Source organism: Nesterenkonia suensis, from assembly GCF_054782935.1.
The window spans coordinates 1-46,433 of record NZ_BAAGRN010000006.1 but is presented as its reverse complement, the minus strand read 5'-3'; the positions used below and the strand labels follow the sequence as shown (position 1 = coordinate 46,433).

38 protein-coding genes and 1 pseudogene are annotated in these 46,433 nt (G+C 68.7%); 17 read left to right on the top strand and 22 right to left on the bottom strand.

Annotated elements, in window-relative coordinates; genetic code table 11:
- Positions 1-282: 282 nt before the first annotated feature.
- The 3 genes from ACYVKI_RS07765 to ACYVKI_RS07755 all read left to right on the top strand — a co-directional run bounded on the left by ACYVKI_RS07765 (position 283) and on the right by ACYVKI_RS07755 (position 4,436).
- Positions 283-612: a DUF6507 family protein gene (locus ACYVKI_RS07765; protein ID WP_460689780.1), complete on the top strand. Its 330-nt coding sequence runs from the start codon at positions 283-285 to the stop codon at positions 610-612.
- A gap of 1 nt (position 613) precedes the next feature.
- Positions 614-2,008 (top strand): hypothetical protein, encoded by a 1,395-nt coding sequence (locus ACYVKI_RS07760; protein ID WP_460689779.1) that lies wholly within the window; start codon positions 614-616, stop codon positions 2,006-2,008.
- Between the two features lie 1,021 nt (positions 2,009-3,029).
- Complete coding sequence (locus ACYVKI_RS07755) at positions 3,030-4,436, top strand: hypothetical protein (protein WP_460689778.1); 1,407 nt, start codon at positions 3,030-3,032, stop codon at positions 4,434-4,436.
- 119 nt (positions 4,437-4,555) lie between these two features.
- Here the strand turns inward: ACYVKI_RS07755 and ACYVKI_RS07750 are convergent.
- The 9 genes and pseudogenes from ACYVKI_RS07750 to ACYVKI_RS07710 form a co-directional block, all read right to left on the bottom strand.
- A pseudogene (locus tag ACYVKI_RS07750) lies at positions 4,556-5,017 on the bottom strand (integrase core domain-containing protein); the annotation flags it as partial.
- A 13-nt stretch (positions 5,018-5,030) separates the two neighbouring features.
- Positions 5,031-6,320 (bottom strand): ISL3 family transposase, encoded by a 1,290-nt coding sequence (locus tag ACYVKI_RS07745; protein WP_460689777.1) that lies wholly within the window; start codon positions 6,318-6,320, stop codon positions 5,031-5,033.
- Between the two features lie 381 nt (positions 6,321-6,701).
- Entirely contained in the window at positions 6,702-8,945 is a 2,244-nt protein-coding gene (locus tag ACYVKI_RS07740; RefSeq protein WP_460689776.1) for a protein kinase domain-containing protein, read from the bottom strand.
- Positions 8,942-10,804 (bottom strand): protein kinase domain-containing protein, encoded by a 1,863-nt coding sequence (locus ACYVKI_RS07735; RefSeq protein WP_460689775.1) that lies wholly within the window; start codon positions 10,802-10,804, stop codon positions 8,942-8,944. Before ACYVKI_RS07735 ends, ACYVKI_RS07740 begins: the two co-directional genes overlap by 4 nt.
- Positions 10,801-12,264: a penicillin-binding transpeptidase domain-containing protein gene (locus ACYVKI_RS07730; RefSeq protein WP_460689774.1), complete on the bottom strand. Its 1,464-nt coding sequence runs from the start codon at positions 12,262-12,264 to the stop codon at positions 10,801-10,803. Before ACYVKI_RS07730 ends, ACYVKI_RS07735 begins: the two co-directional genes overlap by 4 nt.
- Positions 12,261-13,790, bottom strand: coding sequence for an FtsW/RodA/SpoVE family cell cycle protein (locus ACYVKI_RS07725; protein ID WP_460689773.1), 1,530 nt, complete (start codon positions 13,788-13,790; stop codon positions 12,261-12,263). The genes ACYVKI_RS07730 and ACYVKI_RS07725 overlap by 4 nt, the downstream gene beginning before the upstream one ends.
- Entirely contained in the window at positions 13,787-15,667 is a 1,881-nt protein-coding gene (locus tag ACYVKI_RS07720) for a PP2C family protein-serine/threonine phosphatase (RefSeq protein WP_460689772.1), read from the bottom strand. The genes ACYVKI_RS07725 and ACYVKI_RS07720 overlap by 4 nt, the downstream gene beginning before the upstream one ends.
- A 3-nt stretch (positions 15,668-15,670) precedes the next feature.
- Complete coding sequence (locus ACYVKI_RS07715; RefSeq protein ID WP_460689771.1) at positions 15,671-16,177, bottom strand: FHA domain-containing protein FhaB/FipA; 507 nt, start codon at positions 16,175-16,177, stop codon at positions 15,671-15,673.
- Entirely contained in the window at positions 16,177-17,001 is an 825-nt protein-coding gene (locus ACYVKI_RS07710; RefSeq protein ID WP_460689770.1) for an FhaA domain-containing protein, read from the bottom strand. Before ACYVKI_RS07710 ends, ACYVKI_RS07715 begins: the two co-directional genes overlap by 1 nt.
- A gap of 299 nt (positions 17,002-17,300) precedes the next feature.
- On the opposite strand from ACYVKI_RS07710, the gene ACYVKI_RS07705 reads away from it, so the two are divergent.
- Both ACYVKI_RS07705 and ACYVKI_RS07700 read left to right on the top strand, forming a co-directional pair.
- Positions 17,301-17,840, top strand: a complete 540-nt coding sequence (locus tag ACYVKI_RS07705) for a YceI family protein (RefSeq protein ID WP_460689769.1) — start codon at positions 17,301-17,303, stop codon at positions 17,838-17,840.
- A 133-nt stretch (positions 17,841-17,973) separates the two neighbouring features.
- On the top strand, positions 17,974-18,744 hold the full coding sequence (locus ACYVKI_RS07700) for a TSUP family transporter (RefSeq protein WP_460689781.1): 771 nt from the start codon (positions 17,974-17,976) through the stop codon (positions 18,742-18,744).
- Between the two features lie 33 nt (positions 18,745-18,777).
- On the opposite strand, the gene gdhA is transcribed toward ACYVKI_RS07700, so the two are convergent.
- The 9 genes from gdhA to ACYVKI_RS07655 are packed head-to-tail and all read right to left on the bottom strand — an operon-like array spanning position 18,778 to position 27,476.
- Positions 18,778-20,133: an NADP-specific glutamate dehydrogenase gene (gdhA, locus tag ACYVKI_RS07695; RefSeq protein ID WP_460689768.1), complete on the bottom strand. Its 1,356-nt coding sequence runs from the start codon at positions 20,131-20,133 to the stop codon at positions 18,778-18,780.
- 34 nt (positions 20,134-20,167) lie between these two features.
- Positions 20,168-20,698, bottom strand: a complete 531-nt coding sequence (locus ACYVKI_RS07690; RefSeq protein WP_460689767.1) for a Na+/H+ antiporter subunit E — start codon at positions 20,696-20,698, stop codon at positions 20,168-20,170.
- Entirely contained in the window at positions 20,695-22,509 is a 1,815-nt protein-coding gene (locus tag ACYVKI_RS07685; RefSeq protein ID WP_460689766.1) for a proton-conducting transporter transmembrane domain-containing protein, read from the bottom strand. The genes ACYVKI_RS07690 and ACYVKI_RS07685 overlap by 4 nt, the downstream gene beginning before the upstream one ends.
- Complete coding sequence (locus ACYVKI_RS07680; RefSeq protein ID WP_460689765.1) at positions 22,509-24,092, bottom strand: complex I subunit 5 family protein; 1,584 nt, start codon at positions 24,090-24,092, stop codon at positions 22,509-22,511. Before ACYVKI_RS07680 ends, ACYVKI_RS07685 begins: the two co-directional genes overlap by 1 nt.
- Positions 24,086-25,609, bottom strand: a complete 1,524-nt coding sequence (locus ACYVKI_RS07675) for a complex I subunit 5 family protein (RefSeq protein ID WP_460689764.1) — start codon at positions 25,607-25,609, stop codon at positions 24,086-24,088. Before ACYVKI_RS07675 ends, ACYVKI_RS07680 begins: the two co-directional genes overlap by 7 nt.
- A complete protein-coding gene (locus ACYVKI_RS07670; protein ID WP_460689763.1) occupies positions 25,606-25,911 on the bottom strand; it encodes an NADH-quinone oxidoreductase subunit K in 306 nt (101 codons plus the stop codon). The genes ACYVKI_RS07675 and ACYVKI_RS07670 overlap by 4 nt, the downstream gene beginning before the upstream one ends.
- On the bottom strand, positions 25,908-26,873 hold the full coding sequence (locus tag ACYVKI_RS07665; RefSeq protein WP_460689762.1) for a hydrogenase subunit MbhD domain-containing protein: 966 nt from the start codon (positions 26,871-26,873) through the stop codon (positions 25,908-25,910). Before ACYVKI_RS07665 ends, ACYVKI_RS07670 begins: the two co-directional genes overlap by 4 nt.
- Positions 26,870-27,175, bottom strand: a complete 306-nt coding sequence (locus tag ACYVKI_RS07660; protein ID WP_460689761.1) for a cation:proton antiporter — start codon at positions 27,173-27,175, stop codon at positions 26,870-26,872. Before ACYVKI_RS07660 ends, ACYVKI_RS07665 begins: the two co-directional genes overlap by 4 nt.
- The gene (locus ACYVKI_RS07655) at positions 27,162-27,476 is read right to left on the bottom strand and encodes a hypothetical protein (RefSeq protein ID WP_460689760.1); all 315 of its coding nucleotides are present in this window, start codon (positions 27,474-27,476) and stop codon (positions 27,162-27,164) included. The genes ACYVKI_RS07660 and ACYVKI_RS07655 overlap by 14 nt, the downstream gene beginning before the upstream one ends.
- A 110-nt stretch (positions 27,477-27,586) precedes the next feature.
- On the opposite strand from ACYVKI_RS07655, the gene ACYVKI_RS07650 reads away from it, so the two are divergent.
- From ACYVKI_RS07650 to ACYVKI_RS07620, 7 genes are all read left to right on the top strand, one after another.
- Positions 27,587-28,084, top strand: coding sequence for a GNAT family N-acetyltransferase (locus ACYVKI_RS07650; RefSeq protein WP_460689759.1), 498 nt, complete (start codon positions 27,587-27,589; stop codon positions 28,082-28,084).
- Between the two features lie 325 nt (positions 28,085-28,409).
- A complete protein-coding gene (locus ACYVKI_RS07645; protein ID WP_460689758.1) occupies positions 28,410-29,378 on the top strand; it encodes a carbohydrate ABC transporter permease in 969 nt (322 codons plus the stop codon).
- Positions 29,371-30,282, top strand: a complete 912-nt coding sequence (locus tag ACYVKI_RS07640; RefSeq protein WP_460689757.1) for a carbohydrate ABC transporter permease — start codon at positions 29,371-29,373, stop codon at positions 30,280-30,282. The genes ACYVKI_RS07645 and ACYVKI_RS07640 overlap by 8 nt, the downstream gene beginning before the upstream one ends.
- Before the next feature lie 46 nt (positions 30,283-30,328).
- On the top strand, positions 30,329-31,654 hold the full coding sequence (locus tag ACYVKI_RS07635; RefSeq protein WP_460689756.1) for an ABC transporter substrate-binding protein: 1,326 nt from the start codon (positions 30,329-30,331) through the stop codon (positions 31,652-31,654).
- Positions 31,655-31,718: 64 nt separating this feature from the next.
- Positions 31,719-32,417 (top strand): dienelactone hydrolase family protein, encoded by a 699-nt coding sequence (locus ACYVKI_RS07630; RefSeq protein ID WP_460689755.1) that lies wholly within the window; start codon positions 31,719-31,721, stop codon positions 32,415-32,417.
- Positions 32,418-32,420: 3 nt separating this feature from the next.
- Positions 32,421-33,407, top strand: a complete 987-nt coding sequence (locus ACYVKI_RS07625; RefSeq protein ID WP_460689754.1) for a GNAT family N-acetyltransferase — start codon at positions 32,421-32,423, stop codon at positions 33,405-33,407.
- Positions 33,404-34,216 (top strand): LysR family transcriptional regulator substrate-binding protein, encoded by an 813-nt coding sequence (locus ACYVKI_RS07620; protein ID WP_460689753.1) that lies wholly within the window; start codon positions 33,404-33,406, stop codon positions 34,214-34,216. The genes ACYVKI_RS07625 and ACYVKI_RS07620 overlap by 4 nt, the downstream gene beginning before the upstream one ends.
- Here the strand turns inward: ACYVKI_RS07620 and thiE are convergent.
- Positions 34,155-34,889: a thiamine phosphate synthase gene (thiE, locus tag ACYVKI_RS07615; RefSeq protein ID WP_460689752.1), complete on the bottom strand. Its 735-nt coding sequence runs from the start codon at positions 34,887-34,889 to the stop codon at positions 34,155-34,157. The two genes, ACYVKI_RS07620 and thiE, sit on opposite strands and share 62 nt — an antisense overlap.
- Positions 34,890-35,047: 158 nt before the next feature.
- On the opposite strand from thiE, the gene ACYVKI_RS07610 reads away from it, so the two are divergent.
- The 3 genes from ACYVKI_RS07610 to pulA all read left to right on the top strand — a co-directional run bounded on the left by ACYVKI_RS07610 (position 35,048) and on the right by pulA (position 40,981).
- On the top strand, positions 35,048-35,626 hold the full coding sequence (locus tag ACYVKI_RS07610) for a hypothetical protein (protein ID WP_460689751.1): 579 nt from the start codon (positions 35,048-35,050) through the stop codon (positions 35,624-35,626).
- Between the two features lie 8 nt (positions 35,627-35,634).
- Positions 35,635-37,323 carry a hypothetical protein gene (locus ACYVKI_RS07605; RefSeq protein ID WP_460689750.1) on the top strand — a complete coding sequence of 563 codons (1,689 nt, stop codon included), beginning with the start codon at positions 35,635-35,637 and terminating at the stop codon, positions 37,321-37,323.
- A gap of 958 nt (positions 37,324-38,281) precedes the next feature.
- Positions 38,282-40,981 carry a pullulanase-type alpha-1,6-glucosidase gene (gene pulA, locus ACYVKI_RS07600; RefSeq protein ID WP_460689749.1) on the top strand — a complete coding sequence of 900 codons (2,700 nt, stop codon included), beginning with the start codon at positions 38,282-38,284 and terminating at the stop codon, positions 40,979-40,981.
- 27 nt (positions 40,982-41,008) lie between these two features.
- Here pulA and ACYVKI_RS07595 read toward each other — a convergent pair whose 3' ends face one another.
- Entirely contained in the window at positions 41,009-42,052 is a 1,044-nt protein-coding gene (locus ACYVKI_RS07595; RefSeq protein ID WP_460689748.1) for a hypothetical protein, read from the bottom strand.
- A 219-nt stretch (positions 42,053-42,271) separates the two neighbouring features.
- Here ACYVKI_RS07595 and ACYVKI_RS07590 point away from each other — a divergent pair, with 219 nt between their 5' ends.
- Complete coding sequence (locus ACYVKI_RS07590) at positions 42,272-43,243, top strand: bile acid:sodium symporter family protein (protein WP_460689747.1); 972 nt, start codon at positions 42,272-42,274, stop codon at positions 43,241-43,243.
- 20 nt (positions 43,244-43,263) lie between these two features.
- Here ACYVKI_RS07590 and ACYVKI_RS07585 read toward each other — a convergent pair whose 3' ends face one another.
- Both ACYVKI_RS07585 and ACYVKI_RS07580 read right to left on the bottom strand, forming a co-directional pair.
- Positions 43,264-44,862, bottom strand: a complete 1,599-nt coding sequence (locus ACYVKI_RS07585; RefSeq protein WP_460689746.1) for a BCCT family transporter — start codon at positions 44,860-44,862, stop codon at positions 43,264-43,266.
- 156 nt (positions 44,863-45,018) lie between these two features.
- Positions 45,019-45,642 carry a malonic semialdehyde reductase gene (locus ACYVKI_RS07580; protein WP_460689745.1) on the bottom strand — a complete coding sequence of 208 codons (624 nt, stop codon included), beginning with the start codon at positions 45,640-45,642 and terminating at the stop codon, positions 45,019-45,021.
- 385 nt (positions 45,643-46,027) lie between these two features.
- On the opposite strand from ACYVKI_RS07580, the gene ACYVKI_RS07575 reads away from it, so the two are divergent.
- The coding region (locus ACYVKI_RS07575; protein ID WP_460689744.1) for a hypothetical protein at positions 46,028-46,433 on the top strand (406 nt) is incomplete at its 3' end.

The following is a 46,433-nucleotide window of genomic DNA, read 5'->3' as shown; positions in this document are numbered from 1 at the left end:
AACAACGCTTCGAACGAGGTGAAGAGCATCATCGCTCTGGTGCGTCAGACGCTGTCCAGCAATGACCAGACGGCGACGACGACGCAGTCGAAGACGCGCAGCGCGATCTCGAACATCGGCTGAGGCCGCTGCCGGTCAGCTGTGGTTGGCTGGCCGGCGGGGGATCTCAGGGATGGGCTCTGGGTTTCGACGGGTGCCTGCCCCTGAGCCGCGTGACGTCACCTCAGCGGTGCCGCACGGCTCACGCCAGGACATCAGCAGTGAGAATCAGTGGGGAGACAGATGGCGCGATGGGACATTCAGGTGGCCAGCAGCCGTGAGGCGATCAGCGGGGCACGGGCCGAGATCCAGAGCCTGGACGACCAGGACCCGAACCTGTACGCGCGGATCACGGCCGCAGTGGAGGCCGCACACTCCGCAGAGATCACGGCGGCGCTGGAGCAGGTGTACCAGGACAAGCTGAGTCCGCTGCTTTCCGACGCGGAGTCGACGGCGCTCAATGCCTGTGACCGCACGGATGAGGTCATCGAGCACCACATCGATGGTGACGACCAGCAGCGCCAGGAGGCGGAAGATGCTGCCACCAAGGCCGAGAACGTGAAGGGATTCTGACGTGGACGTCTGCTACGTGCCTGCCGTGAGCTTGGAGGCTCTCCCGGCCGAGCTGCCGGCCGAGTCTGCGGTCTCGGACGCCGCCAGTCGCATCGGCAGTCATGCCACGACTGTCAGGTCCCGTTACGACGACGCCGCGACGTCCTGGGGCAAACTCGCTGACGGGCGATTCGACACTCCACAGGCCGAAGAGGTCCACAGTGCGTTTCAGCGGCTCGTGCTACCAGACGTGGAGAACTACGAGACCGCGGCGGAATCGGTGAAGAACGCGCTCGTGAGTTTCCAGGACGCGGTGGATCTTCTCCGGTCAAGCATCGTCGACGTGCGCAGCCAGGCTGCTGCGGAGAATGCTGTTCCGCCCGAGGACCGAGACGACGCCTACTGGATCCGCGTCAATGACCTGCAGGTCCGTATCAACGGGTTGGGCGAGCAGTATGACCAAGCAGTCGCCGATTGCGTCAACGCCTTGCAGGGCAGCCACGGGTCGAGTGGGCCGCCTGCGTGGCCGGGCATGATGTCGAAGGGCTTCGACGGCTTGAGCGGGGCGAATCGGGGGCTGACCAATACCTTGGGCGATGCCGCGCTGATGAAGCCGTACTGGAAGGACGGGCGGCTGATGTCCTTCTTCGGCGGAGATGGGCTCTCGGGCGCGTCGGCCGCGTCTGCCGCATGGTTGGCTCGGCGGGCGGGGGTCCCGGACAGCTACATCCAGCGCTTCTCAGAGGCCGCGGGTGGTGGACGCCGGGTCAGCAACAACGAGACCAGCGCCATGCTTCGCGACGCTGCAAAGGGATCTTCGGTGCTGGGGTTTGCGCTGCGGAGAGTCCCCGGGTTGAAGAACATGAAGCTGAACTTCAACGGGGACAAGGTCAACATGCGGCTGCAGCTGTCCGAATCCTCAGGGCCGCCGCGAGACACGGGGAAGTCCTCGACCGCGATGCGAAACGCGGTCAACCGGTTGGAGGACATCTCCAACAGCAAGGCCATGAGGGGGCTGGGCGTGGCTGGCCTCGGTTTTGGAGCCTATGGAAACTACAACCAGGGGTACAACGACAGCCTGAAGCGGAACCCCGGAGCTTCGGAGGCCGAGCACCGACAGGCAGCAGCGGTGGACGCTGGTGTGAAGACCTCAGCTGAGGCAGTTGGAGCAGCTGCGGGCGCAAAATTCGGTGCTGTCGGTGGAGCTGCAGTCGGGCAAGTCTTGATCCCGATCCCAGGGGTAGGCGCGGCTATCGGTGGAGTCGTCGGTGGTGTAGCGGGGAGCGCCGTCGGAGGATGGCTCGGGGGAGCATTCGGCGAAGGAATGAATGATTCACGTCACAACGGTGGTCATATTGGTGAGCAGATTATTGAAGGGGGAAAGAATGTTCTCGATTCACTCAACCCATTCTCTTGAGGTTGTGAGGTACTGATGGGCTCAGTCGCATCGTTCATCATTCTTTCAGTCCTGCCGACGATTGGGACGTGGGTGTTTGCATGCTTGGCATGGTCGGGTAGATATCGACGGTGGGTTCGCGCTCCACGCACCGTGGGAATTCCACCGGTCTTTTCCTGGCATAAGAGGAATTATTGGCCATTCGTTGTTGGTGTAATTGGTTCAGGGTGGCTCTGTTACGGAGTCTTCAGTACGATTGAATACCTATTTCCTGCGTATCAGGGGATCGCAGTGGCGTTCTTGGCTCTCGGCGTGGCGCTAGTCCTCGTCTTCTTGTGCTGGTGGCCGGAGTTCTTGCGTCCTCAGTGGCATAAGGACTGGGTTGCTCGTGGTGGCGACCGGGATCGGAAGAATACGCCTCTCTACTCTGATGATGAGCTGCGGGCTCGAGGGGAGTTCCCCGCCGGCATCTCGGAGAAGGCTCGTCGTCGCGAACGCCGTGCGGGGCGGTGACCGTGTCCTCGGGTGACGTCGGGTTCTTCCTCGTTGCCGGCTTGATAGGCCTGGCTCCCGCCATCCCGGCGTGGATCTATGCATGGCAGGCGTGGACAGGGCGTCGAAGGAAATGGGCAGCGGGGCCGAGTTCGAGCTTTCATAATCGAAACTATTGGCCACTGTTGCAAGGATTATATGGAGTCTGGTGGTTCAGTACCTGGATATCCTAGGCATTGATGCGGCATTCCAAGCGCCCTTTGGCATTCATTCTATTGTTTTTTGGCTTTCCTGTATTGGTGTGATTGTCTCGAGAGTCTGGTGGCCGGATTTCCTTCGTCCTCGATGGCATAAGGACTGGGTTGCCCGCGGTGGGGACCGGGGTCGGAAGAATACGCCTCTCTACTCTGATGATGAGCTGCGGGCTCGAGGGGAGTTTCCCGTCGGCATCTCAGAGAAGGCTCGTCGTCGTGAGCGCCGTGCGGGACGTGCCTCGTGACCGTCCCCGCAGTGAAGCATTGCTGTGAACCTATCCCCAGGAGAAGGAGTCATGACTGAGCCCGCTGAGACCTGTACCGGCTTCACCGGCGTGTTGAGCTTCACGCCGGAGGAGGGGTGGCAGCCCCAGCATGCCCGCGAGGAGGTCGAGCTCCTGGCCGTCTTGCCGGACGAGCCCGTCGCCCCGAATCTGGTCGCCACGGTGAATCCCTTCGCCGGAGACATCCGCGACTTTGCGCAGCGAGCCATCGCTGGGCTGCGCAGCGCCTTGGACGACTTCAGGCTCATCGACGTCTCCGGGTGGGAGCCGGCTCCATTGGCACCTGAGCCTGATGAACCTATCGGAGAACTGGAGAACTCTGATTCGCTGACTCGTCGACGCATCGAGTACGTGCACAGGGTTCCTGGCGGGAAGCTGGTCTCGGGGGCGGAGTACCTCTTCATCCAAGACGACTGGGCGGTACAGGTGACCACCACCTGCAGCATCCAGGACCGACTGATGCACCACGAGGCCTTCGAGCGTATGGTGCGCAGCACCGAGGTGCTGAAGTCCGCTGATCCGGTGCTGGCTGCGGAAGCGGCCCAGCATCCAAGCCCTTCGGAACTGGACGACGTCGCCTCGGACGCCTTCGGTTCAGAGGTCGAGTCGCTCGTCCCCTGGGCGGACCAGCCCCCGCTGCTCCGCGAGGGCGAGTTCATCCACGCCGCGACCTTGATGCAGGTCGGCCACCTCAACCCGACGAACCCGGTGAACCTGAAGCGGAAGCTGTTCCGACCTCGCGGACTCACCGATGAGGTCATCGCGGACATGACACGCCTGCACCTGCTCGACGCCGAGCGGCGCCCCACCCGTCTCGGCGCATTCTTCTGCCGGGCGATGGAGCAGGGTGACATCAACATCCAGGTGATCGCCCGGCTCAAGGATGGGCAGGAGTCCCTCCTGCAGATCGCGGTCTCCGGTGATACTGCCCTGGTGGTCGCCCAACCCGGCTTCGCCGAGCACCACGGACGCAGCGCGTGGCGGACCCCCGGGCCGGATCACTACTGGGTCGAGGTGCTGCCTGCGGACGAGGTCAGTCACAGGATCCTCGAGTGGACCGGGGCAGCGCCGTCGTGGAATCTCCACGCCCTTCCTGTGCTCGTTCCCACCAACACCTTCGCCGCCCGCGCAGAAGGAAGCCTGGTACCGGTGCCGCACGAGGCCAACCCGGCAATGGGGAGGCTGTGGGGGCAGCCCTGGTGGCACTGGACAGTGAGGATGGAGTCCCAGGGCTGGCATGTGGAGCCCACGGAGTACGTCTGCGCTGGGACAGCTGGCCCCTACGCCGTCATGCCGTTGGGTCATGAAGGGCAGGCTCCGGAGTATCAGGTTCTCTCCCGGACCCCCGCCCACCTGGTGTTCTGGCAGCTGGAGGACCGTCTCCAAGCTGTGGCGAACCAGCGAGACACCAACATCTGACCGGCACGGCGAGAGGATTGATCCAGGACATGGGTACGCGGCGGGCGACACAGGGCGCTGTGCACGGTCGTCATGCGGGCCGGGTTCGGTGGTTGACTGCTGGTCTGTTGGTCGCGGTCCTAGTTGTAAGAGGGCGTGACGTTGTTGACACGGGACGGGACCAGTGAGGCCGGGGGCATCTCGCCACAGGCGGTATGGGGTCGATGATAGTTGTAGTGATTGATCCACACTGCCAACGCGTCCCGGCGAGCCTGCTCTGAGGCATAGATCTGGGTGTAGAGCACCTCATCGATCATCAGCCGGTTGAACCGCTCGACCTTGCCGTTATGCCGTGGGGTGTAGGGCCGGATCCGCTGATGCCTACCGGCCAGGGCTTCTACTGTGCGGGTGAAGTCCGCGGCCCGGTAGTTGTTCCCGTTGTCGGTGACCACCCGATCCAGCCGATCGATCCCGTGAGCGGCGAAGAAGGCCCGGGCCCGGGAGAAGAAGCCGATCGTGGTGGCTGCGGTCTCATCATCGAGGGCCTCGGTGTAGGCCAGTCGGGAGTACCCGTCCACTGCGGAGTGCAGGTAGGTATAACCGGCTCTTCGGAGTTCAGGTGGGGAGATACCCATCGAGGCCTCCTCCGATCAGCAGCATCCGTAGCCGGTAGTTGTCCCGGTTCCGGAACCCACGAGCGATCCTGCGAGCCAGCTCGATGAGTCCGTTGACCGCCTCGGTGCCGCCGTTGTTCGACCGGTCGGTGGTGAAGTAGGCCAAGAACTCTCTACGCCACCGACGCAGGGTCCGGCCCAGCTTCGCGATCTCGGCCACCGGAGAGGACCGGAAGGACTCGAGGACCTTGAGCGCGATGCGCCGTCCGGCGCGTATGTCATGGTGCTGATAGGCCGAGCGGAGTTCCTGGGCGCACTGGAAGGCGATGAAGACCTGTTCATGGCGGGGATCCGTGGTGATGACCTTCTCGATCCGCCGGCACTGGGCCTGGCTGAGGTGCTCGATCCCGGCCTGCAGCAGCCGCCGGATCCCATAGAGCGGATCGCCTTTCCGGCCTCGGTGGCCCAGAGNCACATGGAAAGCGTCCAGCACCGCGGCGGCTTCGTCGAGGTGGGCATCGATCGCGTTCTTGTACCCGGCGAAGGGATCCAGCGGGGCGATCCGGATCCCGGTGCGGAAGCCGGGGCTGCGGGCGGTGAGCCAGTCGGCGTAGACGGTGCCGGAGCGGTCGGGCACCAGGTCCAGCAACTGCGCCTGCACCCGCCCCTGGCGGTTCCTGGTGAGGTCGACCATGCCGGTGAGCTCCTTCCGCCCGCGTCGACGCCGATCGACGTGGTGCCAGATATGCTCATCCACGCCCAGAGTGACCACCCCGGCGAAGCGACGCTCATCATCAGCAGCGGCCTGCAACAGTGCGGCGATCGCGTTCCAGACGGTATGCCAGTCCACCCCCAGCTGACGGGCCAAGCCCGCCACCGAGACGTTCTCCCGGCGCATCTGGGCCACACCCCAGCTGATGCACCGGCGGGTCAGCAGCGCCCGCGGGGCGGCCACCGCCGGATTCTGCTCGGTGAAGACTCCGCGGTCGCAGTCAGGATCGGCGCAGCGCCATCGGCGCTTGCGCCAGCGTAGCCTCGCCGGGATGCCATAGACCGGAGCATCGATGAGCTCGACGTTCTTGCGGCCGGCACTGGTGGCGATCACGCCGCAGTCCGGGCAACCCTCCGGTTCTGGTGCTGATTCGACGACCACGCGCAGCAGCCCCGCAGTGGATGGGCGTTCCACGGCGATGACGTGGAGGCCATCGAGGTCAGCGAAGAGGTCGCAGTTGTGGCAGTAGGCGTGCTGGCCAGCTGGGCAGGCCGGGGCCGGGCGCGTATTCTCGGACATCGGGGTCGGGGCTTCCTAGATGTGTTTGCTTGGTCGCTACACATCATCAGGGGCTCCGACCCCTTCTTCGTCCCGTGCTCAGCTCACCGGCGAGTCGTCTGCCCCCACCTCAACTCCGAAGAGCCGCTTTTCATGATCAGGCAGCTCAAGCCAGGTGCTGGCATCAGAGCGGTCTTCGCGACCCGGCACTCTGATGATGAGTCGATGTATGAGGCTCACGAGGCCAACTGGGACGACTGAGCTGCGCGGGGAGACCCGGTGCATCCGGGCGCTGGCTCACCTGGTGAGGACACTGGTCCCGGCTGTCAGCGGCGCGGATCCGCATGCATCCTGTCGGAGACGACCATCCGATGACCCGTCCGATGCGGCGAAGCCGACGAGTCACTCCTCGTCGTCGTTCCCATTTCCGTTGCCGTTGCCGTTCCCATTTCCGTCGGAGTCGTCCTCAGAGTCGTCCTCGTCGTCGGCAGACTCCTCATCCGAGTCTTCGGCGTCCTCGTCGTCATCGCCGCCGTTGCCGTTGCCATTCCCGTTGTCCTCCGAGTCGTCCTCATCCTCGGTCGGCTCGTCGGTGGGCGACTCCTCGTCCTCCGGCTCGTCCTCCTCCTCGTCCTCGGGATCGCGAGGCTCCTCGGGCTCCGGGGTGTCCTCCGGCTCAGGGGCGGTGGCGATGGAGATCGACACCGTGGACCCCTGAGGGATCGGGGTGCCAGGGGCCATCAGACTGCCGTCGTAGAACGTGCCGCCCACGGTGCCGGCGTCGTACTCAGAGGTGTCCCAGTCGACCGTGGAGGAGGTGACGGTGAAGCCCGCCTCCTCCAGGGCGGTCCTGGCCTCGGACTCGGACAGCAATGCCACATCAGGTACCGGGTACTGCCCGGTGGCCAGCACCAGGTCCACTGCCGAGCCCAGCTCCACCGAGGTCCCGCCCTGCGGATCCGTGGAGATCAGCTCCCCGGCGCCCACGGTCGGATGGTCCTCCTCGGTGACCTCGCCGACCTCCAGCCCCACTGACTCGAGCTCGGCGCGCACAGAGGCCTCCGACTCACCCTGCAGACCGTCCGGGACCATCACCTGATCCTGACCGGCCGAGATGAAGAGGGTCAGCTCCTCGTCCTCACCGAGCCGCTGGCCCGCCTCCGGATCCGTGCCGATGGCATGGTCGGCCTCGATCTCCTCATGCGGAACCGTCTCGATCTCCGCCGGGTCGATGTTCGCATCGGCCAGCACCGCCAGGGCCTCCGCCCGAGGCAGATCCTCCACCTCTGGGACGGCGACGGCGTCGGCGTCCAGCGTGCGCACCAGGGCCCATGCCCCTCCCGCCACCAGAGCGATCAGTACGACCACCCACAGCCAGGCGAGACGACGCCGGCCGCGCGGCTTCTCCGCGACCTCCTCATACTCCTCATACAGGTCCGGGTCCTCCGGGGTGCGCGCCGACAACGGGGTTCCGAGCCCGGCCGCTCCAGCACTGACCAGCTGATCGAAGTCCTGCCCGGCAACAACTGCCGGCATCGTCTGGGTCGCGTCCCCCACCGGCACCCCGTGCAGGGCGTCCTTCACCGCACCGGCGAACTCCTCGGCGTTCTGAAACCGCTCCGCCGGATCCTTCACCAGAGCCTTGGCCACCACGGACTCCATCGCCGGGGAGACCCGCGGGTTCAGGTCAGAGACCAGCGGCGGATCCTCCCGCACATGCTGGTACGCCACCGAGACCGGGGACTCCCCCTGGAACGGCGGCCGGTTGGTCAGCAGCTCGAAGAGCACACAGCCGGCCGAATACAGGTCGCTGCGGTGGTCGACCACCTCGCCGCGGGCCTGCTCCGGAGAGAGATACTGGGCGGTGCCGACCACAGCGGAGGTCTGCGTCATCGTCGAGGCCGAGTCCGCCAGCGCGCGGGCGATGCCGAAGTCCATCACCTTCACCGCGCCGTTCTGCGCCACCATCACGTTTGAGGGTTTGATGTCCCGGTGGACGATGCCCTTCTCGTGGCTGTAGCTCAGCGCGCCGAGGATGCCGTCCAGATACTCGGCGGCCTCCGACTCGGGCAGCGGCTTGCCCAGGGCGTCATCGATCTTGCGGCGCAACGGCCCGCCGACGTCGGCGGCCGGGCCATGCTCCTGGGCTTCGGTCCGTCCGGTGTCGCCCAGAGCCAGCACGTCAGGGTCCGAGCCCTCGGCGGCCGGGGCGCCGTCGGCGACTGTGCGGTCCTCCGCCGCGGACTGCAGCTGAGTGGCCTCCTCCTCCGGGCCGTCGTCGTCAGCACCCTCGTGGGAGGGGGTGCCGTGCATGATGTGGCGCAGAGTGACGCCGTCCACGTACTCCATGACGATGTAGGGCGTCTTGACCTCGGAGTGCTGGGTGTCCTCGACGTCGGCGCGGCCGGTGTCATAGACCCCGACGATGTTGTGATGGTTCAACGAGGCCGAAGACTGCGCCTCACGTCGGAACCGGCCCTGGAACTGCGGGTCCCGGGCGAGGTCCGGACGGAGCATCTTCACCGCCACCTGGCGGTCCAGAGACAGGTCATGACCGAGGTACACGTCGGCCATCCCGCCCCGCCCGATGAGGGCCTCGATGCGATACCGGCCGTTGAGTACGCGGTGTCCGTTCTCCGTCATCATGCCTGTCCAGTTCGTGTCGTGTCCTCGGCCTGGTCAGACTGCGGCTCTGATCCATCAGTCTCACCGGACTCCGAGTCCTCGGTCTGCTGGCCGGTGGTGGACTCCGGCGCCGCCTCGGCCTCGTCATCCTCCGGCTCGTCCTCGGTGGGGCTCGGAGCCGTCTCCTCGTCGGCCTCGTCCTCCGGCTCGTCCGCGCCATCCTCCTCGGTGGGACTCGGGGACGTCGGTGCCGGGGAGTCAGTGTCGGGCTGCGTCTCGCCGTCGCCCGGCGGGGCTCCGTCCGCGTCGCCTCCGGGCTGTCCCGAATCCTGACCCGGACCCTGGTCGTCCTGCCGGCCGCCCTCCCGGTCGGTGTCCTCGGCACCCTGGCCCTGCTCATCGGCGCCCGGATCGGCCGGAGCCGGGACGGTCTCGAGACCTCCGGAGTAGGACAGCCGCACAGTGGCGCCCATCGGCACCTGCCCGGTGGGCGCGACGCCGACGACGGTCCCGGCCTGCTGGGTGGACTCCACCGCCTCGGACTCCACCTCCAACCCCATCTCGGTCAGCTGCGCTGTGGCGGCCTCGACGGTCAGACCCAGAAAGTCCGTCTCATCGACCTGCACGGTCTCCGCCTCTGCGGTGAAGGTCTCAGTCACTGTGGGCTGCGGCTCCGGTTCGGTGCTGGTGAGTCGCGGCAGGACCCAGGATCCGAACAGCGCCAACAGCACCAGGGCGACGAGCGCCACCAGTGGCCACCGCCAGCGGGTCAGCCCACCTGTGGACCCCCGGGAACCCGCAGAACCCTCGGCGGCTCCTCGGGAATGCGCCGCCGCGTCGGCGGTGCCGACGTCCTCGGGCGGCTGCTCCGGAGTGCGGGCGGAGAGCGCCGGAGTCGGCACAGAGGCCCCAGAGGCCCCGGCGACGCCCGCGGCCCCGGCAGTGGGCACCACCGCGGTGGGCTTGGTGGCCGCCGCCATCACCTGGGTTGCCTCGTCCTCGGCCCCGGGGCGGCTCATATGGTTCAGCATGGTCGGCACCGCCGTGATCGCGGCCTCCGGATCATGGCGCAGCAGGGCGTCGGAGGCTTCGGCGAGCTTTGTGGCGTTCATCGGCCGATCGCCGGCGTCCTTGGCCAGCATGGACATGATCAGGGCCCGCACCGGCTCCGGGACGGAGTCCGGCAGCGGCGGCGGGGCATCGTTGACCTGCTTCAGCGCGATCGCGATCTGCGACTCCCCGGTGAACGGGCGGTGCCCCACCAGGGCCTCGTAGCCGATGATCCCCAGCGCGTAGATGTCTGAGGACCCGGTGGCGTGCTGACCGGTGGCCTGCTCCGGAGACAGGTATTGGACCGTCCCCATCACCTGGCCGGTGGCGGTCAGCGGGACCTGGTCGGCGAGCCGGGCGATGCCGAAGTCGGTGATCTTCACCCGTCGGGTCGGGGTGATCAGCAGGTTCCCCGGCTTCACGTCCCGGTGCACCAGCCCCTGATCGTGGGCGACCTGCAGGGCGCGCGCGGTCTGGGCGATGATCGACAGCGTCTTCTCCCAGGACAGCGTCCGGTCCTTCTCCAGCAGCACAGACAGCGGCCGCCCCGGGACCAGCTCCATGACCAGATACCCGGACCCGGCCTGCTCGCCGTAGTCGTAGATGTCGGCGATGCCGGGGTGGTTCAGCAGAGCGGTGTGCCGAGCCTCTGCCCGGAAGCGGCGCAGGAAGGCCTCGTCACCGGTGTACTCCTCCTTGAGGATCTTGATGGCCACCGTCCGGCCCAGGATCTCGTCGGAGGCCTTCCACACTTCGCCCATGCCACCGATGGCGATCCGCTCGGTGAGTTTGTAGCGGTCGCCCATGAGGATGCCCACAGCAGGTCTCATTCCTCGATCACCGCCTCCAGCATCGTGCGAAGGTTCGGCGCTGTCAGGGAGGAGCCGGTGCTGTAGTCGATGCGCTCATAGACCACGGTCACCGCGTACTGCGGATCGTCCGCTGGGGCGAAGCCGGTGATCCAGGAGTTCACCAGCTCAGTGCCGTCCTCCCTCACGTGGCCGGTCTGTGCGGTGCCGGTCTTCGCGGCGATGTCGAACCGCTGGCTCTGCGCACCCATCGCGGTCCCGGACTCCACCGGGCCGAGCATCAGGTCGGTGAGCTCTTCGGCGATGCCCTCCGAGATCGGCTCCGCGAAGACCTCCGGCTCGGGCCGTTCGATCACCTGCAGGTCGGCTCCGCGCACTGACTGGATCAGGTTGGGCGCCATCAGCGTGCCCTCGTTGGCGATGGCCATGGCCACCATGTTCATCTGCAGCGGCGTCGCGGTCACCGACTGCTGACCGATCGCGGCCCGGGCCAGTTCGGCGTCATTGGCGGTCTCCGGGAAGCTCGAGGCCGAGACCGAGAGCGGAATCTGCAGGCTCTGGTTCCAGCCGAAGGCCTCGGCGGCCTCACGGATCGGCTCCTCGCCCATCTCCATGGCGATCTCGGCGAAAGGGGTGTTGCAGGACTGGGCGGTGATGAAACGCAGGTCCGCCTCGGACTGCTGGTCACAGATGCCGCCGAAGAAGTTGCGCAGCGTCCGGGTGGTCTGCGGCAGCTCGAGCTCGGCGGGGTTGTCCAGCGTGGAGTCCGCGTCATAGTCCCCGGACTCCAGCATGGCGACCAGGTCGATCAGTTTGAACGTGGAGCCGGGGGCGATGGCCTCGGCGGTGGGCCGGAACCGGTAGGGGCTGAGCCCGTCCACCTCCAGGAGCTCATCCATCGTCTCCTGGAACCGGCTGGTGGAGTGCACGGCGAGGTCGTTGGTGTCATAGCTCGGTTTGGTCGCCATCGCACGGATCGCCCCGGTGCGGACATCGGTGACGATGATCGATCCGCGGGTGCCGTCCGGGATGGTGTCATAGGCCAGCCGCTGCAGCTCAGCGTCCAGGGTGAGCTCCACCTGGGCGCCTTCGAGTGTCTCTCCGGTAAACAGCGAGGTGATCCGGTCGAAGAACTGGCTGTCCGACTGCCCGGTGAGATACTCGTTCATCGCATTCTCCAGGCCGGTGGACTGGGCGGCGATGGAGTAGAACCCGGTGATGCCGGCGTAGAGCTCCGGATCGTGGTAGACGCGCTGGTAGTCGAAGGGCGTCCCCTCGGAGGGCACGGATTCGGCGATCGCGCTGCCGTCGACGGTGATCGCGCCGCGCGGGGCGCCGCGTTCGGTGTAGACCTGGCGCGTGTTCTTCGAGTCGGCGTTCAGCTCCTCGGTCAGGCCCACCTGGATGAGGCTCAGGGCGGCGAAGAGCACCACGAACAGGGCGACGCTGACCATCCAGGTGTGGCGGATCGCGTTGTTCACCGGGCACCTCCTGCAGGCTCGTCCGAGGGCCCTGACTCCTCGACAGGATGCCCATGGGCCGGCGCGTGCCGCTGGGTGCGTTCGGAGGGGGAGAGCGGCTTGGGCACCGGGCGCCGCGGCTCGGCGGCTCCCGGACCTTCCGCATGGGTGGGGTTCTCCGTGCCGGCGGCCTCGGTGCCGGTGACGTTGACCATCGGGCCGACGATGATGGGTCGCCGAGCGGCATGGGAGATCATCAGCACCAGCGCGAGGATCAGCCAGTTCGCGAGCAGCGAGGAGCCGCCGGCGGCGAGGAAGGGTGTGGTCAGACCGGTCATCGGGATGACCCGGGTGATCCCGCCGACCACCACGAAGATCTGCAGCACCAGCACCACGGCGAAGCCCACGGCGAGCAGCTTGCCGAAGGCGTCACGGGTGCCCAGTCCGGCGCGCATGAAGCGGCTGAACAGCAGCAGGTAGAGCATCAGCATCGCCGAGAGCCCGATGAACCCGAGCTCCTCGCCGAAGGAGGCGATGATCATGTCCGAGTTCGACAGCGGCACATGCTGAGGCAGTCCGGAGCCGAACCCGGTGCCGGTCAGGCCTCCGTTGGAGAGCCCGAACAGCCCTTGGACGATCTGGTGCGACCCGCCGAACTGCCGCGAGTAGATGTCGTCGTCGAAGGCGAAGAGCCAGATCTCCACCCGCTGGGTGACGTGCGGGACGAACAGGTAGGCCAGCACCCCGCCGACGGCGACCAGGCCGATGCCGATGATGATCCAGGACAGCCGGGAGGTGGCCACATAGATCATGCCCATGAAGAGTCCGAAGAACATGATCGAGGTGCCCAGGTCGTTCTGCACGACCAGCACCCCGATGGCGACGATCCACGCGATGAACATCGGACCCAGGTCCCGGGCGCGGGGCAGCTGCAGCGGCCCGATGCGCCGGCCGGCCAGCAGGATGAGGTCCCGGTTGTTGGCCAGGAACCCGGCGAAGAAGATCGCCAGGGTGATCTTCGCGATCTCCGCGGGCTGGAAGGAGGCGAAGCCGAGGTTGACCCAGATCCTGGCCCCGTTGATCGTCATCCCCAGCCCAGGGATCAACGGCAGAAACAGCAGCACCACGCTGACCAGCAGGGAGATGTAGGTCAGCTGGCGCAGCCGCCGGTGGTCCTGCAGGAACCACAGCAGCGCCATCGCCGCGAGCATCGAGACCAGCGTCCACATCAGCTGACGGTCCTCTGCAGGCGGACCCCCGCTGACCAGGTCCAGGCGGTGGATCATCGCCATGCCCAGGCCGTTGAGCGCCACCACGATGGGCAGGATGAACGGGTCCGCATACTTGGCCCGCAGGCGCAGCACGAGGTGGAAGGCGAAGGTGATGCCGATGAACAGCGCCGCCTCGGTGTAGTACGTCCGGTCCCAGGGCTCGTCCATCGCGACGGCGACGAGGAACTTCGCACCGATGCCGATGGTCAGCGCGAGCAGCAGCAGCACGAGCTCCACGTTGCGCCGCGGTCTGGGCGCGGTCTCCAGCTGAGTCACTGCTCATCACCTCCGTCCTCGTCATCAGCGGCGTCCCCGGTGGGGTCGTCGGTCGTCTCGTCGTCCTCGCCCGGTTCCTCGGTGTCCTCCTCGGCGTCCCCGTCATCGTCCTCGTCATCGTCCTCGTCATCGTCCTCGTTGAGGTCTGCTGAGGAGGTGGTCGCGCGCAACTGTTCCACGATCGTCTCGGCATGGCTGCGGTCATCGGCGGGGATGCCGCGCAGCACACGCTCGCGGTGATAGGGCGAGAGCTCCTCGACGTCGAAGCCGGCATGCTCGTCGACTCCGGAGAGCGGGATCGGGCCCAGGGACTGGGAGACGCCGTTGTAGATGGCCACCTCGCCCTCGTCCTGGCCCACGTAGTACTGCGTCTGGGTCCAGATGTAGCCCAGGAACATCACCGTGCCCAGCAGCAGCGCCAGCAGCGTGACGAAGGTCGGCAGGAACCAGCGGCGACGCCGTGAGGCACGGCCGGCGATCGCCACCTCCTCCACGTCGAGCTCCGGGTCGCCGAGGTCGGCCGTGGTCAGTGCCGGATCGGAGAGGTCCGGGTCCTCCTCGTCCTCCCGCGGGGAGGCCGCACCGGCGTCTGCCGGGGCCTTCGTCTCCGGGGTGGCCGGGGGCTTCGCACGGTCGGCGCGGTCGGCGCGGTCGGGACGGTCGGCGCGGTCAGCGTCGTCCGGGTCACCCTCGGCGGAGGGAGCGGATGCGGTGGGCTCCTGGGAGCGGGGGCTCTCCTCCTCGGAGGAGCCACGGTGCTCACCGAGCATCTCCGAGTAGGTGTGGCGCACCGGGATCAGCGGCTGGCCGGTGAGCAGCACCGCCATCGGGTGTTCGTCCACATTGCGGGCCACCACGGGGATCATCCCGGTTTCAGTGGCCTTGTCCGCGGCCCCCACCAGCAGGTGCGGGCGGGTCTCCAGCTCCTGGCCCAGCATTGAGGCGGTCAGCGGGGAGAGCTCGTCGTCCTCCTCCGGGGGATGCTCCGAGAGGGCGTCGACGTTGACCACGGGTACCAGCTCCATGGTCTCCTCAGCGTCCCCGGGGGACGCGCCCTCGACCGGCTGGTCGGTGGGCGGCTGGTAGCCCTCCGCGGCGGCCTCCACCGCGGCAGGGGTCAGCGGCAGACGGCGGCTCGGGGTGAGGTCCTGTTTGTCGGCCTCCACGACCTCCAGGCAGATCACGGTGACGTTGTCCGGGGCCCCACCTTCCAGGGTGAGGTCGACCAGCTCCTCGACGATGGACTCCAGCGACTGCTCCGAGCGCAGCTTCTGCTCCACGAGCCGGTCCGAGACCACGGCGTTGAGCCCGTCGGAGCACAGCAGCCAGCGTTCCCCGGCCTCCAGCGGGAAGGAGGTGATGTCGAGTTCGGGTGAGGCGTCGACGTCGCCGAGGACCCGCATGAGCACGTTCTTGTGCGGGTGGAATTCGGCCTCGTGGGGATCCAGGCGGCCCTCGTCGACGAGCCGCTGGACGAAGGTGTGGTCCTTGCTGACCTGTCGGAACCGGCCCTTCTTCAACCGATAGGCCCGGGAGTCGCCGATGTGGGCGAACTGCAGGCGGTCCCCGGTGATCAGCAGGGAGGTGATGGTGGTGCCCATCCCGGAGAGCTTCGGGTTGGCCTTCACCAGCTTGTTGAGGAATGCGTTGGCGGTCTGGATCTCATCGGCCAGCACGGTGTCCGGCTCGGCGAAGCCTCGAGTGTCCAGATGGGCCAGATCCAGCACTGTGGAGGCGCTGGCGACGTCGCCGCCGGCATGGCCGCCCATCCCGTCGGCGACCACGGCGAAATAGCGCCCTGCATAGCCGGAGTCGTCGTTCTTGGAACGGACGACTCCGGTGTCAGAGCGGGCGGCGAAGCGGAAGACCAGGGCCACGGGTCAGGTCCTCAGCTCCAGGACGGTCTTGCCGATGCGGATGCGCTCCCCGGGCTCCACCGTGGAGGCCCGGGTCAGCTGCTCCTCACCGAGCCAGGTGCCGTTGGTGGAGCCGAGATCCTCGAGGAACCAGCGTGAGCCCTGCGGGAAGAGCCGGGCGTGCTTGCCGGAGGCGTAGTCGTCCTCCAGCACCAGAGTGCATTCCTGGGCGCGGCCGAGCATGATCGGCGCGGAGCCGAGGTCCAGCTGGGTGCCGGCGAGCGGCCCCTCGGTGACGGCGAGCTTCTTGGGTCTGGGGCGGGGGGTCTGACCTGTGCTGGGGGCCGAGGAGCCCGCCTGGGCGCGGGACGCGCCGCCGTCGTTCCTGCGGGTCGCTGAGGCGTGGACACGAGTCCGGGACTTCTTCGAGACCATCAGATCCCGCCCCTGGGCGGCGATGATCGAGAGGATCAGGATCCACAGCAGCAGCAGGAGCCCGAACTGCAGGACGGTGATGGCCAGTTCGCTCATCACACCTCCTCGGTCGCCAGCCGGAAGCGCAGTCGGGCGTTGCCCAGCGAGAGGAGCGCTCCGTCGACGAGCTCGGCCGGGTCGTGGGAACCGGTGAGCTGCTCGCCGTCGATGTAGGAGCCGTTGGTCGACCCCAGGTCCCGGGCGATCCAGCGCTGGCCGTCGTGGAAGATCTCCAGATGCCGACGGGAGATGCCGGTGTCCGAGATGGTGAGGTCTGCCGAGGTGGAGCGGCCGATCACAGTGCCGGCCTCGCGCAGCGTGTGCTGGCGCCCCTCGTGCTCGAGCCGGGCGACTTCCTGCGGCGCCGGTACCGCCGGCTGTGCCACTGTGGGGGCGACCTCGTCTCGGGGAGCCGGAGCCGGAGCGGGCGACGGCGCGCGAGGTGCCGAGGGAGCCGCTGGGGGAGGGGAGGCCGGGGCCTGCGAGGCGTCCTTCTCGGTGAGTGACTCGATGCCCAGCTGGCCGCGCTTGAGATCCGTGTTCTTCACGAAGGTCGCCTTGACCGGGCCCAGCAGCGTGTACCCCTGGGAGTCGGCGTGGCGGATGATCTCCTCGCACAGTTCCTCGGCGAGGGCCACGCCATACTTCTTCGCGGAGGTGAAGTCCTCCTCGGAGAGGCGGATCCGGTAGACGTTGGGGACGAAGCTGCGTCCCTGGGACATGGTGAAGGACTCACGGTCCATGTGCCGACGTACGGCGGTGGCGATCTCCACGGGCCCGAGGCTCCCTCCGCGTCCAGAGAAGGCGCCGCGGACGACTTTCTCGATGCCGCGCTCGACATTGTCCAGCAGGCCCATCGGCACCTCCTTCTCCGTCATCATGACTGCCCCTGCACCGGGCAGTCTCTCGAAGAGTCTACTGTCTCACCTGGTGATGAGCGCTTCAAACGCGCCTCGACGAACTACCGTGGGGTGTGAGCGGAGAGATGCGCGGCCGACGTGGCCCCACGGGGCCGCACCTCCTCGAGTTCTTCAGTTTTGAAATAAATGGGGACGGGTCACGGTTGGACCTCCATGAGTCGGCACCGCCGACCCCGGCCAGGCCGACCACTGACCTGACCACTCCATGTGACCAACCCACGTGACCAACCCACGTGACCAACCCAAGGAGCGCATCACCTATGGCAACTCTGACCCCAGGTACCTGGAAGCTCGACGCCGCCCACTCCGAGATCGGCATGACTGTCCGTCACGCCGGCATCTCCAAAGTGCGCGCCGTCTTCACCGACGCTGAGGCGACCCTGACTGTGGCCGAGGACGGCACCTCGGCCGTCGAGGCGGCCGTGAAGGTGGGGTCCTTCGACTCCAAGAACGCCGACCGCGACGCCCACGTCCGCGGCGAAGACTTCCTCGACGCCGAGACCCACCCCGAGCTGACCTTCGTCGCCCGCGACTTCACCCCCGCCGGCGAAGAGTTCGAGGTCACCGGCGACCTGACCATCCGCGGCGAGACCCGCCCGGTGACCTTCGAGGTCGAGTTCGGCGGCCAGGCGGTCGACCCCTTCGGCGCCACCCGTGCCGGGCTCTCCGCCAGTTCGGTCATCTCCCGGAAGGACTTCGGGCTGACCTGGAACGCCACCCTGGAGGCGGGGGGCGTGCTGGTCGGGGACAAGGTCACCCTCGACCTCGAAGTCGCCTTCGTCCTCGAACAGGGCGAGTGAGCGAGCTTCCTGCCAACTGAATCTCCAGTGAGCTGAGCACAGCGCCGCAGAGACCAGGCCCGCACCACCCGGACCCCCGCACCACCCGGCGCGGGGGTCCGGTCGTCTGCGGAGTACAGTGACTCCCGTGTCCATGACGGTCCTCGCGCCCCTGCTGATCATCGCTGGCGCCGTCCTCATCGGCACCGTGCTGCAGCGGGTCTCCGGCTCCGGCGTGGGTCTCGTGGTGGCACCCGTGCTCTCCATCCTGCTGGGGCCGGGCCTCGGCGTGCTGATCACCAATATGACCACCATGGTCTCGGGGTTCCTGATCATGCTCGCCGTGTGGCCGCGCATCGACTGGGCCCGCTACCGGGTGCTCGGCCCGGTGACCGTGATCGGCGCGATCCCCGGCGCCTGGCTGGTAGGACAGCTCTCCGCCGGATGGCTGTCCATCATCCTGGGCGCCATCGTGCTCTGCGCGCTGCTGTTCACCGTCACCCTGCCGCAGCTGCCGCGCTGGGAGGGGCGTGCCACCGGCGTCGTCGGAGGGATCCTCGGCGGGTTCTTCAACACCACCTCCGGGGTCGCCGCGCCCGTGATGGTCATCTACTCACGGCTCTCCCGCTGGGACCAGCAGGCCTTCGCTGCGACCATGCAGCCGCTGTTCCTGACCATGGGCACCGCCTCGGTGGTCACCAAGCTGCTCGTCGGCTCCGTGGAGGAGGTCGGGCAGACCGGTGCGCTGCACCTCGGTGTCCTGTTCCCCGGCATCGTGGTCACCGTGCTGCTGGGAATCCTGCTGGGCGGGCGGCTGGCCCGGATCGTCTCCCCGGCTCAGGCCCGCACCGTGGCCCTGGCGCTCGCCGGCCTCGGGGCGCTGGGGGCGCTGGCCCGCGGGACCGTGCAGGTGCTGGGCGGCTGAGGCCCAGCGCTCGCTCCCCCTCAGATCACGCCCTCAGATCACGCCCTGGGCGATCATCGCGTCGGCCACGCGGAGGAACCCGGCGATGTTCGCCCCGGCCACATAGTCCCCCGCGACGCCGTACTCCTCCGCGGTGGAGGCGCACAGGGTGTGGATGTGCTCCATCGTCTCGGCCAGGCGCTCGTCGGTGTACTCGGCGGTCCACGAGTCTCGGCTGGCGTTCTGCTGCATCTCCAGTGCGGACACGGCCACCCCGCCGGCATTGGCGGCCTTGCCGGGAGCGAAGAGCACCCCGGCCTCCTGGAAGACGTCCACCGCCTCCGGAGTGCAGGGCATGTTGGCGCCCTCGGCGACCGCACGGATCCCTGCCTCGGCCAGGGCGCGCGCGGCGTCGCCGTCGATCTCGTTCTGCGTGGCGCAGGGCAGCGCGATGTCCGCCGATTCCTCCGCCGCCAGCGACCAGACCGCGCCGTCGATGTGCCGCGCCCGGGGCCGAGCCTCCGCATAGGCGGAGATTCGCTCCCGCCGGTGCTCCTTGACCTGCCGCAGCAGCTCCAGATCGATGCCGTCGGGGTCATGGACGCAGCCTGCCGAGTCGGAGGCCGCGATGACCGTGCCGCCGAGCTCCTGGACCTTCTCGATCGCGTGGATCGCCACGTTCCCCGACCCGGAGACGATGACCCGCCGCCCGTCGACGCTCTCCCCGCGGCTGCGGAGCATGTGCTCGGTGAAGTACACGGTGCCGTACCCGGTCGCCTCCGGGCGCAGCAGCGACCCGCCCCACGTGGTGCCCTTGCCGGTGATGACACCGGCCTCATAGCGGTTGGTGATGCGCTTGTGCTGGCCGAACAGGAAGCCGATCTCCCGGCGGCCCACGCCGATGTCGCCGGCGGGGACGTCGACCGTGTCCCCGAGATGCCGGTACGCCTCCGTCATGAAGGACTGGCAGAACCGCATGATCTCCGTCTCGCTGCGGCCCTTGGGGTCGAAGTCGCTGCCCCCTTTGCCGCCGCCGATCGGCAGACCTGTCAGGCTGTTCTTGAACACCTGCTCGAAGCTCAGGAACTTCATGGTGCCCAGCAGCACGTCGGGGTGGAACCGCAGCCCGCCCTTATACGGGCCCAGTGCGGAGTTGAACTGGACCCGGAATCCGCGGTTGATGTGGACGGTGCCGTCGTCGGCGGTCCACGGCACGCGGAAGATGATCTGCCGCTCCGGCTCGCACATGCGCTCCAGCACGGAGCCGTCCATGTACTCGGGGCGCTTCTCCAGCACCAGATGGAGCGACTCGAAGACCTCCTCGACTGCCTGGTGGAACTCCCGCTCCCCGGGGTTCCTGGCGATGATCTGGTCATAGACCTGGGCGATGTGTGCGCTGTGCGGGCTCATCGTCCTCCTTCCTCCTGTGCTGTCGGTGCGGACTCTACCGGTGCAGTGCCCCGGTGAGCTCCACCAGCCGGTCCCAGAGCTCCTCGGGACGCAGAGACTCCGCCACCGTGTGGATCTCCACCCACCCGTGGTGGTGGCCGGAGTCCTCGCGGACCTCATCTTCGCCGGTGACGACGGCCTGCACCAGGGCTCCCGGCATGAGGTTCATCAGCAGCAGGGCGATCTCCCGGCGGGCCCCCGGAGGTAGGCGCAGCGGCGCCCGCACGACCGTCGGGCGGACCGCCGAGCGCGGACCCAGGGCGCGCAGCGAGACGTCGACCCCTCCGACGACCATCTGCCGGAGGAACCACACCCCGAGCCGCACCACCGCCGCCGCCCGTCGGGGCAGGCTTCCTCCGGCCACCGCCGGGCCGGGGGGCAGCAGCCAGAGGCTCACCCCGACCCCGACGACGACGGCCACCGCCCCATAGGCCAATTTCTCCGGGGCGGCCTGGGTCAGGCTCGTCCACAGCAGGCCGATGACGAGGCCGCGCAGCAGCACGGCCGACACCCAGCGCACGATCATCCGCCGCCACCTCCTGAACCGAGCAGCACCAGCAGGGCACCGGCGGCGAGCAGCGCCAGCAGGGCCGCTCCGGAGCGGACCCAGTCCTCCAGACCGGAGTCGGTGCGCTGCCCGAGAGCGCGCGCAGCCGCGGCCGCCCGGGACCAGCCCTGCCGCCACCCCTCCGCGGCGGAGTCTCCCGCGCGTTCCAGCACTGTCAGCCCCCGAGTGGCAGCGCCGGCGACCTGAGCCACCGCAGCCTCCGCCGGCACCACGAGGTCACCGGCGGGCACGGTCGGCGGCGAGATCCGGTTCCACTCCAGGCGCCCCGCCAGGCGCCCCACTAGGCGCCCCACCAGGATCGCCACCAGGCTCAGTACGGCGGCGACTGCCAGCGGCCACAGGCCCTCGCCCACCGCGGCGGCTTCGAACCCTGGGGTCGAGGCCTCAGGCGAGCCGGCGGCGATCCACCACGGCACGGTGGCACCGGCCAGCACGACGACGGTCCATGCGCCCAGCGGACCTGCTCCCAGTGGACCTGCTCTCCGAGCCCCTGCTGCGGGCAGCACCCGGACCAGCCGCACCATCAGCAGCGCCGAGCCGAGGGCGAAGAACGGAAGCACCGCCTCCAGGGCGGGCGCGTCGGCGTCGACCGCCTCCTTGGCCGCATACTTGGCGGCCCACCCCGTGGTCAGCGGGGCGCCGACCAGCGACAGCCCGGCCAGCAGGGTCCCAGCGGCCACTGCGCCCCGGACCAGTCGAGATCCTCCGGCGTCGATGAGCGGCACGGCCAGGAACAGGGCGCCCTTGACCAGTCCGTGGTGCACCGCGTACAGGACCACGGCCGCTGTGACCTCCCCGGCGACGGAGGGCTCGACCACCGCCACTGCCGCGACGGCCGTCATCAGACCCATCTGCGAGACCGTGGAGTAGGCGAGCACGACCTTCGGGTCGGTCTGCAGCACGCCCACGGCGACGGCGAGCAGTCCACCGGCGGCGGCCACGACCATCAGGGCGGCCCCGGCCCCCGGCTCGGCGAGCTCCGGGCTGAACCGCAGGAACCCCAGCAGCCCAGCGGTGACCAGCGCCCCGGACAGCACCGCCGAGGCCGCCGGGGGAGCGGCGGGATGGGCCAGCGGCAGCCACAGGTGCAGCGGCACCACGCCGGCCTTGATCCCCAAGCCGAAGCCCAGCAGAGCCAGGATCAGCCCCGTGTGGTCCGACCCGACGACGGCGGCGGGCGCCTCGGCCAGGCGCATGCCGCCGGCGGCCCCGACCATCAGCACAGCCGCCAGCAGAGCCGTCTCGCTGAGCACGGAGAGCACCAGATACACCCGGGTGGCCCGGACAGCGGCCCCGTCCAGGTGATGGATCACCAGCCCCGCCGCGGCGAAGCTCATCACGGCGAAGGCCCCATAGAACGTGACCAGGTCGGCCGCCAGGAAGACGCCCAGCGTGCCGCCCAGGCACAGCAGCAGGAAGGCGCTGAGCACCGGCATGGGCAGCGAGCGGTCCCGCGGCCCCGGGGGCGGCCGCCAGGCGATCGTCGCCAGGGCGGCCGCGTGGAGCAGCGCGGTCAGCACCACCAGCGGCCTGCTCGTCTCGTCCAGGACCAGGCTGGTGCCGAGCAGCAGACCGGGGACCTCCACCGCGGGAGGCTCCGGGCCGCCTCGGGCGGTGACCGGAAGGATCAGGGCCGGCAGTGCGGCGAACGGCGCGAGCCGCGCCGTCGTCGTCGTCACCCGGTCACGAGGCGGCTCCGGCAGGGCCCGGCCCGCCAGCAGGAGACCGCCCAGCAGCAGCGGCAGCGCACAGCACAGCAGCAGGAGCATCAGCCGAACACCCCCTCGGCGATGAACTCCGCCACGCGCAGCGGCGCGAACGGCAGGGACGCCCCCAGACCCACCAGGGCCGTGAACGCCGCCGTGGTCACCGCGGGGACCATCAGCATCCGCGGCTCCCGCACCGGTGAGCCCGGCTGCTCGGCGTCGACGGGCGCCCACAGACGGATCACCACCGGGAGGAAATAGGCGGCGTTCAGCAGCGAGGACAGCACCAGGACGCCGAGCACCCAGGAATGCTCCGAGGCCAGAGCGCCCTGCCCCAGCTGCCATTTGGAGATGAACCCCGCCGTCGGCGGCAGGCCGATCATGCCGACGGCGCCGACGGTGAACGCCGCGGAGGTCAGCGGCATCCGCCGCCCCAGCCCGCGGGTGTCCTCCACCCGGTGCACTCCCAGGGTCTCGGCGAACAGCCCGGCGCAGAAGAACAGGGTGATCTTCATGATCCCCTGATGGACCAGGTGCACCACCCCGCCGGCGGTCGCCGTGATGTCCAGCATGCTGATGCCCAGCACCACGTAGCTGACCTGCGAGACCGTCGAGTACGCCAGGCGCCGCTTGAGGTCGGACTGGCGCAGCGCACGCAGCGAACCGTAGACCACGGTCACCGCGGCCACCACCAGCAGCGGAGTCAGCACCCCCAGCTGGTCGGCGACCTCGATCCCGTAGACGTCATCGACCATCCGGACGATGCCGAACACCCCGGCTTTCACCACGGCCACCGCATGCAGCAGGGCGGAGACCGGAGCCGGGGCGATCATCGCCAGGGGCAGCCACCCGTGCAGCGGCACCAGCGCGGCCTTGACCCCGAGTCCGCCGATCAGCAGCCCGAAGATCAGCGTGGCGACCTGCGGGGAGGCCTGCGCCAGCTCGGCGACGGACTCGGCCCCGCCCTCGGCGAAGTCGACAGGGCCGGCCAGCATGGTCAGCCAGACGACGCCGGTGAGCAGCACCAGCCCGCCGGTCAGCGTGTAGCGGAGGTAGATCCGGGCGGCATGCAGGGCTTTCGGCGTGCCCCGGTGGGCGACGAGCGGATACGTGGCCACGGTGAGCAGCTCGTAGAAGACCAGGAAGGTGATGAGGTTCCCGGAGAACGAGATGCCCACGGTGGCGGTGACGCACAGGCTGAAGAAGCCGAAGAATCGGCTCCGGTGCGGGCTGCCCTCCAGGTAGCCGATCGCGTAGATGGTGGTCAGCAGCCACAGGATCGCTGAGAGCCCGGCGAAGAACAGGGCGAGCGGGTCGACCCGCAGCACCAGGTCGATGCCGGGCAAGAACGGCATCGAGACCTCCGGTCGGATGCCGTCGGCCACCACCGGGGGGACCAGCGCGGCCACCAGCGCGACCTTCACCGCAGCCGCCGTGATGTTGATCGCCGACCGCGTGCCCACGCGTCCTTCGGCCAGCGGGAAGATCGCCGCCGCCGCGACCAGCGAGATCAGGACCATCACCAGCGGCAGCCACGAGATGATGCCCCCGAGGGTCTGGTGGAGGGGCTCCTGCAGCGTCCCCAGCCGTGTCCCCAACAGCGTCTCCACCGGCGTCTCCACCGGCGTCTCCTTCGCCGTCACCATGGCGCCCCCACCCCCAGCACGGCGTCGGTCCAGGCCCCGAGCAGCCCGGCGCCGACTGTCAGCAGGCCCAGTGCCAGAGGGACGCCCTGCGCGGTGCGCGGCACTGTGCCGAGCCCGCCCCGGGCAGGACCGACCGGCTGCTCGTCATCCTCGGCCTCCACCAGCAGAGGCCCCACCGCCCGCAGCAGGTAGGCGGCCGAGAGCAGCGTCCCCACGACGAGCGCCAGCACGATCACCGGCTGGGCGACGGCGACCGCCGAGGTGGCCAGCTGCCACTTGCCCAGGAAGCCCAGCGAGATCGGCAGACCGATGAGGCTCAGCGCCGCCAGTCCCATGGTGAGCACCAGCACCGGATGGTCCCGTCCGGCGCCCCGGAGCGCGGAGATCTCATCGGTGCCGTGGATCTCCTTCAACGTGCCCACGGCCAGGAACAGCGACGCCTTGGCCAGGGCATGGCTCAGCGCCAGGGCGACGGCGCCGCCCACCGCGCCGGCGGCCACGTCGCCGGCGTCAGGGTCGGTGATGATCGGCAGCAGCAGCATCCAGTAGCCCACCTGGGCCACCGTGGAGCAGGCGACCAGTGGCTTGAGGTGGGTCTGCCGCAGGGCCGCCGCGCCGCCGACCAGAAGCGCGGCCGCACCCAGCACGGCCAGGCCCCAGGACAGGACCCGCAGGGCCGCCTCGCCGTCGGCCGCGACCTCCGGGGCGATCCACAGCCAGCAGCGCAGCAGCACGAACAGGGCCGCCTTGATCACCAGCCCGGACAGCAGCGGCGAGACCGCCCCCGGGGCGCCGGCATGGGCGGGGACCAGCCAGCGGTGCAGCGGCACCAGCGCCGTCTTCAGCGCCAGCCCCACGCTGATCAGCACCATCGCCAGCACCACAGGGGCGCCGTCGACGTCGGCGGCCGCCTCGGCCACACGCAGCACGTCCAGATGGCCGGTGGCGGCCAGCAGCAGCCCCACGCCCAGCAGGAACAGCAGGGAACCGGCGACGGCGATGAACAGGTATCGCAGGGACGCGGCCAGGGCGTCCCGGCCGCCCAGGGCCACCAGACCGATCGCGGTGAGTCCCACCAGCTCCAGCCCCACGTAGGAGTTGAACAGATCCCCGGACACGAAGACCGCGTTCAGCCCGGACCAGCAGCCCAGCCACAGCGGCCAGAACGCCGGATGGCCGGCGCGCGCGTCGTCGCCCGTCACCCCGGTGGCCCACGGCAGCACGGCCGCATACAGCGTGGTCAGCGCCCCGACCGCGGCGGCTGCTGTCAGGAACAGGGCGCTCAGGCCGTCCGCCCGCAGCATGATGCCCAGCGGAGGGCCGTGCCCCGAGAGCGCCAGCTCCTGCACCTGGCCTGCGGCGACGGCCGTGACCACCGCTGCCGTAGCCAGTACCGTGCCCGCGGCCGAGGCCAGCCCGACCCAGCGGCGCACCGCATGAGGAAGAGTCAGGGACAGGGCGGCGGCGAGCAGCGGGAGCAGGACCACCGAGCCCAGGGCAAGCTCGGGTAGCGTCATGGGAGCTCGTCCTCCTCCCCGCCGCCGTCGGGCCCTTCCAGCCGACGGATCAGCACAGCCCCGAGACCGGTGAACGCGACGGTGATCACCAGCCCGGTGATGACCAAGGCGGAGAGCAGCGGATCCACTTCGGCGCCACGGGACGCCACCGCCATGAGCAGCAGCAGCGACCCGACGCCCATGACATTGAGGGAGACGAGCCGGGCGACCAGATCCTGGACCGTCACCAGACGCACCAGCCCGGCGACGGCGACGGCGATCCCGATCAGCCCGTACCACTGGTCGGCGGCGAGCGGCATCATGCCACCACCTCCCGCCGGGCGCGGACACCCAGGTAGAGCAGATGCAGCGCCGCGGCGATGCCCACGGTCAGGGCGATCTCGACGGTGAGGATCACCGGGAATCCCCAGGAGGGCTCCCAGTCGAGCCACCCGCGGCCCGTCATCGGCCCCAGTGCGGCGGCGGTCAGGAACACGAGCACCCCGGCCGCGAGCCCCCACGGCAGGATCCGCCGCAGCTCAGGCAGCGACCGTGCTCCGGCGGCGTCGGCGAGCATCAGCAGGCCCGCCAGCACGGCACCCGCCTGGAACGCCCCGCCGGACCCGGAGCTCCCGGCGAACAGCAGCCACAGGCCCACCACCACCAGGGCCGGGGCGCTGAGTCTGGTCCACCAGCTCATCGTGGTCCCCGGCGAGGCCGTGCGGCCGCCGAGCTCCGTGCCGGTCACGGCCAGCACGGCCGCCCCGGCCAGCATCAGCACCGCGGATTCGAGCAGCGTGTCATAGGACCGAAACGTCAGCAGCACGGCGGTGACCTCGTGCTCGACACCGGTCGGCCCCATGGCCGCTGGCAGCGGCTCCTCCCAGGTGGGCAGGAGGCGCTCCACCTCGAGCCACACCCTCATGAAGACTCCCGTGACCACGGCCCAGGTGAGGACCGGGGCGCCGATCCGGGCGAGACGGCGCAGCCACCGGCCGGCTGGGCCGTCGTCGCACGGGGGCTCCTGGGGCTGCTGGGATGCCTGGGGCTCCTGGGCTGCGCGGCCGCCACGGGCCAGCAGCACGAGGATGGCGCTGAGCAGCCCTGTGCCCAGGGCGGTCTCTGCCAGGGCGACGTCCACGCTGCCCAGCCGCAGCCAGACCAGCGCCATGATCACCGCCATGACCAGGAAGCCCATGACCATGGTCATCCGTCGGCGGGGCAGCAGGGCCGCCCCCGCGGTGACGACGACGGCGAGGCCCAGGGCGAGGTCGACCACCGTCATGAGGCCCCCTCCCGCTGCTCCCGCTCCAGGCGGGCCAGCACGTGGGCGCTGGCCGATGCCGCCCCGAGGGCGAGGATCCAGGTGGCCAGCAGGACCACGCCCGCCGTCCAGCTGCCCAGCAGCACGCCGACGCCCAGCAGTACCAGTCCCAGTCCGAGGGTGTCCGCCTTGGCCAGTGCGTGCAGGCGGCTCCGCACGTCGGGGAAGCGGATCAGCCCCACTGTGCCGGCGGTGAAGAAGAACGCGCCGGCGACCAGCAGCAGCGCCCCGCCGATCTCACACAGCAGCTCAAGGGGCACCATCGGCGGACCCCCGTCCTGCCTGTGGAGAGCTGCGGCGCAGCCCTACGGTGCGGACCGCGGCGGTCAACGCCGCCAGGGCCGTGAGGATCAGCCCGACCTCGAGCATCCGCAGATCTGAGGGAGAGACGGACAGCGCCAGCACTGCGGTCAGCACAGCGGTCAGTGCGGCACCGGTGGTGCCGCTGAGCAGCACGATGAGCAGCCAGCTGTCCCGGCTCCGTTGACGCGTGCCCACCAGGGCCGCGACGACCAGATTGACGAGCAGGACCAGGAAGACGGCGATCAGGATCAGATCGAGCATCGGACTCCTCGGCGGGGTGCGCTCCTGCAGGTCAGACTCTCCGTGCCCACAGTACTCAACACGCACTACTCAACACGCACTACTCAACACGGGGATGACATGATCGGACCATGGATTCCCACATCATCGTCCGTGCCCCGCGGCCTGAGGAGGCCTCCGCCGTCGCCGTCGTGCAGAACACCAGTTGGCGAGAGACCTACTCCGGGCTGCTCAGCGAACAGTTCTACGACGACGCGGCCCTGGCTGGGCGGGTGCGCATGTGGGAGCGGGTGCTGGCGGACGGTCGGCAGAGCGTCCGCGTGGCGGATGACTCGGGGGAGCTGATCGGTGTGGCGCTCGCCGGTCCGGCGCTCGACCCGGGGCTGGGCGAGGATCCTGTCCGCGAGGAGCAGCTGTTCATCCTCTACGTGCTGCAGGACTGGCACGGCAGCGGGGCCGGGTCCGCCCTGCTGGAGGCGGTGCTCGCCGACCGTCCCGCCCAGCTGTGGGTGGCCGCGGAGAACCCGCGGGCGCGCCGGTTCTACGAGCGTCAGGGCTTTCGGCCCGACGGCGCGGAGGTCGTCGACGACGAGGCCGAGGGCCTGCGCGAGATCCGCATGCTCCGCTGACTTCCTCCCCTGCCCAGAAGATCGTCTCTCGGTGAGAGATCGTCCCCAGATTCAGGGGCGATCTCTCACGGAGTGACGATCTTTCGCGGGGCAGGTGCTGAGGCCCGCACCCTCGACGGGTGTCGCCGCCGTCGATCGTTCATCCTGGATTCACGGATTCGAGGGATTCACGACTCCTGAGTGGTTAGGATGAACCAGGTTTGCGCATCGACGTCGAGGGAACCTGCTCGGTGCGTGGACCTGTTCGCACCGAGGCAGAAAGGGATCACCGATGACCGCATCAGGCGGATCAGGATCCACGTCTCTCGGGACCGTGAGGAGCGCCATGCCCTCCGCCGATGACGACGGACGAGCTGATCAGCAGATTCCCGGGCCCACGGAGGCCGAGCTGGACGCCAACCGGAAGCGGGCCCGGCGTCGGAGGAAGTCCCGCAACTGGGCGCTGTTCCTGCTCTTCGCCGGACCCAACATCCTGCTGATCCTGGCGTTCATCTATTACCCGCTGCTGTCCAACATGTACTACTCCACGCTGGACTGGCGGCTTGGTTCGGCCACCGCGACGCCGGTGGGGCTGCAGAACTACATGGATTTCTTCACCTCGCCCTCCGGCATCGAAGTCTGGCGGGTCACCGGCATCTTCACCGCCGGCGCCGTGCTCGGCTCGATGATCCTGGGGCTGCTCATCGCCCTGGTGATCAACAAGAAGATCCCCGGGCGCACCGCCGCCCGCACTGCAGTCTTCTCGCCCTATGTGCTCTCCGGAGTCGGCGTCGCCTTGGTGTGGAACTTCATCTTCGACCCCCATCGCGGCGGACTCGCTCACATCCTCGGCGCCTTCGGGATCAGTTCCCCGCAGTGGTACCTGGACGAGGACTGGGCCCTGTTCATGGTCATCATCGTCTACGTGTGGAAGAACCTCGGCTACTGCGCCGTCGTCTTCCTGGCCGGGCTGCAGTCCATCCCCAAGGACCTGCTGGAATCGGCCACCATCGACCGTGCGGGGTCTGTGCGCCGGTTCTTCTCTATCGTGCTGCCGCTGCTCACCCCGACGGTGTTCTTCCTGTTCGTCACCAACATCATCTTCTCGATGACGAACGCCTTCGACATCCTGCGGATCATGACACCGACCGGCCATGGCACCAACACGATCATCTTCGAGATCTATCTGCAGTCCTTCGGCGCCTACCAGCGTGCCGGCTACTCCGCCTCGATCGCCGTAGTGCTGTTCCTGACCCTGTTCCTGATCACGGCGGTCCAGCTGCGCTTCGTCGAGAGGAAGGTGCACTATGCCTGAGCTGATCTCCCGACAGCAGCTGACCCGTCAGGAGCGTCGCCAGCGGCGGCGGGGTTCCTGGTCGGACGCCTTCCGGCGCGAGAACCTCCTGGACACGCTGCTGACCGGCTACCTGCCGATCCTGGTGGCGCTGCTGATCATCGTGCTGCCGCTGGCCTGGATGATCCTCTCCAGCTTCAAACCCCCCGGCGAGATCGTCACCCTGAACCCGACGCTGCTGCCCCAGGACCCCACCCTGGAGAACTACAGTGACGTCGCCCGCCGGGTCCCGCTGCTGACCGTGCTGGGCAACAGCATCTACGTCACCGTCATCGGCTCCACCATCAAGGTGATGCTCGCCATCACCACCGCCTACGCGCTCGTCTTCATCCGCGTGCCGGGGGCGAACCTGATCTTCCTCGGCATTCTGGTGGCGCTGATGGTGCCGCCGGAGGTCTCCATGCTGCCCAACTTCCTGACGATCTCCGCCCTGGGCGGCCGGGACACCCTGTGGGGGATCATCCTGCCCGGCCTGGGCACCGCTTTCGGCACGTTCCTGCTGCGCCAGCACTTCAAAGCACTGCCGAAGGAGCTCTTCGAGGCGGCGGAGCTCGACGGGGCCGGTCACATCCGGAAGCTCTTCCAGATCGCCATGCCGGTGTCGCTGCCGGCGATCGCCACCGTCGCGCTGGTGACTGTGGTCAACGAATGGAACAGCTTCCTGTGGCCGCTGATCATCATCGACTCCCCGGAGAAGATGACCCTGCCGGTGGGGCTGAACCTGCTGCAGTCCATCGAGGCTCAGACCGGCAGCTACGGCATCCTGATGGCCGGCGCGGTGCTGGTGATCGTCCCGATGCTGATCGTCTTCGCCGCCCTGCAGCGCTACATCGTCGCCGGCCTGACCCAGGGCGCCGTGAAATGACCGTACCCACTCCATCACCTATCCCTGCATCCACGAGGAGCGCATCATGAGGATCACCACACCCCGTGCAGTTCGCGGCACCGCCGTCCTCGGCGTCGCCGCCCTGGCCCTGACCGGCTGCGGCCCGGACACCACCGGAGGTGACACCGAGGCCGAGACCGAAAGCGTCGACTGGTCCGAGGTCGAGCCGGCCGAGGAGATCACCTTCTGGACCAACCATCCTGGAGGCTCCGCCGACATCGAGAACGAGCTCATCGACGAGTTCACCGAGGAGACCGGCATCGCGGTCAACGTGGTCACCTCCGGGGCCAACTATGAGGAGACCTCCCAGCGGTTCCAGACCGCCCAGGGCACCGGCGACGTCGGCGACGTCGTCGTCCTCTCCGACGCCACCTGGTTCCCCAACTACCTCAACGATTCAGTGGTGCCGCTGGACGAGCTGCTGGAGGCCGCCGACGTCGAGACCTCCGGCTATGTGGACGCCCTCTTCGAGGACTACCTGTACGAGGGCAGCCACTATGGAGTCCCCTACGCCCGGTCGACCCCGCTGTTCTACTACAACATGGACCACTATGAGGAGGCCGGCATCGAGAATCCGCCGGAGACCTGGGAGGAGGTCGCCGAGGTCTCCGAGCAGCTCATGGAGGCGGGTGTCGCCTCCTCCGCCTTCGCCTTCCCACCGCAGGACGAGTACCCCGCCTGGACCATGGCCAACCTGGTGTGGGGCTACGGCGGCGGCTGGTCCGAGGAATGGGACTTCTCCACGGTCTCTTCCGAGGAGACGGTGGAAGCGATCGAGTTCGCCCAGGAGGCGGCACAGGACTGGGCCTCAGTGGCCTCCGGGGACCAGGGGGACGACTTCGGCTCGGGGGTGGCCAGCCAGGTCATCCAGTCCACCGGGTCGCTGAACGGGATCCTGGAGATCGCCGACTTCGAGGTGGGAACCGCCTTCCTGCCGGGCGGGCCTGCGGCGGAGGGACAGACTCCCACCGGCGGAGCGGGACTGATGATCGCGTCCGACTCCGAGCCGGAGCGCCAGCTGGCTGCGGCGATGTTCCTCGGCCACATGACCGACGCGGACTCCACCGCCCGGTTCTCCGCGGCCACCGGTTACGTCCCCGTGCAGCAGGATGCGGACATGTCCGAGGTCTACGCGGAGAGTCCGCAGTTCGAGACGGCTGTGGAGCAGCTCGAGCGGGCCCGGGTGCAGGACTACGCCCGGGTGTTCCTCCCCGGCGGCGACCTGGCCCTGGCGCAGACCCTGCAGCGCATCCTCACCCAGGACGTCGACGTCGCCGACGAGCTGGAGTCCCTGGAGGAGGAGTTCCAGGAGCTCTACGACCGCGACCTCGCCGCCGAGCTGGACGGCTGACCCCCGGCCCCCGCGTTGACTAGGGTGGGGACTGCACGTCGGCCCCGTACAGGAGGTTCCCACCATGGCTGAGAAGACACCCCATCAGAACACCACCTTCCCCACGGAGGGCGGCACCGCCCACGGTTACTTGGCGCTGCCGCCCTCCGGGACGGGTCCGGGGGTCCTCGTGATCCAGGAGTGGTGGGGGCTCACCGACCACATCAAGGACGTCGCGGACCGGCTCGCCGCCGCGGGCTTCGTGGCCCTGGCCCCCGACCTCTACGGAGGATGGATCACCCACGACGGCGACGAGGCCGGAGAGATGATGGCGAAGCTGCCTGCCGAGGAGGGTGCGAAGCAGCTGGCCGGGGCCACGGACTTCCTGCTGGAGCACGAGGCCGTGACTTCCACGACGGTCGGCGCCATCGGCTTCTGCATGGGTGGCGGCTTCGTGCTGGCCCTGGCCGCCCAGCAGGGCGCGAAGATCTCCGTGGCCGTGCCGTTCTACGGGGTGGGTCAGGCCGTCCCGGACACCTATACCGGGGTCAAAGCGGCCGTGCAGGGGCACTACGCGGAGCAGGATGCCATGTACCCGGTTGAGCAGGCCAAGGCCCAGGAGGAGCAGATCCGCTCCGAGTCCGGTGCCGAGGTGGAGTTCCACTACTACGACGCCGGCCACGCCTTCCACAACGACGAGAACCTGATCGGCACCTATGATGCCGAGAAGGCCAAGCTGGCCTGGGGCCGTGCGGTGGACTTCCTCGCAGCGAAGGTGGTCTGACCGGTGTCCTCGGCCTATCGATGGTCCACGATCGTTGCCGACGACGTCGAGGCCTGGGCTGATCTGGTCAACCACCTGGCCGAGGTCGACGGCACCGAAGAGTTCTACGCCGCCGAGGACCTGGCCGAGGAGCTTGACTCCTCCCAGCTCGACCCGGCGCGCGACACGATCGCCGTCTGGGCGGACGGCCAGCTGGTGGCCTTCGGGAAGGTCGCGGTGAAGAGCACCCCGGACCGGGACGGCCTGGTGGGTGCGCAGCTTGACGGAGGGGTGCACGACGGCCACCGCCGTCGGGGCCTCGGCACGGAGCTCATGGCCCGCCTCGAGGCGCGCGCCGCGGAGAAGGCGGGTCGGCAGCACGGCCAGGTGGAGGGCTACTTCGGCGTCGGCGGAGCCCGCGCCGGATCCAGCACGCAGGCCTTCCACGAGTCCCGTGGCTACGACGTGGCCCGCTGGTTCAACCTCATGGCCCGGCCCCTCACTGCCGGGGAGACTGCCGCCGACGTCCTGGACGGGCGCGCCGCCCCTCCAGGGGTGAGGTTCCGTCGTCCCGGGCCGGACGATGAGGCCGCGGTCCGTGAGGCCCATGCCGCCGCCTTCGCCGACCACTGGGGCTCCGCACCCCCGGACCCCGCGAGGTGGCAGGAGAGCTGGACGGCCCGCAGTACTCGGCATGAGGTCTCTCGCCTCGCCGTCGACGACGACGGGGCGGTGCTCGCCTATGCGCTGGCCAGCCAGTGGGAGGACCGTGCCGCCTACCTCGAGCTGGTCGGCACCGTCCCCTCCGCGCGCGGGACAGGGATGGCCAGTGCGGTGCTGGCCGAGAGCATCGCCGCTGCGGCCGCCACCGGGGACTACGACCTCATCGAGCTCGACGTCGATTCCGACTCCCTGACCGGAGCCACCCGGATCTACGAACGCCTGGGTTTCGCACTGAAGTTCGCCACCTCGGCGATGCGCCGTCCGGTGACCTTCGGAGGGACCGCGTGACGCTGCGCCTGGCCGCGATCCCGGGTGCCACGCCGGACAAGTGGCTGCAGCGCTGGCATCAGCGGTTCCCGCAGGTCCGCATCTCCGTGGACTACTACGACGACGGCGCTCCTGACGGCTCCGATCAGCTGCACCGGGTGGCCGCCGGGCTGGCCGACCTCGGCTACCTGCGGCTGCCGGCTGGGGAGGCGCTCACCGACGAGCGCTTCCACCGGGTGCGCCTCTACGAGGAGCTGCCCGTGGTCTGCGCGGCCGCCGAGCATTGGATTGCCGCCGCCGAGGACACGGTGAGCTGGGAGGACATCGCCGAGGAGGCCTTCCTGGATCCGGCGCAGATGCGTCTGGACGGCGAGGGCCGGCCGGCGGAGAGTGCGCCCCACGAGCCCAAGACCGGGGCGGAGCTGGCCTCCGCGGAACGCATGGCACTCCAGGTGGTCGCTTCCGGTGCTGGTTTGCTGGTGCTGCCGAACTCGGTGGCCCGTGCCCTGTCCCGCAAGGATGTGGTGATCCGCGCTGTGGAGGGTCTGCCCGGCTATGAGGTGGGGCTGTGTTGGATGAAGGATCGGGATGACGAGGTCATCCAGGAGTTCATCGGCCTCGCGCGGGGGAGGAAGGCCGGTTCCGGGCGTTCGGAGCTCGAGGGCTCGACGTCGGGACGGTCGTCGGGTCGGCTGCCTGGGGGACGGCGGCAGTCCGCCGGCCCGGGCGGCGGTACGGGCGGCGGTACGGGCGGCGGGGGCTCTCGGGTCAGGCCGGGAGCCGGTCGCGCAGGGCGCGGGCGGCCGCCGCGACGTCGTCGGCCTCGGTGACCGCACGGACCACCACGGCCCGGTAGGCGCCGGTCTCGGTGACCTGTCCGATGTTCTCGGCATTGATGCCGCCGATGGCGAAGAACGGCTTCGGGGTCTCCAGCTGGGCGGCATAGCGCGGCAGGTCCAGCCCGACGGCGGCCCGGCCGGGCTTGGTGGGGGTCTCCCAGATGGGTCCGGTGCACCAGTAGTCGAGGCCGGGGTCGTTGGCGGCCTCCCACACCTGGTCCTCCGTGCGGCAGGAGCGGCCGATGATGACGTCGTCGCCGAGGATCAGCCGCGCCTCCTCGGTGGAGAGGTCCTCCTGGCCGACGTGGAAGACGTCGACGCCGGTGATCCGCGCGACGTCGGCGCGGTCGTTGGCGGCGGAGAGGCCGGCGTACTCGTCGGCGACCTGCCGCAGCAGCGTGAGCGCGGCGATCTCGGTCTGCACGGTGACGTGCTTGTCCCGGACCTGGATGATGTCCACTCCGCCGGAGTAGGCGGCCACGAAGAAGTCGCGCAGCGCGTCGAAGTCCAGCTCGTCCACCGGGCCGGCCTCCGGGTCGGTGATGAACCGCTGCAGGTCCGTGCAGACGTAGAGCCGCGAGGCCGTGAGCCGCTGGCGGCGCAGCTGGCCGACGTAGTGCTGCTCGTGGGCGGAGGGCTCGTAGTCATGCGCCGGTGAGTTCATGGTCCCAGCGTACCGAGTCGGGTCCTGACGTCGCGATGGTTGCCCTGATTGACGAATTACGGCTGAGTCTGTAGGTTCGTCGGAGCTTAATCGATAATGTGGAACCTGTATAGTTGAATCGTGAGGGGCTTTTAGAGGATTGTGAAGAGTTTGATAAAATGGTTTTCGTTGTCTTCATGCTGGTGGCTGCGATGTCGGCAACGGGCGCTGCTGTACACCCCGGGGACAGCCACGAAGGAGCTGGGGGTTCGTTGGTGATTCGGGATGGGGTGCCGTCCCACTCACCATCCGGGGAGGTCGGCGACATCGACACTCTGGCGAATGTGCCGGGGACCCCGGTTCTTTCGAACGGCACCTACGCAATCCGTTCTTCCGGCAGAGGGCAGAGCATCTACAACACCTTCGTCTCCAGTATCACCCTGTCCAACTCCGCGACCAGGGCTTACGTGAACAGTGGTTCATTCACGAGTCGCTGGGAGCGTGGCGGCACCGGGGCAGTGACCATGAGCGATCGATACTGGGCGAACGGACTGAGTGTGAGTGCGTCGGTGCCAGCTGGAGTGTCGGCGAACGTCGGCAGCTCGGAGGTGGTGTACACGCACTCTGCCAGTGGGGTCAGTCAGTCGTTCATGTCGGTGCAAGGGGCGACGTTCTCGGGTCTCTTGACGGCGGTGAACCAATCGGTGACGTCTCAGTGGCGGGTCGGTACGTCGAGCTACGTCCTGGAGACTCATTGACAAGGGACGTGTCCGCGACACGCGTCGCCGTGTGGGTGGTGGCGGCCTGTGCTGCGTGCGGGTTGGTGGCGGCTCTCCTGCTGGCTCCGTGGAATGACCGGGACTCACGGGATCACCTGCGCGGTGAGCTTCGCACGATCTTCCAGAGCTACGTCGACCTGACCACGGAGCGTGCCCCTGGGGATTCTGCGCTCACGGCGTACAGCGTTCCCGATCTCTATGGTGAGCCGGACGAGTACGCCACTCTCTGGACGGCGCTGCTGTCCACGCAGTCCCAAGACGAAGAGGCCCTGGACGATGAACGATTCGACCGAACAGAGAAATGGCTGCAGCAGAGTCTGGGCACCATCGTGGAAGATGGTGAGGTATCTGCGGGGCCCTTCTCCAGCGGCGGCGAGCGGCTCTATCTCTATGCGAAGGCCCTGGACGTCCTGGGGCTTCCGTCGTCATCCCAGCAGGCGCTTCAGGTGCTCGGGCGGGAGGCGTGCGACGCGGTGCCGGACGTGACTGCACTGGAGGAGGCCGTGGACCTGCAGTTCAGATGCCTGGCGGCGGCACCGCTGCTCGACGATGATCGGGCCCCGTCTGTGAGCCAGCACCTCGGGGCGGTGGAAGGCCTCACCGGTCACGGCCCCGATCCCGAGAGTGATCGTGCCAAGAGCAGGGCCCTCGCAGGTCTGACCGCGGCGCACTGGGGGCTCGACGATGAGGGTGTCAGGGATGCGCTGGGTCCCTGGATCGACGAGCTCGCGGAGAGTCAGCTCACTCTGGGGAACATCTCAACTGCATTCTTCGTCGGAGAGTACCTGCATACCGCCGGTGAGCAGCCCACGTGGGAGGCAGCTGGCATCAACGCCACCATCGAAGACAAGGGCGAGGGGCGGTTCGGGCTGAAGGAGTCGGATGAGCCGGATCCCCAGCTGACGTACTACCTCAGCGCCCTCGGGGTCACCGACGGACCTGGAGATGTCCGCCGCGGCATGTTGCCGGACGGCGGGTGGATCAACACCCCGGCGTCCCGGTCTGCTGCCGCCACGGCCATCGCCAACCTCGTCGAGACGGAACAGTTGGACCAGGCTGTGCCTGGCCGGGAGAGGGACGCTCAGCGTGCACTGATCGACCGCGGACTGGATGACGGGGTGGACGACGTGGCAAGTCAGGTGGAGCTGAGTGCCCTGGCGCGCTCCGTCGACTACCGTCCGGCGCCGGACAGGCGGGGCGCGCTCGTCGACGCCGGCGTGGAGCAGATCGAGGGTGCCCTCGCTGGGGCTGACCTGGCCACCGCTGCCGCAGCGTCAGCGGCCCTGTCGAACTTCGGCATCGAGCCTCACGAGTACGCCTCGAGGCTGTCAGTGAGGGATGCGCGCATCCAGGGGGATGATGCCTTCATCGGGCACGTTCTTCGACAGCGCTTCGCCACTGCAGCTGAGGGCGGCTCACCACGTCCCTCATCATCTGACCCGGCACATCGTGAGGACTGGGGTATGGCTCCGATCGTCTCCACGGCGGTTCAGCATCAGCAGTCTCCTCTGCCGGATGACGCTCGCGAGGAGCAGCTTCGCAGCTTCGTCTCAGACGGGAGGGTCGCTCCCTGCGGCGAGGCGGAGGTCTGCGAGGAGGACGTGGACCTCGCCGTCATGTGGGCGCTGCTGGTCCTGAGCTCACCGCAGCCCCAGAGCTTGCCGGCGCTGCTCTGAGCCCCTCGTGAAGAGGTTTCCTCACTGACTGGGCACCCAGCCGCAGCCGGCCAGCGGGAGCCCCCGGCGGCCTGCTCCTGCTGGTGCTCGCTGGGGGTGTAGCTGATGAACACCATGTCGTCGCTGACGTCCATCAGGGGGTCCTCGCCGAAGAAGAAGCCGCCCAGCCAGAGATTCACGCCGGGACCGCCGTCGAGGACCTCGCCGTCCGGGTCCGGGGTCAGGGTCACCACCTGATCCCCGCCGGGGAACCATTCGGGGGCGTCCGTGCCGGGGCAGACGCCTCCCCAGGCGCGCACCGGTGCGGTCTGCACCAGCAGCGGCTCGCCGTCGGACTCCCAGTCGGAGTGGTAGTTGACCACATTGCTGACCTCCAGGTGGAGGGCGCCGTCCTCGATGCGGACGTCGGCGACGTCGTTGCCGCACTCCTGCGCGGAGGCCACCGGGAAGGGGTGCTGCTCGGCGACCGGGTCGCCGTCGCCGGGGTCCTCGGTGCCGAACCAGACGTACCAGAGCGTCTCGGAGTCCTCCCCGAAGGTGGCGGTCAGCGGGATGGCGGCATCGGTGACGCCGTCACCGGTGAGGTCCCCCTCGATCGGTTCCCCCATGGCGTAGACGGCGTCGCGCTCGTCGGCGCGGACGGACGGATCCATCTCCTCGCCGAGGTCGGGCCGGTGCCGGTAGGCCACGTAGACGCCCTCGCCCTCGTCGGCGCCGCAGCCGGCGGCGAGCAGCCCCACCGCCGCCAGGATGACGACAGCCCGCGCTGAGTGTGTGGCGGCTGAGTGTCTGGCGACCGATTCTCTGGTGATCATGGCGGCGTCCCCTCCGCTCGGCGAATCCGTGTCGTTCAGAGTGGTCGATCGGACCGGCCGATACTGGAAGCGCTTGCATTACCAGTCGGGAATCCGTAGTGTGCTGTGCGTCACATCCCCGACTGTCTCTGGAAGGATGTCTTGTGCCTCATCCCTGTTCCTGCCCCCTGATCGCCGGAACCTTGTCCGCGGCGTTGCTGCTCACGGCCGCCGCCCCCGCCACGCCCGCCTCCTCAGCGCCTGGTGCCCCCTCGGCGGTCGGCCCGTCCTCAACAGCGCCGGTCGCCGTCGACGCCGAGGCGCAGCGCGCCCACTGGATCGACGCGGAGACAGTCGCCGTCGACGTCGCCCCCGACGTCGACGAGGTTCTGCTGCAGCTCGGCGACGACGAGGCATACGTCCTCGAGCCCGCTGGCGGTATGACCGAGGAGCAGGCCGACGCGCACCGCCGGTACGCTGACTACGCGACCTTCACCGTGCCGCGCCGCGTGAACGTGGCCGAGGCCCTGCGCGGAGAGCTCACCGTCGTGGCCCGCGACGCCGTCGGAGATGTGCTGGAGGCCACGGGCGTGCAGATCGCCGGGGTGCTCGATGACGTCTACGCCGACGCCGCCGACGAGGACCTGGGTCTGACCTGGAAGAACAAGAAGCCGGAGCTGGCCGTGTGGGCCCCGACGGCGCGCAGCGTGGAGCTGGAGCTGCACAGCACGCCCGAGGCTGAGCCGACGGTCCACCGGATGAGGCAGGACAAGAGGACCGGCGTCTGGTCGGTCAGGGGGAAGAAGGACTGGGAGGGGCAGTTCTACCGCTACCGGGTGGAGGTCTGGCACCCCGAGTCGGGCGAGGTGGAGACCCACGCGGTCACGGACCCGTACTCGGTATCCCTGGCGGCCGACTCCACGCACAGTCAGATCATCGACCTCGAAGACCCCGCGCTGATGCCCGAGGGCTGGGAGGATCTCGACAAGCCCGCCGCGGTGGAGCCCGCGGCCGCGCAGATCTGGGAGGTCCACGTGCGAGACTTCTCGGTGGCGGATGAGACTGTGCCCGAGGAGCTGCGCGGCACCTACAGCGCGTTCACTGAAAGCGTTTCCACTTCTGTGGGACACCTGGAGGACCTGGCCGAGGCCGGACTGACCCACGTCCACCTGCTGCCCACGTATGACATCGCCACGATCCCCGAGGTCGACCAGGCTCAGCCGGATTGCGACCTCACCGAGTTCGCCCCCGACTCCCCGGAGCAGCAGGCCTGCATCGGCGAGGTCCGCGGCGACGACGCCTTCAACTGGGGCTACGACCCGCTGCACTTCAACGTCCCCGAAGGGTCCTACGCCACGGATGCCGACGGCACCCAGCGCATCCTGGAATACCGGGAGATGGTCATGACGCTCAACCAGATGGGTCTGCGGGTGGTCAACGACGTCGTCTACAACCACACCTCCGGCTCCGGGCTGTCCGAGAACTCCGTGTTCGACCGCATCGTGCCCGGCTACTACCACCGCCTCGACGCCGAGGGGAACGTGGAGCGCTCCACCTGCTGTGAGAACACCGCCCCGGAGCACACCATGTTCGACAAGTTCATCGTGGAGTCGGCCCAGCTGTGGGCCGAGACCTACCGGATCGACGGGATGCGCTTCGACCTGATGGGCCACCACCCGAAGGACAACATCCTGGCCGTGCAGGAGGCGGTGGAGGAGATCGACCCGGACTTCCTGCTGTACGGCGAAGGCTGGGACTTCGGAGAGGTGGCGGGCAACGCCATGTTCGAGCAGGCCAGCCAGATGACCATGGGCGGCACCGGCATCGGTACGTTCAACGACCGTCTGCGCGACGCCGCCCACGGCGGCGGGCCGTTCGACGAGGACCCGCGCATGCAGGGCTTCGGCACCGGACTGTGGACCCAGGACAACGGCTCCGGGCTCACCGGCGACGAGGGCCAACAGCTCGACCAGCTCCTCCACGCCGCGGACCTGGTGCGCATCGGACTGGTCGGCAACCTGGCGGACTACACGCTGACCACCGCCGACGGGCAGACCGTCCCCGGCTCCGCGCTGGACTACAACGGAGCCCCGGCCGGCTACACCGAGCAGCCCGGCGAGGCGGTCACCTACGTGGACGCCCACGACAACGAGATCCTCTTCGACCTGCTGGCCTACAAGCTGGACCACGACCTCGCCGGGCTCGACCGGGCCCGCATGCAGACGGTGAACCTCTCCCTGGCCACGCTGAGCCAGGGGATCGGCTTCGTCACCGCAGGCTCCGAGCTGATGCGGTCGAAGTCCCTGGACCGGGACTCCTATGACTCGGGGGACTGGTTCAATGCCATCCGCTGGCAGTGCGGGGCCGCCGAGGAGTTCGGCGACTCCACCAACGGGTTCGGCGTCGGACTGCCCCCGGCCTGGACCAGCGAGGCCAAATGGTCGTGGGCGGAGGAGACGATCAACTCCGTCGAGGCGCCCACCTGCGAGGAGATCGAGTTCAGCCGCGACCGTCACCTCGAGCAGCTGCGGATCGCCTCCTCCACCGGGGCGTTCAGCCTGGGCACCTTCGAGGAGGTCGCCGAGCGGGTCGACTTCCCTCTCGAGGGCGGAGGCGAGCCCGGGGTGATCACCATGACCATCGACATGACCGGCTTGGACGATGCCTTCGAGCAGGTCACTGTGATCATCAACCCCACCCCGGAGGTGGTCGAGCAGTCCGTCGAGGAGCGGGCGGGCACTGAGATGGCGCTGCATCCGGTGCTGGCCGACTCTGTGGACGAGGCCTTCACGGAGGCCGGGTTCGACGACGCCACCGGCACCTTCACCGCTCCGGCGCGCGCCACCACTGTGTTCGTGGAGTGAGGCGCCGACCAGGGCCGGGAGCGGGGATCAGCCGGCGGCGTCGATCCAGCCGCAGGCGGCCAGAGTGTTCTCCCCCTGGATGTTCCGCTCCTGATCCTGACTGGGCACGTAGCTGATGAACACCCGGTCCTCGGTGAGGTCCATGAGCGGGTCCTCGCCGAAGAAGAAGCCGCCGACCATCAGGTCGGTGCCGGGGCCGCCGTCGAGGACCTCTGAATCGGGATCCGGCAGCAGGGTGGGTGCGACGTCGTCGAGGTAGCTCCAGTTCGGGGCGTCCGTGCCGGGACAGACGCCGCCCCAGGCGCGGACCGGGGCGGTCTGGACCAGGGCCGGCTCACCGTCGATGGTCTCGACCTCGACGGTTCGCGACTCATACTCATGCTGATGTGGGCCCTGGGCGAAGGGCCCCTCGCACTGCCAGTCGGAGTGGTAGGTCACCACGTTGCTGACCTCGAGATGGATTGCGCCGTCCTCGATCCGCAGGTCGGCGACGTCGTTGCCGCACTCCTGGGCGGCGGCCACCGGGTAGGGGTGCTGTGCGGCCACCGGCTCGCCCTCCTGGGGGTCCTCGGTGCCGAACCAGACATACCAGAGGGTCTCGGTGTCGGAGTCGAATGCCGCGGTCAGCGGGATGACGGCGTCGATGGTGCCGTCGCCGGTGAGGTCTCCCTCGATCGGCTCACCCATGGTGTAGACGGCGTCGTGCTCCGTGGAGCGGACCGAGGGGTCATGCTCCTCGCCCAGCTCAGGGCGGTGTCGGTAGGCCACATAGGTGTCTTCGGCCTCGCCGTCCTGCAGGGTGATCTCCAGCGGGGCGTTGATCCCGCGCGGCGCGAACTGCCAGGCGGCGTCCGCGGCGTGCTCACCGATGCTGGGCGGCTCGTACTCCGGCTCGGGTTCGGGCTCCGGCTCTGGTTCCGGCTCTGGTTCCGGCTCTGGTTCGGGCTCGGGGGTCTCAGCATCTGGGGCTTCGGCCTCCGGCTGCTCCTCGGCCGGAGGGACCTCCTCCTCGGCGGTGGTCTCGCCGTCGTCGGCCCCGCATGCGGCCAGCATCATCCCGATGGCGGCCACCCCCGCCAGAGTCGATCGAGTCCGCGTCGTTCCAGTCCGTGTCGTTCGAGTCCGTGTCGTTCGAGTCCGTGTCGTTCGAGTCCGCGTCGTTCGAGCCAGAGTCTGTGGAGTCGCGCTGCTCATGGGGATACGGTACCCAGTCGATGGGGCCTGCCCACATGCTGGACGGCCGGATCGGCGGCATTGACAGGGTCCCCGGGTGCACGCACCCTGTGAAGCATGTCTGCCTCGCCTTCTGCCCAGCAGGCGCGTCCGGCCGCGGATCAGAGTCCGCGCAGCGCCACCCTGGCCGTCACCGTCTTCCCGCTGCTGATCCTCGGTGGCGCCATGGCTGCCCTGCTGCTGCCGGACGCCTTCGCCCCGCTGGGCGCAGGCGTCGTCCCGGCCCTGATGATCATCATGTTCGGCATGGGTCTCACACTGACCCTGCCGGACTTCGCGCTGGTGGTGAAGCGGCCCGCCCCGGTGCTGCTGGGCGTGGTGTTCCAATACGGCATCATGCCCCTGCTGGCCCTGGGCATTGCGGTGGCCCTGCAGCTGCCGCCGGCACTGGCGGCCGGTCTGATCCTGGTGGGCTGCGTGCCCGGCGGGACGTCGTCGAACGTGGTCACCTACCTGGCCCGCGGGGACGTCGCCCTCTCGGTGACCATGACCTCGATCTCCACGCTGCTCTCCCCGGTGCTCACCCCGCTGCTGACCCTGTGGCTCGCCGGCCAGTACCTGCCGGTGGCTGCGGGGGACATGGCCTCCAGCATCGTGCAGATCGTGCTGATCCCGGTGGTCGGCGGCATCCTGTTGCGCCTGCTGCTGCCGCGGATCGTCGCGCGGATCCAGCCGGTGCTGCCGTGGGTCTCGGTGCTGGGCATCACCTATGTGGTGCTGGCCGTCGTCGCCGGGTCTCACGCGGTGCTCGCCTCCGCCGGGCTGCTGCTGATCCTCGGGGTGATCCTGCACAACTGCTGCGGCTACGGGATCGGCTACCTGGCGGGGAAGCTCACCCGTGGTTCCGTGCCCACCCGGCGGGCGATCGCCGTGGAGGTCGGGATGCAGAATTCCGGGCTCGCCGCGGGTCTGGGTGCCGAGCACATGACCCCGGAGGCCGCCTTGCCCGGTGCGATCTTCTCCGTGTGGCACAACATCTCCGGCGGGCTGCTGGCCTCGGTGTGGGGCCGACGGGGTCTCTCCGCCTGACGTGCCGGCTCAGCAGCGGCTCAGGGCGCCGGGGTCACCAGCGGATCCCGGCGCAGCATCATCACCAGCGACACCGCCAGGGCCAGGATCACGAAGATGAACGGCGCGGCGGAGAGCATCACCACGGTCTGCAGCGCCTGGAGCCCGCCGGCGTAGAGCAGCACCGCCGCCGTCGCGCCGGTCAGCACGCCCCAGACGCCCATCACCGAACGGTGCGGGGTCATCCGGCCGTCGGAGGAGATCACCGAGAGCACATAGGTGTTGGAGTCCGCACCGGTGACGAAGTACAGCACCACGAGCACGACGGCGACCACGGAGGTCAGCATCGTCAGCGGCAGCTGATCGAGCAGGCCGAAGAAGGCGGTGTTCACGTTCGCGACGGCGGCCTCGCCGATGCCGGTGCCGCGTTCCAGATCCATCCACATCGCCGAGCCGCCGAAGACGCTGAACCATAGGGAGAACACCAGAGACGGCACGCCCAGCACCACCAGCACGAACTGGCGGATGGTGCGCCCCCGGGAGATCCGGGCCAGGAAGACGCCGACGAAGGCGCCCCAGGAGATCCACCAGGCCATCATGAAGTAGGTCCACCACTGCATCCATTGCAGGTCATCGGCCTCTGTGGGGAGCATGAGGCTGATCTCCACGAAGCCGCCGGCGTAGGAGCCCAGGGAGCGGAAGAAGATGTTGATCAGCCAGCTGGTGGGTCCGGCGAGCAGCACGAAGACCAGCAGTGCGGCGGCCAGCACCATCGTCGTCTGACTCAGGTAGCGGATGCCGCGGCCGACCCCGCTCATGGCGGAGCCGGTGAAGATCAGGGTGATCAGCGCGATGATCCCGATCTGCACCGACGCGGTGGTCAGCGGCAGCCCGGTGATCTGGCTGAGTCCCTGACTGATCTGCGCCGCACCCAGACCCAGCGACGTCGTCGTGCCGAACAGGGTGGAGAGGATCACCAGCACGTCCACGGTCTTGCCGAGGGCCCCGTCGGCGTGGCGGCCGATCAGCGGCCGCAGAATGGGGGAGACCAGGCCCTTGTTGCCCAGCCGGTGGGTGGAGTAGCCGATGGCGAGGCCGAAGATCGCGAAGACGGCCCAGGCGTGGATGCCCCAGTCCAGGAACGTGAAGCGCAGGGCGTCGATGACGGCCTCCTGGCTGCCCGCCTCAGTGAGGCCATGGGGAGGCTCGAACAGGTGGGAGACCGGCTCGGCCACCCCGTAGGTGATCAGACCGATGCCCATCACCGCGCCCAGCAGCATCGCGATCCACGCATAGGTCGGGTACTCGGGGCGGGAGTCGTCGGGACCGAGCCGGATCCTGCCGAACCGGGTGAACGCCAGCACCAGCAGTAGGGCGATCAGGGCCAGCGGGATGATCAGCAGCGACCAGCCGCTGGTGGCCGTCACCCAGTTCATCGCCGCGCTGGCGGTGGTGTTCATCTGCTCGGGCCAGAAGCCGGCCACCAGGATGAACGCCACGATCAGTGTCACGGAGGTCCAGAAGACCGCGTTCAGGGAGCTGCCGGGGCTCTGGGGGGTTCCGGGGAAGCGTTCGATCTCTTCGGGAAGGAAGGTGGTCTGACCGGCGGGGCGCGGCTCAGCAGGGGTGTCCTGCGGCATGGGACGGTCCGTTCGTCGGGGAAGAGGAGCGCCGCGTCACGGCAGGAACACCGAAGAGTGTCCCGGACCTGCTGCCGGCCGGTCAGCGGGGTGCTGAGCGGCGGGCGGTCCAGACGGGGGTGCGGCGAGAATTCGCACCACCCTACACGAGGATGCTCAGAGGATCTGACTGGCCTGCGTGAACTCGAAGCGGCCGCCGCGGGGGCGCTGGGCGTCGTCGTGCTCCGGGTTAGCGGCATGGCCGACGTTGACGACCGCGATGGTCTTCCACCCGTTCTCCGCGTGCACGGCGGTGTCGACGCCGGCGGGATCCAGGCCTGTCATGGGGCCGACGGCGAGCCCGTGGGCGCGCAGTGCGACCAGCAGGTAACCCAGCTGGATGAGGGCGTTGTCGCGTCCCATGCCGTGGCGGGCCTCGTCTTGGTCGGCGAAGTTCTCGCGCAGGCCGGGCATGCCGGGTGTGAGGAACGGCATGTGCTCGTGCCACTGGGGATCATAGGCGGCCACCAGGGTCAGTGGTGCCGCGAGGGTCTTCTCCTGGTTGCCGGACATCAGGTGCTCGACGACGGCGCGACGGTGCCCCTCGCTGGAGACCACGGTGAGCCGCAGCGGCTGGTTGTTGAACGCGGTGGGCGCCCAGCGCAGGTCCTCGTAGGCCCGACGGATGACCTCCAGGTCCACCGGCTCGTCGGTGAAGTGGTGGGTGGTGCGGGCGCCTTCGAAGAGCTGGTTGAGGGCCTCGCGCTCGATGATCGTGGTCTCGGTGGTGGTCGACGTCATGGGTGCTCCTCAGCTGATCGGGACGTGCAGGATCTCGTTCAAATCTGAACAACGGCGGGGGTAGGGAAGTTCTTCCGATCCGGGACGACATGTGAGCGGAGTCACGATGCGGGAGGGGTGGGGCGGCGGCAGAGACCGAAGGCATGTCAGGGCATGCTCGTAGGGTCAGGAGCACATCGGAGGCCCGAGTGGAATCAGCGCCGGTCCGCGGGTCGGTGCTGGCGGGTCGGTGCTGGCGGGTCGGTGCTGGCGGCAAGATCCCGCCTCTCCGGGACGTGTCAGAGGGTGCAGGAAGACTGAGCAGCACAAGGAGGAACCAGCCGAGAACTCAGCCAGGAAGGGCGCCCCGGCAGGGGCGGCACGCATGTCGGAGGGGGTGGATAGCGTGGAAGACATGGAGGGCGAGCAGCAACGCCCACAGCGGAGCACTGACCCGCAGGGTCAGCCTCCGGTGCCGCCTGGGCGCGTGCGCCTGCCTGATGAGCCCGAGCTCGCGGAGGCCCGGAAACTGGTCCTCACCGCCCGAGTGTCCGAGGCCCAGGCCCTGACCGGCCTGCTGAACTACCAGGACCGCAGAGCCCATCAAGCCGAAGCCGCCGGGCTGGACCACCACGCCCGCCGAGCCATCTGGGACGCTGCCACCAGTGACGCCGCCCGCATCCTCGGGGTCAGTGAACAGGTCGCCTCCGGGATGCTCACCGCCGCCCGCACCGCACGGACCACCCTGCCCGCCACCTGGAGGACCTACACCACCGGAGTCATCGACACCACCCGACTGCGCGCGATCACCA

Bases quoted from the DNA above. Each gene is read 5' to 3' on its own strand.
- ACYVKI_RS07580 (WP_460689745.1), bottom strand. From the start codon at position 45,642: ATGACGTCGACCACCACCGAGACCACGATCATCGAGCGCGAGGCCCTC.
- ACYVKI_RS07670 (WP_460689763.1), bottom strand. From the start codon at position 25,911: ATGATGCCGCTCGCCGCCGACCAGTGGTACGGGCTGATCGGGATCGCC.
- ACYVKI_RS07590 (WP_460689747.1), top strand. From the start codon at position 42,272: ATGTCTGCCTCGCCTTCTGCCCAGCAGGCGCGTCCGGCCGCGGATCAG.
- ACYVKI_RS07665 (WP_460689762.1), bottom strand. From the start codon at position 26,873: ATGACGGTGGTCGACCTCGCCCTGGGCCTCGCCGTCGTCGTCACCGCG.
- ACYVKI_RS07635 (WP_460689756.1), top strand. From the start codon at position 30,329: ATGAGGATCACCACACCCCGTGCAGTTCGCGGCACCGCCGTCCTCGGC.
- ACYVKI_RS07630 (WP_460689755.1), top strand. From the start codon at position 31,719: ATGGCTGAGAAGACACCCCATCAGAACACCACCTTCCCCACGGAGGGC.
- ACYVKI_RS07710 (WP_460689770.1), bottom strand. From the start codon at position 17,001: ATGATGACGGAGAAGGAGGTGCCGATGGGCCTGCTGGACAATGTCGAG.
- thiE (WP_460689752.1), bottom strand. From the start codon at position 34,889: ATGAACTCACCGGCGCATGACTACGAGCCCTCCGCCCACGAGCAGCAC.
- ACYVKI_RS07755 (WP_460689778.1), top strand. From the start codon at position 3,030: ATGACTGAGCCCGCTGAGACCTGTACCGGCTTCACCGGCGTGTTGAGC.
- ACYVKI_RS07705 (WP_460689769.1), top strand. From the start codon at position 17,301: ATGGCAACTCTGACCCCAGGTACCTGGAAGCTCGACGCCGCCCACTCC.
- ACYVKI_RS07675 (WP_460689764.1), bottom strand. From the start codon at position 25,609: ATGACGCTACCCGAGCTTGCCCTGGGCTCGGTGGTCCTGCTCCCGCTG.
- ACYVKI_RS07645 (WP_460689758.1), top strand. From the start codon at position 28,410: ATGCCCTCCGCCGATGACGACGGACGAGCTGATCAGCAGATTCCCGGG.
- ACYVKI_RS07735 (WP_460689775.1), bottom strand. From the start codon at position 10,804: ATGAGACCTGCTGTGGGCATCCTCATGGGCGACCGCTACAAACTCACC.
- ACYVKI_RS07640 (WP_460689757.1), top strand. From the start codon at position 29,371: ATGCCTGAGCTGATCTCCCGACAGCAGCTGACCCGTCAGGAGCGTCGC.
- ACYVKI_RS07690 (WP_460689767.1), bottom strand. From the start codon at position 20,698: ATGATCGTGCGCTGGGTGTCGGCCGTGCTGCTGCGCGGCCTCGTCATC.
- ACYVKI_RS07740 (WP_460689776.1), bottom strand. From the start codon at position 8,945: ATGATGACGGAGAACGGACACCGCGTACTCAACGGCCGGTATCGCATC.
- ACYVKI_RS07765 (WP_460689780.1), top strand. From the start codon at position 283: ATGGCGCGATGGGACATTCAGGTGGCCAGCAGCCGTGAGGCGATCAGC.
- ACYVKI_RS07680 (WP_460689765.1), bottom strand. From the start codon at position 24,092: ATGGTGACGGCGAAGGAGACGCCGGTGGAGACGCCGGTGGAGACGCTG.
- ACYVKI_RS07700 (WP_460689781.1), top strand. From the start codon at position 17,974: ATGACGGTCCTCGCGCCCCTGCTGATCATCGCTGGCGCCGTCCTCATC.
- ACYVKI_RS07715 (WP_460689771.1), bottom strand. From the start codon at position 16,177: ATGAGCGAACTGGCCATCACCGTCCTGCAGTTCGGGCTCCTGCTGCTG.
- ACYVKI_RS07585 (WP_460689746.1), bottom strand. From the start codon at position 44,862: ATGCCGCAGGACACCCCTGCTGAGCCGCGCCCCGCCGGTCAGACCACC.
- ACYVKI_RS07660 (WP_460689761.1), bottom strand. From the start codon at position 27,175: ATGGTGCCCCTTGAGCTGCTGTGTGAGATCGGCGGGGCGCTGCTGCTG.
- gdhA (WP_460689768.1), bottom strand. From the start codon at position 20,133: ATGAGCCCGCACAGCGCACACATCGCCCAGGTCTATGACCAGATCATC.
- ACYVKI_RS07685 (WP_460689766.1), bottom strand. From the start codon at position 22,509: ATGCTCCTGCTGCTGTGCTGTGCGCTGCCGCTGCTGCTGGGCGGTCTC.
- ACYVKI_RS07655 (WP_460689760.1), bottom strand. From the start codon at position 27,476: ATGCTCGATCTGATCCTGATCGCCGTCTTCCTGGTCCTGCTCGTCAAT.
- ACYVKI_RS07610 (WP_460689751.1), top strand. From the start codon at position 35,048: ATGGTTTTCGTTGTCTTCATGCTGGTGGCTGCGATGTCGGCAACGGGC.
- ACYVKI_RS07650 (WP_460689759.1), top strand. From the start codon at position 27,587: ATGGATTCCCACATCATCGTCCGTGCCCCGCGGCCTGAGGAGGCCTCC.